The organism is Legionella jamestowniensis (assembly GCF_001467745.1).
Lineage (GTDB): Bacteria > Pseudomonadota > Gammaproteobacteria > Legionellales > Legionellaceae > Tatlockia > Tatlockia jamestowniensis.
On the sequence record NZ_LNYG01000013.1, the window covers coordinates 384,547 to 442,217 of the forward strand.

Sequence of the window (57,671 nt, forward strand, 5' to 3'; positions counted from 1 at the left end):
ATCCCAAAATGCTACCAGGGATCGTGATTTTAGACCCAGAGCTAACGGTTGAGTTACCTGTTTCCATTACCGCCGCCACGGGAATGGATGCTTTGTCCCATAACCTAGAGGCTTATTGCGCAACGAACTACCATCCGATGGCAGAAGGCATCGCCGTAGAAGGTATTCGCTTAATAAAAAAATTCCTACCTGTAGCCGTTGCCAACGGCAAAGACATCGTAGCGCGCACACAAATGCTTGTGGCCTCTGCAATGGGGGCAACCGCTTTTCAACGTGGTTTAGGCGCCATGCATGCACTGGCACACCCATTAGGCGCTATTTTTGATGTTCATCATGGACGCTTGAATGCGGTATTGATGCCTTATGTGCTTCAGGCGAATCGTCCAGCAATTGAAGAGAAGATTGCACGGCTGGCCGCCTATTTGAAAATTAATCATGGCTTTGATGGTTTTCTTGACTGGATATTGACCTTGCGAAATGATCTAGGTATAGAGCATCGGTTAATTGACTTAGGTATTGATGATAGGCAAATAGAATGCATTGTGAAGATGGCTACAGAAGACCCCTCTTCTCAAGGTAACCCTATTCCCTTTAATGAACTGCACTATACTACTATCTTAAGAGCATCATTAAAAGGTGATGTTCATTTTCATCTTAAACATGCGAATTTTGCATAATTTGGGAGTTTAAAAATGAACATCGGCATTTTGCTATGTGATTTGGTTAGAGAGCCGCTACATCTAGAACATGGACAATACCCCGATATGGTTGCAAACTTGCTACATCAAGTGGATTCTACACTGGAATTTTCAATTTTTGATGCAAGGCAAGGGCAGCTACCTGACAATGTCCATGCAGCAGATGCCTATTTAATCAGCGGAAGCCGCCATGGTGTGAATGATAATTTCGCATGGATACGTAAATTGGAAGAATTTGTGCTTTGTCTACATCAGGCACGAAAAAAAATAATTGGCATTTGTTTTGGCCATCAACTGATTGCCAAAGTTCTGGGGGGTAAAGTCGTAGCAGCAAATGGTTGGGGAATTGGTATCTCAAGTAATAAGATTACCCAGCGAAAATCATGGATGCTACCCGCACAAAACAATCTCAATTTGATTGTAAGCCATCAGGATCAGGTAGTTGAGTTACCTTCGGAAGCAGAAATTCTAGCCAGTAGTGATTTTTGCCCCGTCTATATGATGCAAATTAATAATCATCTTCTCACGGTACAAGGACATCCTGAATTTACTAAAGCCTATTCTCAAGCATTAATTGAGCAGAGAAAAACACTTTTTGGGGAGGAATTAGCAAACCAGGGGTTAATATCGTTACAGCTCCCTGTGGATGATAGTGTATTTGCCCAGTGGATGGTTAATTTTCTTAATAGCTAACCCATACTCGATTAGCTCTAGTCATAATTTTTCTGGGTTAACAACTACAATCAAATCATCATCTGCTTTAGGAACACCCCTTCCATCCCTATTATTGGTGGCTATATAAAATAATTTATCGGGACCTATTTTGATTTCTCTTAATCGTCCAAGTTCGCCTTGGAAGTATTTTTTTAACGTTCGGGTTTTAAGGTTAAAGCCATACAACGTTCTGCCTCTAAGTCCTGCAAAAAACAACGTACCTTGAAATATATCCGCCCCTGAAGGCGCCCATGTTGCACTGCCACTTTCCAAGATAGGTGTTTCTATATTCGTTTTAGTTTCCTTGCCTTTTACTAATGGCCACCCGTAATTTTTACCAGCCTTAATTAAATTAATTTCATCATGTGCTGAAGGACCATGTTCTGTGGCCCAAAGTTGCCCACTTTCATCCCAGGCGATTCCTTGTGGATTGCGATGGCCGTAGGAAAAAACTGGCGAATTGTTAAAGGGATTATCTTTTGGAATAGAACCATCATCCTTGAGCCGCAATATTTTTCCGGCCAATGAATTTAGCTTTTGAGCGTTTTGCGGTTGTTGTGCATCTCCAGTTGTAATATAAAGATATCCATCAGGACCAAAACGAATTCTGCCCCCATCATGAGTGGATGCGCCGGGAATTTTATCTAAAATAACTGTCGCATGATTGAGCGTATTATTGTTCAGTTGATAACGAACCACCCTATTAAAATACTGACCATTTGCTTGGTAAGTATAATAAAGATAAACATAGTGATTGGTTTTAAAATCAGGATGAACTGCAAGACCTAATAATCCTCCTTCACCGATAGGTGTTACCTCATTAATTCTTAGCAGCTCTCTTTTGTTTTGATTGTTTTCCTTAAGATCAATAAAAGATACTATTCCAGCCCTTTCAGAAATTAATAATTGTTGATTGGGTAAAAAATCAATCGCCCAGGGAATTTCAAGATGGGTTGAGACCACTGAAATAAGAGGTTGATTTACCTGAAGTATGGGATTCACGCTACTACTTTTTGCTTTGGGTAAAACGTTTATGCGCTTTCCTAAAAACTCCCACCATGCGAAAGCAAGAGCTAGAATAATGACTATTAATAGTAGCAGTAAGCCAAGCTTTACTTTATTCATCTTGGATGATTCTTTTTATTCTTCTTTGCTTCACTATGAAACTTTTATTGGTGTTTAACAAGCCTCGAACGCAGAAAATATGCGATTCAAATAACTTTCTTTTTAAACACCTACTTCAATGCAATTCTGTGTCTCAGGGTCCTGTCAGCGTAGTTACTATTTTTCGTGCTCATATATTGCGCGCGAAAAATAGCAACCACACTGCCACCCTTCGTTGTGTAATGATTATGAGCAAATTATTTTAATTTAAAAACAATAGAACCAACAGTGGGAAATAGCATTGTTTCTTGTCAAACAACTGCCCTGGCTGGAGGGATGGCAGATGATGGATAGTAGATCCTAATTGACCTTTCCTTTTAATTCATGAAGCAACTGTCTTGCTGCATCCTGTTCGGCCTTCCGACGATTTGAACCATGTCCTACTGTCGGCATCTTTATGCCGCTCACTTTGCAATTCACATAAAACACTTGCTCGTGCTCTTCCCCTTCGACTTTAAGTAAGGAATACTCAGGAAGTGGCTTCTTATGGGCTTGTAAATATTCTTGCAGCTGAGTCTTTGCATCTTTCAAATTGTCATGCAATGTTTCATCTTCGAGTCGAGAACGGTATAAATGAATGACCAAATCTTTACTGGCTTCAACGCCTCCGTCTAGAAAAACAGCCGCTATCACCGCCTCCAAAGCATCAGCCAAGATAGATGCGCGACGAAAACCACCGCTTTTCAACTCACCTTGTCCGAGAAATAAATAATCACCCAATCCAATTTCTGTAGCAATCTCTGCCAGGGTTTCTCCTTTAACCAAGAAAGCACGAAGTCTGCTTAATTGCCCTTCCGTTTGTTCAGGAAATTCTATAAATAACGCATGAGCGATGACAAAACTGAGTATGGAATCCCCTAAAAACTCATAGCGTTCGTTATTTGGGCTTCCTGCACTGCAATGCGTGAGCGCTTGTTTCAGCAACGCAGAATTTTTAAATCGATAACCCAATCGTCGGTAAAGACGCTCTAAATCATTTGACCCCAAAATTTACCTCGACACTCAATAGCTTATGATATTTGATTTTCATCTTAACGCGTTTATTAGTGAATAACATGACCTATTCTTGACCAGCGAATACTATCGGTTCTTCCATTCCAACTCATCCAGACAAGAAATGCTTTACCACGTAGATATCCATCGGGTGTAAATCCCCAGAAGCGACTGTCAGCACTATCATCTCGATTATCACCCATCATAAAATACTGGCCTTCTGGAACAATTACCTCAAAATTATCAGCGGGAACATCAGGACGAATATAAATGTAATGCTCAACACCGTTTAAATTTTCACGATACTTGGCAACTGCATGACCAGAACTCTCATCTGTCGTGTATTCAACAAACGTTTGTTTCATTTCCTTTCCATTAATGGTCAATACTTTATTAAAGTAACTAATTTTATCCCCAGGAGTACCAACAACGCGTTTAATATAATCATAACTGGGGTTTGGAGGCCAACGGAAAACTGCCACCTCACCAACCTTCGGATTAGAAATGGGTAATATTTTTGTTTCCAGTACGGGAAGTCTTAATCCATAAGCAAATTTATTTACGGCAACGAAATCGCCAACGAGCAGCGTTGGCTCAAGTGAGCCTGATGGAATACGAAAAGGTTCGACTAAAAATGAACGCAAAAATAAGACAAGAATAAAGACAGGAAAAAAAGAGCGGGAGTATTCAATAATACGCCCTGGTTTTTGTCCAGGCTTTCTTTTCTTCGCGAAGAAAAGAACATCCAGTAAATAAATAACACCACTGACTAATGATAAAATAACTAGCAAAAGAGCAAAATTCATAGTTTAAACATTCCTACCTTGATAATTTAATCTTTTATAACCGCTAAAGATCACGGGGACAAATATCCTTATACACATCTATTGAGTTAATTTAAGTCGCCATGGCGCGCGAAAATTATTGTCATCCTGAATGAAGCGACGGATGACTCTGTTTAATTAGACAAAACAGGGCTTTGCCTAATGACGTGTTATTTTTTTCTATCGGTTTGAAACACAGCCATGAATGCTTCTTGTGGAATTTCTACATGGCCCACTTGTTTCATTCGTTTTTTACCCGCTTTCTGTTTCTCTAACAGTTTTCTTTTTCGGGAAACATCGCCACCATAGCATTTTGCAGTTACATTCTTACGCAGTGCTTTTACGGTTTGTCGCGCTATAATGTGATTTCCTAGCGCTGCCTGAATAGCCACATCAAACATTTGTCTCGGTATTAACTCTCTCATTTTATCAGTCAATGCTTTTCCGCGACTGTAGGCATCACTTCGATGAACAATGACGGCTAAGGCGTCAACCCGCTCACTATTTATCAATACATCCATTTTGACTAAATCAGCTTCCTGGAAACGCAAGAAGTTATAATCAAGCGAAGCGTAACCACGGCTCACTGATTTTAAGCGATCAAAAAAGTCAGAGACGACTTCACTCATCGGTAAATCGTACGTGACAGAAACTTGCCGACCACTGTAAGTCATATTGACTTGTACTCCACGGCGCTCAACACATAGAGTAATAATTTGACCCAAATAATCCTGTGGCACTAAAATATTTGCCCGCACGATAGGCTCAAACATTTGTTTAATTTGCTGAGGGGGCGGTAATTGTGATGGGTTATCAATCATCAGGGTATCCCCTTTCGTCGTAACGATTTGGTAAACCACCGTCGGCGCTGTCGAGATTAAATCCAAATTATATTCACGTTCAAGCCGTTCCTGGATAATTTCCATATGCAGCATACCAAGAAAACCGCAGCGGAAACCAAAGCCTAAGGCTTCAGATGACTCTGGCTCGTAAAACAATGAAGCATCATTCAAACTCAGTTTTGCTAATGCCTCGCGAAACGCTTCGAAATCATCGGCACTGATTGGAAAAAGGCCTGCATAAACTTGCGGTTTAACTTTTTGAAAGCCAGGCAATGGTGCAGAGGCCTGATTTTTTTCAAGGGTTAAAGTATCACCAACGGGAGCACCCTGAATCTCTTTGATACCGGCAACAACATAACCCACTTCACCTGCCTGTAAAACGTCAAGTTTTGTCCTTTTTGGTGTAAAAATACCAACCTGATCAACTTCATAAGTTTTACCGGTGGACATCACCCGCATTTTATCGCCTTTCTTGAGTGAACCATTGGCGATACGAACTAAGGATACAACCCCTAAGTAACTGTCAAACCAGGAATCAATAATTAAAGCTTGTAAAGGTGCTTCAATATCCCCTTTGGGAGGAGGGATGCGGGCTACAAGTGCTTCCAGCACATCGTCTACACCGAGGCCACTTTTTGCACTAACCCGAATAGCATGTTGCGCTTCCAGGCCAATGATGTCTTCAATCTCGGCGATGACTCGTTCTGGCTCTGCCTGGGGCAAATCAATTTTGTTAAGCACAGGCAAAATTTCCAGTGACTGATCAATGGCGGTATAACAGACTGCCACGGTTTGGGCTTCCACACCCTGCGCTGCGTCAACAACAAGAATTGCTCCTTCGCAAGCAGCCAGTGAACGTGACACTTCATAACTGAAATCCACATGCCCTGGGGTATCAATAAAATTAAGCAAATACGTTTTTCCGTCACGAGCCTTGTATCTTAGGGAAACGCTTTGGGCCTTGATTGTGATGCCACGCTCACGTTCAATGTCCATGGAATCAAGTACTTGATCGGCCATTTCCCGATCAGACAAACCACCACAAATTTGTATAAACCGATCCGCTAGAGTCGATTTACCATGGTCAATATGGGCAATAATAGAAAAATTACGAATTTGCGTTAAATCGCTCAACTGGAAAACCTGATATTAAAAAATAGAGTATTTTAGCTGAATTATTGATATCCAGAAAGTATCTTTGCATTTTACCAGAACAAAATCCATATAAACGTTATTCTGAACCTGAGGAATCGTCAAAAAATTCCTCGCAAGCAAGTAGACTGGAATGCTTGCCTCCCAAAGAAGGTTTGTGTTGAGTGGGAATGACTAGCCTACTCTTTCTTTGATATGGGACAGAAGCCACTTTACTGAAAGTTGCAAAGAAGGGTAAGTTTTAAATAAGAATTTCACTAATTTGAATTGCAAATTCAATGAAAAATGCGGATGATCACCCGTTGCAAATAGCCCATTTGCCGTTGACTTTTTTTTGTACTAAAATCAATGTTTCCAATTAAATAAAGGATGACTAATGCGACGATTAATCACGCTCTGTTTGGCCTTGATTGCATTTTCAATTTGTAGTGTTCTGCAAGCTGACACAGCATTTACCCAGCGAAAAGATGTTCAGCGTTTTATTAATGACATGGTACAAAAACATGGCTTCAATAAGACAGAACTTACAAAAATTATGAATGAAGTCCAATTGCAGCCGCAGATTATCGAATCAATGGAAAAACCTTATGAAAAGAAAACCTGGGATGTTTACAAAGATTTGTTTTTAACCCCACAGCGTATCCAAGGTGGTCTTGAATTCTGGACAGCCAATCGTGAACTTCTTGAAAAAGCAGAAAAAAAATACGGCGTACCAGCTAATATCATCGTTGCAATTATAGGTGTCGAAACACTTTATGGTAAAAACCAAGGCAACTACCGTGTAATGGACGCTTTATCGACGCTTGCATTTAACTACCCAAAACGCTCTGCCTTCTTTACTAAAGAACTCAGTGAATATCTACTTCTTTGTAGGGAGCACCATGTTTCCCCTACTCAATACATGGGATCTTATGCTGGTGCTATAGGTAAACCACAATTCATGCCCAGCAGTTACCGTTATTACGCAGCTGATTTTTCCGGAAATCGTAAAAAAGATTTAGTGAATGACAATGAAGCGGTTATTGCCAGTGTTGCCAATTATTTTCATAAACATGGCTGGCAAACCAATCAAGGCATTGCTCAACCCGCAAAAGTTCAAGGTAACTCCTATAAACAAATTAATACCACCTATAAAACCGCCGCTTATCGGTGGCAACAATTGACTGCAGCAGGTGTAAAACCCCTTACTGCGTCCCTACACAGTCCTTCCAAAGTCGGTTTAATTGAGCTAACAACGCAATCTGGCCCAGAGTATTGGCTGACCTATCCTAACTTTTATGTCATTACTCGCTACAATTCGAGTCCTCAGTATGCAATGGTTGTTTACCTTCTGTCACAGCAATTAAAAATGCAATGGGCTGCGGCGAATATTGGCAAAAAATACGCATACGTGTAAGCTTAACCCTGTGAGAATAGCTGAGTTGTCCGTTGTCCGGACAATTCATTCAGAAAGTAATTAATCAAAGGACACGGTGTGGTTACATGCTTTCTATTTACCCATGAGCTCAAGGAAGACGGCTGTTTGAGCTTATGTCTTGACGAGCAGGGCCAACCTATCGCCCCTTTAGCAGAACGCAGTTTTAATGAAATTAAAACGGTTCAAAAAAATTGTCGAACCATTCTGGTACTACCCACGCAACATTTTAGCCTGCACCGTTTAACCCTCCCTTGGGTGGCCGAAAAAAAAGCGCGTGCAGCAATACCTTTTGCCTTGGAAGAAAAGCTTGCCCAAAATGTCCATTTGTTACATTTTGCCTTTGATAAGCATTACTATCAAAATGGACAATACTTAATTGTTGCAGGAGACAAATATTATCTTTCTGGAATCATTGAAAAATTTGATGAGAAGGAAATTAAATTCGACACAGCAACACTGGATTGGTTTGCACTCGATAAACAGGAAATTGCCATCCTTGACTCTTGTTTGTTAATGAATGAAGATGAATTTGAAGGCGCTTTAAGTCCGGATCTGGCCAATTTTTACCTCAGCAAATTTAATACAGCAACTGCCGGACAATATGAAATGGTTGCCTTCACCAATAGCAATCAGCAACTAATATCAGCGCTTGACAGCAAGAGTGAAGTCACAACCGTCAAAGAAGATGCTTATACTTGGCTTGCAAAACGATTACAAAATAAAAAAGTAATCAATCTTTGCCAAGGGGGCTTAACACGAGGAAGCGGGGGAACTGCAACAAAACGCTGGTATCAAATTGCAATAGCGATGAGTGTTATATGGCTTCTGACCCTTATTGGTAGCCAAACAATTCAACTTTATCGATTAAATCAGGATACAGCAGCAATTGATAATCAAATTGCTACGATTTATCATCAATTCTTCCCCCATGCCCAACAAGTGATTAGTCCTAAGTTTCGTATTTCACAACTTCTTAAATCCAAACAAAATAATACAGACACGAGTTTTTGGTTGTTATTAAATACCTTAGCAAAAACATTTAAACAGAATCTTATGGATTTTTCCCAACTTCGTTTTCAAAATCAAACGCTTCTAGTTACTTTGACAACCACCAATTTTGAAGAATTGGAAAATTTACAAACCCAACTACAAAAAGCAAATATTAAAGTTCGACAAACCCAAGCCTCAACTGAAAATGAAAAAGTTGTCGGCACCTTGGAGTTAAGCTTGTGATTAATTACTGGAATAATCTCAATGAACGTGAACGCTGGATGGTAGGTATTGCTACTGTCTGCGTTATATTTTACTTATTTTATCTTTTTATTTATTCTCCCCTGACAACAGCAGTTGCAACAAAGTTTCAACAATTACAAGAAAAAAAAGAAACGCTTGCCTGGATGCAACAAGTCCGTAATCGACCAACCACTCAAAAAACACCTCAAACAATAACCAGTTCAAAACTGCTAGCACTCATTGGAAATCAGTTAAATACAGGGGAGCTTCGGCGTTTTACTTATCAATTACAACAAACTGGCCAAGGAGAAATTCAGCTTTCCTTTGACCAAGTTCCCTTTAGTCCATTTTTATCCTGGCTATGGAAATTATCAAATGACTATGCGCTCAGCCTTAAACAATTCAGTGCTGAGCGCACAGAGACCTCAGGTGTGGTCAAACTCACGCTTATAGTCGCAGTGAGATAACCAAACGTTTAATACCCAGAGTTTTGTTGGATAGCGCCCCAGTTTTTAATGTTTGCTCCCTGTTTAATCTCTTGTGGTAGACGGTTTAATGCTTGCTGAGCTTCTTCATAACTGTGGTAACTGCCATAAACTCCTTTGTAATACGCACCTCCACTACCACTATAAGCTTTAATCTGCGCGGTGCGATCATTTTTTGGAACTTTATAAAGTTTCCCTGCAACCTGGGAAGCTTTGCCTTCAGCAATTTCAATGGTATAACCCTGAGGGTTTTGGTTATTAACCCAATTACTGTCGACATCTTTATGGGAGGCCGGCGAGTGGGTAGGGCCCACATGATAAGAATGAGGTACATTAACGTCCCCCCCAGCCCTTTCGTAGCGATAATCAACTCCACCATCGTAGGTCTGATAAGAGGTTTGTTGATAAGCATAAGGTCGATAAGTGGGATAAACTGTGTAAGCTGACTCCTGGTAATTAGTACAAGATGAGAGACTCCCAACGCTTAAACAAACTGCTAAGATACTTGTTTTTTTCATCATCGTCCCCTTGTTGAAGTTTACCTCATGCCCATGAGGTAAACTTTTATTCTTTGATGGGATAGATACTCGTCCATTTAATACTGTTCCTGTTCGTATCTGTTATCTGCAAAATTTTAGAAAACTTTAGCAAGGTGTATTGTTTCCCTTCATGTGATCGCATAAAGTATAAAATTTTGTAATTAATGGCTAAGCATGTGGACTCATAGACGTTCTGGGCAAACGCATCAAAGAGGAATACAAGACCACCGTGATCCTTATGAGAGGGATAGAACAAGGGTCATTCATTGTCCAGCCTTCCGTCGTTTACAACGAAAAACGCAAATTTTGGGGACGGATGAAGGGGATTTTCACCGTACCCGCCTGACACATTCCCTTGAGGTCGCCTCTATTGGTAGGAGCATTGTTCGCAATCTTTCCATCAATCACGAGAAAAGTGTTGTTCCCGGTTTACTGCCTAGTGATGATTTAATTTCTGTCATCTGCCTTCTTCACGACATTGGTCATCCTCCATTCGGCCATGGTGGGGAAGTAGCTTTAAATTACATGATGCGTCACCATGGTGGTTTTGAGGGCAATGGTCAAACCTTACGTTTGCTGACAAAAGTTGAAGACAGTTACGGTACTTACGGCATGGATTTAACACGGCGCTCACTGTTGGGGATCCTTAAATACCCTGTTAACCGGACTCACGTCGTCGCAACAATGCTACCTGATGACGTGGAGTCAATGCATAAGACGATTCGGGTGAATGATTGGTTACCCCCTAAGGCTTATTTTGATAGCGAACAACCAGAAGTCGATTGGCTCTTATCCCCCTTCAGCGAAGACGATAAAATCTTGTTTCAATCGTTAAGCAGACAACCCCAAACCACGCAACACGGCAAGTCAGCCTACCACAGCTTTGATTGTTCTATTATGGATGTCGCTGATGATATTGCTTATGGAGTCCATGATTTGGAGGATGCCGTTCATTTACGTCTTATTACTCGGGAACAACTAGACACCCGTCTTTTTCGCTCCCTGCTTGCAGCGACACCGCTTGAAAATCATAAGGAACAATTAATTAATGCCTTGTTTAGCCAGGAGCTTTGTCAGCGTAAACAAAGTATTGGTGAAATCGTTAATTATTTCATTACGGCCACAAACATTGCTGTAACCCATGAAAACTTTGAAAATAATTTATTGAAGCATAACATCGTGCTTCTTCCAGAAGCCGCAGCTTTGCTTGATTTTTTCAAAAACCGAATCTATGAATTTGTGATTGACTCTCAAGAAGCCCGAACTTTTGAATATGGCGGACAAACGGTAGTTTTGCGTCTTTTTGAAGCGATTAGCTCTAATCCAGGCAGTTTACTTGATACAAAAAATCGTGATCTCTTTCATCAGGCAGACTCGGAAATGGCTGCATTTAGGGTGGTTTGCGACTACATTGCCAACATGACCGATGAGTATGCCTATCGGATGCATGAGCGCTTATTTGGATTTAATACCCGGACTATTTTTGAACGACTATAGGACAAATAGAAGGTAGGAAATACCCTCTATTGTCCTACTGGATTTACTACGAGTTGATTTTCATTACGGTACTACTTGGGTTAGACATATTATATTGAAGTGCAAGAAGTTCCGTTTCCAAATTTGCCAGAATGGCTTTATGATTTGGTTTAAGCTTTGTACTATCAATCTTGTTAAAAAGAGCTTCAAGATTTCCCCCATTAAACTCAGTCGGGATTCTCTTGTGCAAATCTTCCAAGACAGGAATTAAAGGATTATTTTCACCTAACAAAGTTGATGAAAATGATTGAAAAAATGACTTATCTTTACGGATTTGCATTATCTTATCAGCGATAACCCCTTGTAATTTCCCAAAAGGCGAGTATTGGAGATGATCTTTATAAAGGATATTCCAATATTCTGTACTGCAATTTAAATCGCTACAAACAAGTTTCAATACATCCCAAGGATTTTGAAGAACAATTTTATGACTATAAAGTTTGGTGGTATTGTTTATTTCCCTATGTTCCGGCGTTGCCAATTCTTCTGCGCTATAAGCATAGCCTTGAACATAGAAGTATTGGGATAAAACCTCAGTGGTATTTTTTGAGCTATAGTTTATTCCTTGTTCATTATAGCTTTTATCCTGTTCAATCAACAAAACCAGCTCACCCTGGGCATTAATTTCTAGAGAAGGTAAACATTGTTTATTTTTTAGAGCGGACTGAGGGGCTGCTTCTAATATATTCATGAGATTAGCAGCAATTGTAGTGCGCGCGCCTATATCAGGCCGTATAAATTCTTTCTGATGCACATTCAGATCAAAAACAGATTTGAAAGGGAGATAATTGTCATGTTGCTGCATTGGATTAGGAACAATCGCAAAAGTAACTGTCTCAAACTGTCCTTCAAAAGCTGGCTCTGCCAACACTTCCTTGTATAACTTAGCAATCGTTTTTGGATCATTGCCAAAGGCCCCACAACCAAAAGCACTTAAAATCAAATCGCGTTGGTTATTTTGTAAGGCTGCATCGAATTGAGCTCTAATTCGCTGCCTGGTTCGCGCCAAATATTCTTGTCGGTATGCTGGTTGTCTATACTTTAACTCTTTTCTATTGAGATCGAATGCAGCAGACCAAATGACATTGATGGGAAACTGTTCTTTTTCTGGCAGGAAAGCGTAGCCTTTATCCGCCCCATATCTAAATACTTCAACATTCGAGGAATATAACGCTTTATTATCACCACCAAAGCCTTCTTCTCTATTATAAGCTTGAGGGTTGAGATGTTTAACAATGGTTGTGCGACGAAATAAATCCTCTTCTTGAGCACCCATACCATTTAAGTACCCCCCACCCTTATGATGTTCATTAGCCATGTTCAACACCGTGGCTATCCGCCCTGTTTCCCTATACAACTCCTGGGCAGCATACAAACAATCTTGTTGCACCACTCGAATTTTGGTTTTGTGATTGATTTTTTCTTTGGATTCTTCCACTTCCTGTTTTGCTTCAGGAATCTTAGCGGAGATTTGCTTTATCTCTGAGGTCACTATTTTGGCGGGGTGAGAATCTAAAGGAGCAGTAATTTCAAGAGTTTGCTCTTGAATAGCCTTCCTCATGGCGTTTAATCTATCCCGGTCATTATCTTTTCTGGCATCTTCGTAGTCTTTAGCAAACTGTACAGAATTGAACGCTTCAATGAATTTATTTGGAATCGTAACGGCCATGAGGTTTCCTTTGGTTTGGTAGAGTATTTTTAGAACTTGTTATTTATTTTTTGATCAAAGAGAGCAATTTTAATCAGATCAGAGAAAAATGTAAAGCTTTTTAGTCGTCGTGAATCTTTAAAAGCAATTTATTAGGCTACTTGGTCTCAGTTTTTAAAAATAAAGTAAGCAGCCCCTACCATACATAAGCCTGCGTAAAAATAATTAATCCCTAGCGGTTTATTCATATAGTAATAGGCAAAAACCACAAACACCCCCATGGTGATTATTTCCTGAATAATTTTTAACTGGCCCAAATTGAATTCTTTATAGCCAATTCGGTTTGCAGGCACCTGAAGCAGGTACTCAAAAAAAGCAATACTCCAACTCACTAAGATCGCAATATACAAGGGTTTTTGGTTAAGATTTTTAAGATGGCCATACCAGGCAAACGTCATAAATAGATTGGAGCCCAGTAATAATAAAATTGTTTTCATCGAACAATACCTTGATAACATTTAATTAAGATAAGCGGGTGATGGGAATCGAACCCACGCTATCAGCTTGGGAAGCTGAGGTTCTACCATTAAACTACACCCGCATAAATGCGGGACGATCCTAACCAATTTGCTCATGAAATTATATCATGTTTTCTAGGTTATACACGCTATGTTATGGACGCAGGTCTTTGATTCATTATCATGTAATCCAAGCCTTATTTGCTCAGATTAAAATCCAAATAGAATAAAAAGCACTATACTAAAAACAATACTTCAAGGGGTGAGGGTATGATGAAAGACAAAAAAAGAGCTAATAAACGCAAAGAAAACGTTTCTGTCGATCAATTGAATAAAGTTTCTGGAGGAAAGAAAGATTCTTTAAGACCTAGAGACCTAAGAAACGAGATCCGTTCTGGGGCTTTTAAATAAAATATTTCAAAGTAAGCAAGAAATTTACTCTTAGATGAGATAAAAATAGATGGATATATTTTTTGAATCATTAAAAATGCTTGGAATAGGAGTAATCGTATTTTTATACGCGATTTTTCTATTAAGAATAGCAAAGACAAGGATTCAACTTAAAAGGCCTTTTGATCTTGTCGTTATAATATTAATCGGCTCCTTACTGAGTAGGACGATTAACGGTGAAGCTGCCCTATTTCCAACATTACTAACGACCTTTGCGCTCGTTATGCTTCATAAGATATTTTCATGGATTTCCTATCATTTTGATTGGGCTGGTGAGGTTTTGAAAGGAAAAGAGGTTTTGTTAATAAACAACGGTAAAATTCACTGGAAGCATATGAAAGAAAGTAAAGTTACTAAGCAAGATTTATTAGAAGAAGCAAGAAAAAACAAAATTTCGGAGCTTAAGACCGTCAAAAAAGCCTATTTGGAGAGAGACGGCCACATTAGTTTTATTGACTGACTCACTTTCTGAGTGGCCTTTATTCGCTCAATCCCTTTTGCGAAACTTAGCATAATGCCAATTACTTGGCGTATTGCCTGGATAACGAGAAATACTATTATATAATTATTACGTTTAATCCTGGCTATCATTACTGGCGAAAAAATTATGCGAATAGCAGTATCTGGAACACATTCTGTAGGCAAAAGCACATTTGTTTGGGATTTTATAAAGGCTCACCCTGACTACCTTAGAGAGGAGGAACCCTACAGGGCTTTACGTGCAAATTATGATATCAAGTTCGGTAAAGAGTCGACACGGTATTGCAACGGGATCCAGCTTTATCATAACATCAGTCGCGTAAAACAGTACCATGATGCGTCTAACAAAGTAATCTTTGATCGCGCTCCCGTTGATTACATCGCATATTCCTTATACACGGCGCGTTATCATCAAACTGATCTCGACCTTGCCTTTGTAGAGAGTTTAATTGAACCTGTACGAGAATCACTGGCATTTATTGATCTTTTAATTTTTGTATCGATAAATGAGAAGCATCCGGTCGAAATTGAAGATGATGGTATCAGGCCGATTGATGAATCATACCGCTCGGAAGTCGATGCTTTTTTTAAACAACTTTATTTTGAAAACAGATATGACATTATGCCTGCTAAGAATGCCCCAAAGTTCATTGAACTATGGGGTTCCAGGGAAGAGCGCGTTAAAAAAATTTCCGCTCTTTTAAAATAACTATTAATCCTATTAAAGGTTAATAACAGGGGTTGTTAATTTAACTTCAGAATTAGATGCTGTTCGTGTAGGGATTGACAAAAATCCTTTGCATCTTAACGCATCGGGAGTTGGTGGCGTACCACGCCATGCCCCCATTACTGGCTCAACAGTATTACTTTGAATTAATTCGGCAGATTCGCCTCTAAACGATTGTGTAGTATCCGATACGCTATGGTTCTCTATTCGTAGATCCACTACTTCTGAATTATCAATTTTTGGCGAATAGAGAGGGCCTAAAACCCGCAATTTAAAAACTAAAGCAAAGGCTTTCCAATAGGTTAATTCTTCATAGCCATGATTTTTTGGATCTTGCAAAGTGGCCTGATATTTAGCGGGTGATAGTATCTGTATTCGACTGACATCCGAACGAAAGTACACCTTACCGTCACCGCCATCAATCAACAACGGCTGGGTCTGCGGTTTTTGATAATCTACTTCCGGAAGAAAGCACAAACCGCCATACTCAGAGGCTGCAGGTTTAATTCCGGTTTGCATGTAACGAGCAATATCTCCGAGGGAGTTGGTCATTCCATTGACAAGCATATTGCTATTTTCGTTATTATTGGCGTCAAAATAAGTGCCGTCACCATAAGCTTCGTCATCGGCTGAATACATTCGAAACGCATTACTGCCAGTGCTCGAAGGCTGATGGGGATTGATGACTTCTACACTACGGGTATTATCTTCATTATGCATGTTGTTTATAAGAATACTTCCCCACTTACCAAATCGTTGCGGCATGGTTTGACGCAATACACCTATTCGACTCATATGGCCGCCGGCGTAATGATCAGAATAAAAATGCATGGCAAACAAGTCCTGGCTGACTGCTAACGCATGAAAACGATGGCCTAGTTCAGAATAAATGTCTGATTGGGACGTACCCACTGTAAATCCATATTTTTCAGGAGTTAATTTAATTTTTTGCAGGAGAATTTGCAGTTCATCCCCTATAGGTTGGCTTATTCCCTCAGGCTCTTCATTGTTAGCACTTAATGCATAGCAAGCAAGAGCTAACTCCGCATTATGTAAAGCAGAATGATGACCCACGATGTACGCCCTGGAAGACCAGGGAGAGAAATGCGCTTCATTTTGAAGTAATTTTTCACCATACCCTTTTACAGTGAATGAATAAACCAATTGCTGAAAAAGGCTGTTCAGTGATTTTATAAAAGGGATATAGGTTGTATTTTCTATTTTATAAATTTTATCAATGTCAGTGTTTTGAACTTCAGTAGAGGCTAAATCGCTATAAGCACCAAGGAAAGCAACCGTTTCTTGAGGGGCTACTTTTTTCTTGAATAATTCCACATTGTCTGCGATAGGATTACTGCTTCTCTGGGGAATATCTAACTTTAACCCCCACCCAGCTTTAGTATAATAATCGCCAGCCAAAGCAACAATGTCACCAGCGGTAAGTTCTAGTGTCAAAGGTACGGGAATGCCATCGATTTGCTGCATCACCCTGACAACCAATTCATCCCCTTTTGCAGGCAAAAGTTTCTTACTGCCTTTAAGGTAAGGATTACCTAACGTTTCGATGCGAATTTGATTGCCCGCCTGTTTATGCTCATTAGTTTCCATCGATGACCTGTAAAAACTGAATTTAGTAAATATTATCTGATAAAAATTAAGGCAAAATTAATTTTTATGTAAAGCGTTTAATTTCCCACTCTGCGGGACAAAAATTTAGAATCGCGTCTTTGCGAGCCACAGCGAAGCTGTATAGTACAATATTTGAACAAAAATCGATTCTGGATTGCTTCACTTTGTTCGCAACGACTATATATAAAAAAAATTTTTTGTCCTGCACAGAGTAGTTTTCTTTGCATCAGGACTTTCTTTATTAAAATTACATGCATACAATTCAAACAAATTACTGTATAATATATTTACATATTGGAAAATTAATATTTTGAATTTCGTGAGCGATAATAATAGTGGTGTCAAGAAAAAAATAGCCATCATCGGAGCAGGCTGGTACGGTTGTCACTTAGCGTTGACACTAAGCAAAGCTGGCTTTGACGTTGTAATCTATGAGAAAAACAAGATCATCTTAAACGGTGTGTCTGGCAATTTTGGTATAAGAGCGCATAAAGGACCACACTATCAGCTTTCACCCGAAACGCGACGAACCTGTCAGGAAGCGTTAGAAAAGTTTTGTGAGCTTTACCCTGAACTTGTCGTACAGCACGATTATTCTATCTATGCACATGGTCTTATTGACTCTAAAGGCAATCCTTCAAAAGTCGGTAAGGAACATTTTGAGAATGTTTGTAGTGAAACAAGTGATTGCCAACCCTTAGACGTTGAAAAAACGCCCTATAATAAAAGTGAAATAGATTCAGTCATGAATCTGGATGAACCCAGTGTTGTTATTGGTGAGCGTTTAAGAAAAGCGCTCTCCGATAGATTAGCGGCCGCTGGTGTAGAAGTGAACTGCAACTGCCCTATTAATACCATAAAATCAACCGCCAATGTCACCAAGCTTACTACAGAGAATGGTGAAGAACATCTCTTTGATCATGTTATTAATGCGACAGGGTATCAAGACTTCATCCCCCAAAAAGTCAAAGAAAATTTTCCGGTCAATATGGAAGTGGTCTATCAACCCTGTTTGGCTCTAAAATATCGAGATCTAAAGCCTGGAGACAAACCTTTTTCTTTTATCGTTATGGATGGATGGTTCCCTTGCGTGATGCCGTGCATTGAACAAAATCCTTTTCAACATGAATACATACTGACGCATGGTGCTTTTACTATTCAAGCTTCTTGTGATACCCCTGACAAAGCTTATGATGTACTTGAGAGGTTAACAGAAGATTATCTTCTGAATATAAAAACACTCTCAGAACATGAAATAGAGCGTTTTTGGCCTGGTTTTACCAACCGTTTTGAATACATGGGTATAAAAAAAGCAGTGCTTGCCAAAATTAAAACGAAAACAGAATTTAGAAGTGCTGTAACGTTTGAGGCTGATGGAGTGACTCATGTTATTCCAGGCAAAATAACTAATGTAATCAATGTTGATCCTGAAGTTTTAGCATTGATAAATAATGAAAATTGTTTATGCGAAAACGGCATACGCTTTATGAAAGGGGGTATTCTTGATAGAGCAAGAATGGAAATCTCATCAAAACCAGCTTTGGGCGAACCAAATACTTGTACACTCGATACATTCGCCGAATTAAATACGAAGCCCACCCCCACTCCTCCTCCTATCTCAACCCCAGATTCTCCCGGGGCATTGCATTATCGATTCTTTAAAACGGATTCAGCAACTGGGGATAACGCGAATAATGATCTTCCTTTACCCGCCAATAAAGGAATAAAGGGAATATGAGATCTACAAAAAACAAAAAAAGTTTAATCCTTGAAGAACAACTCACTAATACAATAATTGATTATCTTCCCGCCCAAATTTTTTGGAAAGACAAAGACTTGTATTACCTGGGCTGTAACATGGCTTTTGTAAAATCGCTAGGCTTAACATCCAAAGAAGAAATTATTGGAAAATCCGACTTTGATTTACCAGTCTCAGAAGAAAACAGCGTGACTTTTCGTGCCGATGATCGCACAGTGATCCAATCCAAACAACCCAAACTCAATATAGAAGAATCCCAAATACTAATTGATGGGACTGAACGAATTTTGAGCACAAGTAAAGTTCCCCTTCTTGATGAAACAGGTGAAGCCTACGGCGTTTTAGGAATCTATATTGATATTACTGATCGCATAAAAATGGAAAGAAGCTTGGCTAAAGCAAAAGAGCAGGCAGAGATTTCCAATCGGGCGAAAACAGAATTTATTGCTAACATGAGCCATGATATTCGCACTCCTGTCGGTGGTATTATTGGTATTTCCAAACTGATGGAAGAACGTCTTGAGCATCCTGAAGATAAGCAATATGCTCATTGGATTAATGAAAGTGGGCAACAATTGCTGAGTTTACTAAACAGCGTCCTGGATATTGTTTCAACAACTAATAATATTGATAATCATTTGATTGAAGAAGAGTTTGATTTATATCAAACTCTAACAAGCCTGATTAATTTAGAGCTTCCTACAGTAAAGCTTAAGGGGCTTGAGTTAAAACTCGATTTTGACAAAGCTATAACGAAGACTGTCATTACTGACCGAACAAAATTGGTACGTATTTTGTTGAATTTAATCGGTAATGCCATTAAGTTCACTGAAAAAGGGACAATAACCATTCATGTGAAAAAAATTAAGGAAGAGGTGGACTTTGAAGAGATTGAGTTTACCATTGCCGACTCGGGGATTGGCATTCCACCTGAATTACAACAAAAAGTATTTGATAGGTTTTATCGCATTAACCCCTCTTATAAAGGAAAATATGAAGGTCATGGAGTTGGACTACACATTGTGCAAAATTATTTAAATATCCTAAACAGCAGCATAGCGCTTGAAAGCGAGGTAGACGTTGGGACTAAAGTCACGTTTAATATAAAAGTTAAACATGGCCAACAACCTGTGATGTTTAATGTTACTTCTAGAGATGAGGAGGTTACCCCAGCCTATTTTGGAGAGGGATACCAAACCCCTACCATTCTGGTTGTCGAAGACAATCCTATCGCGCTGCGTATTGTTGAATCACTACTCAAGCAGGCAGGTTGTCGATATAGATCAGCAGCAAATGGAGAAGAAGCGTTAAGTCTACTTGAAAAAAATACGTTTGATTTAATCCTAACCGATATTGGTTTACCTGGCATTTCTGGACAAGAGTTGGCAGAAATAATTCGTCGTGAAAAGAATAATTCTATTGCCAGTCTACCTATCATTGGTTTGACAGCGCATGCTGCAGAAAAAATAGAGAAAAGTTGTCTTCATGCCGGAATGAACAAAGTTTTGTCCAAACCGATATCCGCTAAAGTTTTACAGGAAACATTAGTTACCTTTTTAGCACACCAAAAACCGCCAAACAAGGAGAGTAATGGATTAGGTGCTGATTTACCAAAGACAGAGCAGGAGTTATTTCAGCTCGATGATTTTCCTCTTCTTGACATTCAAAGTGCCCTCACCAATCTAGGAACAGAGGAAATCGTTAAAGAATTACTTAATTTGATGGTTCATACGGATTTACCGCAGGAAGAAAGCCAATTAACCACGGCTTACCAAGTGCAAAACTGGCCTGAAATTGAAAAAATTGCGCATAAACTTAAAAGCGGGGCCTTATATTGTGGCACTATAAAATTACAATATGCCTGCCAATACCTGGAGCGCTACCTAAAAGCGGGGCATTCGCATTATCAGGAAGAACTCTATCAGCAATTACAGGTCGTGCTCTTACAAACAAAAGTTGCTATTAATGAATGGCTTTTTACTGGTATAAAAAGCTAGCTGACTGTTCAGTAATTTGAATAGATATGGCGTCCCCAGGGGGATTCGAACCCCCGTTACCGCCGTGAAAGGGCGATGTCCTAGGCCTCTAGACGATGGGGACCTGGAACTTAAATTATATACTATTTTTACGCCAATAATGGCGTCCCCAAGGGGATTCGAACCCCTGTTACCGCCGTGAAAGGGCGATGTCCTAGGCCTCTAGACGATGGGGACCCTAGGTTTTCCATCAACAACCGAAGCTGGTGATGGTGGAGCTAGGCGGGATCGAACCGCCGACCTCTTGCATGCCATGCAAGCGCTCTCCCAGCTGAGCTATAGCCCCGAAATTAAGAATCGCAGTTTAATGACGCACCTCAATACTGTCAAGAAAAATTTAACAAATAGTTATTCTATTTTCGTTTTTTGAATTTTTCTCAGCGTCCAAGGAGGTAACAGTGACGCATAAAAGCTTAACCAATGATTAAATATTGATCATCAATTTAATATTCTATTAAGAAAAGCGCTCTATAATCCCTGACATGTTTTATTAACCAAGGATTATAAATGTCCAAACTATTAAAATCACATGAGAAAATTTACAATAATTATCAGGAGTTCACTCAAACAAACAATCCTAAATTCTTATTAAATAGTATTGAGGAATTTGAAAAAATTTCTGCAGAAGAAGACATTGCAAAGCTCCTTAATCGTTCCACGGTGAGTAACTTAAACGAGTATAGTAAAATTCTTACTCTAATTGCACAAAGTTATATCGATTATGCTTTCGCCCAAAGAGAACAACTAGCTTTCAAAGACGCGCAAAACTATTTATCCAAAGCCGATGAATGTTACGATCTTATTATTAAAACTGTGGCTAAAATTCCTCCCTCTAATTTAGGAGAACTTTCTGATTCAAATACCGAAGCCATCTTCTATTCCCATAAAATTGACTTCTTAAAGGCCCAAATGAAGCTCTTTTTTATTAAAAAAGCAATGCAAGGCAACTACAGTGCTGAAAAAATTAATGCTGCACTTAAGTCCACTGTTAGGGCTTGTGATACTTTCGAGGGTATTCTTCGCCGACAGTATCGAAACCGCTCTTATGAAATTTTTGGTGTAAACGATGCCCTCTATGGTTCCATCGAACAAGAGCGTAATGAAGCAACAGCATTATTGTCTGAGATTAGAGCTACGAAGAAAACGCCTGAGAATAAATCACATTCCTCGCCTAAATCCAAAAGTAGTCAACGTAAAAAACGAAGACTGGAAGAAAGTGAGGAAAAACCGGATACAGGAGCTCAGGAATCAACAGAAACCTTAATTTCCACCAATGCTCCTCAACCGGTTATCATAGCACCACCTATCGTTCTTACCGAGGACATTGTACCGGCGCCTATGGATGAATCGGGTTTGGAGCTTTTAAGCACAACGGCCCTTAGTTTCTTTTCATCAATGAAAGGGAATGAGACTTCTGAGAAATCACAACCTCCACGCCCACCCTCAAGAAATTTAAATACATTTTGGACTCCTTCTGCTAATCCAATTTCTGACAGCAAACGGTGTCTAGAATTAATCAATGCCTGGCATAGTTATTTTTCTTCTTCGAATAGCCACGGGGCTCAGCAAAGAACAAGTGCATTAGTTCTTGAAAAATTTGGACAAACACTCTTGCTGGCAGCCTTAGAATTACAACAAAAAAGTACTATCTTCGGCGAGAAAAAAATTAATCCAGCACTTCGTTTGGCGATACCGATATTTTTCAAATGCGCGCAATTAACTGTCAACAGGAATCCATACGATAACTTAAGGGGGCTATCTATGAAATATGCCGATTTATTAGCTTCTTTTGTCCCTGCCTCCCTAGTTGAAGTCATAGAGCCCTATGAATATCTTGAGCGTATCCATAAAACGCTGAGTAGGGAACCTTCCCTCATCCATACGCTAAATGCCAGTGTAGAAGACCTGGTTCAATCTGTATTTAATGCCCTGGCAGAAAACTGCAGCTATCAGGATTATCAAACTGTTAATGAAAGCTGCTGCAATACCTTTAAAGAAGCAACCTTACAGTTAGAACGAGATAGACAGTTTAATTGAAGGTCAGGTTAATTGGGTCATTATTGACCCAATTAACTGGCCTCATACTCATTTCCTGCCTGTGTATGCAGGCATTAATTTGTTATTGACTTCCATGAAGCCAACAGCGAAACTGATTACCATTTAAAGAGAACAAGCCTATTTCAAACCACTATAAATAACATCTAGGAATTGATCTTTCTTGCTTAGGGATAAGTATGTTTTTTAAAAATGCTATCGTTAGAACACCAAATCATTCTTTACTTCATGGCTTAACCTCGTCTTCCTATCTTGGTAAGCCAGATTACCCTTTGGCCCTTATTCAACACCAGGCTTATATTAATGCGCTCATTAACTGTGGCGTTGAAGTCACGGTATTACCAGCATTAGAGCAGTATCCTGATGCCTGTTTTGTGGAAGATGTTGCTTTATTAACAGAAAAAATAGCCGTCCTTACTTGCCCTGGTGCTCCTTCCAGGCAAGGCGAGGTCAATGAAATCAAATCGATAATTCAAAGTTTCTATTCAGGTAATCAAGCAGAAATCACGCTCCCGGGTACTTTGGAAGCAGGTGACGTTTTGCGTATCGAGAATCATTTTTATATTGGTTTATCTGCACGAACAAATAAGGAAGGTGCCCAACAACTCCTGCAAATTTTATCCAGACAGGGTTTTATAGCATCATGCATACACTTGAAAGAGTTTTTACATCTTAAAACAGGAGTCAGCTATCTCGGGAATAACTGTATTATTGTAAGTGGTGAGCTCATCAATCATTCTTCCTTTAGCCAATTTACTCAACTTGTTATAGACCCCGATGAAGCTTATGCAGCCAACTGCATTGCTGTTAACGGCACTGTATTAATACCTCAAGGATTTCCAAAGACGAAAAAAGCCATTCAGGATAAAGGTTTTGCCGTATTGACCGTGGATGTTAGTGAATTTAGAAAAATAGACGGTGGATTAAGTTGTCTATCGTTAAGATTTTAACATGAGCAAACCTCTTTCGGTGGTAAGTCTTAGTTTAATCACCATTTGCTCTGTAGATAGCATTCGTAATTTACCTGCTGCTGCCATAGCAGGTAATCAATTGCTTAATTATTTTACCCTGGCTCTAGTATTATTCTTGCTTCCTACAGCCATCATAGCCGCCTGGTTTTCACAGCAATCACAGCAAGGTATCTATGGCTGGATTAAGCAAGGTCTAGGACAACGGTTAGCGTTTTTGGCTGTCTGGTTTCAATGCTTACAAAATCTTTTAATCTACCCTACTTTTTTAAGTTTCATTGCGGGGACGATTCTTTACAGTTTTTCGCCTGCGCTTGCCACGAACAATTATTTGATTTTTACAACAGTAATAGGCCTTCTTTGGGGATTAACCTGGATAAATTTAAAAGGGCTCCATACCTCTAATCGCTTTAATAGCTTTTGTACCCTGGTAGGGGTTTTCTTTCCATTTTTGGTCATCCTAACCATGGGTGGTTTTTGGTATTTTTTTCGTACTACCGCAAATACCCCCATTCTTCCTCCAGCTACTTCTTATTCCTGGTCTTCCCTGGTAGCTATTATGCTATCCTTTTGTGGTATAGAGATTACCGCTGTCCATGGCAAGGAAAGTCAGCCCGGAGCAATTTCTAAAGCCATTCTTATTTCAGTCATCGTCCTATTTTTTACAATGTTGTTTGGGGCGATGTCTCTGGCTATGATTATTCCACTGCAGCAATTAAATTTTATAAGTAGTATTCCACAATTAATTGAATTATTTTTTTCCGAACTCCATTGCAGTCAGTTAGCTTTTATAATGAATGGATTAATTGCGATAGGATGTCTTGGCACGGCCAATAATTGGATTATAGCCCCCATTAAAGGATTAAGTTTTGCTATTCGTGAAGGAGCAGGACCCATAAAACTAATCGAGCATAATTCTAACAAATCACCGTTCAAATTATTGATATTACAAGCTGGAATTGTATCAATAATTTGTTCCATTTTTTTATTCTTTCCATCGATTAACCTGTCCTACTGGGTGATGCTTAATGCTGCAACCCAAGTTTATTTGATAATGTATCTGATGCTTTTTATGAGCGCTATTAAAATTATTTTTCTTGAAAAAAAATACTCGTGGATTATCTTATTTTCAGCATTGATAGGATTGTCAGGTATCTGTATTGGCTTGGCAGTAAGTCTTGCACCACCACCTTTCCTTCATTTACACGCGTATTGGAGATACACTATGTTAAGCACCCTATTCCTTGGCTTTATAATCCTCATCCCTTTAAAATCCTTACGGACAGTAACCCTGGACATTCCAAATAGTATATGAAAGAGATGGGGTTTCTGGAGAGAAATAAAAGCGTGTCTAAATATTTAGACACGCTTTTATGGGTCTCTTAGGCATCTGCAGCTTCAGTACGTTTCTTGGTTGCTTTTCTATGTTGCTTCCAATCACGATCTTTAGCAAAAACATAGCTTGCAGCTTCTTCGATAAAAAATCCAATATCGTCAATATTTGCCCACGCGCAATACTCATTAATCATTTCAAAGGTTTCGCTGCTGATTTCAGCCTTGATTTTTTCTTTTTTTTGTACACGAGTACTGTTAATTATTGGCATACTTAACCTCAAATGTTATTTGAACAAATCAAATCTTAACAAATAAAAACTGGGCTTGCAAAGGTAATTAAATCCCCACATGAAGGCCAGATTTTTTATTAATTCCACAATTACTCAATCATACAATACTAAAAGGCTTAGGAATTTCAGGATAAAAATTACTCCAGATTCTGTCGCAAAAACCAAGCAAATTACTATGGTTTTGTAGGTAAACTTTTAATGGATCATCGTAAGGTAACCATGCAATATTTGCTAAAAAAGCAAAGGCTGTTGCATCAATGCTGCTAAGCTCACCATGAAAATATTTTTTTTCTCCGAGCGTGGCAGCAATAGCATCCAAAGTTTTATAACCCATTTGCTTGATCTCCATGTTTGTATGGCGTCCCATACCTTGGAAGTCTAAGGCCTTTCGCATTGACCTGCGCACAGTATTCGGGATAAGTAATTTTGCAATGCCTGTCAGTTTAGAAAAAAAATCTTCCTTTACATGCGCCCAGCCATGCTCATCCTGCCAACGAAAATAAAGCATTATCCAATATAAACGTTCGGAAAAAGTATTATCAAGCAAGACAGACAATGCTTTTTGTTCCTTTGTTAAATTTTGATCCAAAGGATCACCAAATTTCATGATTAATTCATCAATGATTAATTCACTGTCAGCGATTGTTTTGTCGTCTATTTTCATAAAAGGTAATTTTCTTTTTGGTGCTTTTGCAGGATTCATTACAAATCTAATTTCATAAGGCATTTCTGCCATACGCAAGTAAGTTTCTAATTTAAGACAAAAGGGGCTAGCATTAGGTAATCCCCAAATCCCATTAAACTGGTACAGTGTAATCATATTTTTACTGGTTCCTTACCCTAAGAATAAGTTGGCATTATAGCTAGAGTGCGCGATTATATCGCTGTCCTTTTTTCTGTAAAGCCAGAAATTACATTTAAGGAGTTAGCATGAATCCATGCCCTTGCGGTTCCACAAAGGATTATTTACTTTGCTGTGGTCGTTACATTAATGGTGCCGCTACACCAACCACACCGGAAGCCTTAATGCGCTCACGTTATACAGCCTATAGCCAAGCCAACATTGATTATATTCAAAAAACCATGCTTGGCGGTCCGCTTGCAGGTTTTGATGCAGTAGATGCAAAAAACTGGGCCGCCCGCATAACCTGGCTTGGATTGAAAATAATTAAAGCGTACCAGGATGAATCAAACCCTAATAAAGGCTATGTCGAGTTTATAGCTCGCTTTAGAGAAAATAATCAACCTCAGGTTCTTCATGAATTAAGTCAATTTGAAAGTGTTAATGGCTTATGGTTTTATACAGCTGGTCTTAAACCCGAAAAATTGACCTTGAAATCGAAAGTTTCACGTAACACCCTCTGCCCTTGTGGAAGCCAAAAGAAATTTAAAAATTGTTGCCTTGGCAAGTGAGAATATTATCTTGTAAAAACTGCATGCGATGAAGTTGCTTTCAGCCTAATTTATTTGCCTCCAGATTGCTTTTCCCCTTTCGCTAAATTAAGTCTGCAATCCACCTCGTTTGTCACGGTATGCTCGATATGTGACAGGTTTTATCGGATTAATAATTTCTTAATAATCAGCCCATATAATAGTCATTTCGATAACAAACAACCCTATTTGTATGAAAATCAACGAAATTGCTTTTGAGCTGTTGCAACTCTTTGAAAAAGAATTAAATAAAAGAGAATCCATTCGGTATAAATATTCAAGCGATATTAATCCTGAAAACCATGTGCGTCTGGAGCAGGATGAGTCTATAAGTTATTACGCCTGGAAAACAGCAGGCATATTTATTAAGCTTCCACGCCGTCATAATTATGAAGTCTTAGCGAATTGGCAAATAAGAGAAGCCTACCGTATCCTAAATACTGCACTCGCTTCCTCTGAAGTCTCTAATGAAGTAAAAAAAGAGTTGCTGACATTTAAAAACAAGCTGGAGACAACCCCTTATTTAAGAACACTATTGTGGTCAATTGATCAAGGAATTACTCCCGCACCAGTCGTATGTTCTGGTCATGGGGTATGGTATACCAGTGATGGCCTTGTCGATCTTACGAAGTATGACTCAACGGTGATGATGGTATCTGGGATGGGGGCAAGCCTTAGCCATGAATTAGCAAAAGATATCGAAAATAACCAATTTAAACCTGAAGAGGTCGTCATCGTTAAAAAAGAAAAGGATACAGAGCCTGTACCCCATATTAATCCGTCTCCCCGTTTTTTCAATCAGCACACCCCTGAGACTAAGATTCCAGACTTTTGTCTTGTAGACGATAAGGAATCTAAACCAAAGCCCCGTGTAATAGAGCCTTATACCATGAGGGTGCTCTACGATCTTCAAATGGAAAATACCAACAAGAGCTACTTTTTCTTGTCAACAGTTCTTCAGCGTTTTCAGGGTTCAAGACGGGTTATTGCTTGGGCGGGATGTACAGGTGTCCGTGATGATGAGGGCAATAAATCAGGCGAATTTTTAGGCTACCGCTGGAGTAATAAAGAGGAAGTTTCTCGTAAACGTAAACGATTGGAGGAACATGGACAACAAATGTCCCACCCAATACAGTCAGGTGAAGAAGAATCATCGGGATCTGTCTTAAGCTAACAAGATTCTACCTTTTAAAACCTCCCTACACACCTACTTGGTAAGCTGTTATAACCACAGACAGCTTCCAAGTAATTAATAACCTCATCCCTCACCTAATTAGTCTGTGACAACAATTTATTGGTATAAGCAATCGCTAACGCAGATACCAACAAGGTCAAATGGATCACTACTTGCCATAGTACGCTGTCAAAAGCTTGTTTACTCGGATCAATAAATGTCCTGAGCAGGTGAATGGAGGAAATACCAATTAAGGCAAGGGCCAGTTTTATTTTCATGGCTCCTGCATCGATATGATCTAACCACTCCGGTTGATCGGGGTGATTATTAAGGTTTAATCGTGAAACAAACGTTTCATATCCCCCCATGATAACCATGATTAATAAGTTAGCAATCATAACCACATCTATCAAGTCGAGTACCCCCAACATAATTTGCGTATTATCCGCAGTGTTGATATGCCCCATTAAATGAAATAATTCTGTGATAAATCGATAAGCATAAGCCGTTAAAATTAAAAGTAATCCTAAATAAAGAGGTGCTTGAAGCCAACGTCCTAAGAAAATTAACTGACTAATAAGCAGAGGAAGTTTTTTTATTTTTTTATTGTCAAAGGTATTTTCAATACTATTCATAATTTGTTTGCCTTTATTTCAGACCGGGGTGTGAAGGAATTGGTTTCTAATTTTACTGCAAGTCGTTCATTTAAAAAACTGGTTGGCATTTTTGAAGGAAAGGCGAGTAAATTATTGGTGGGCCGTATAGGTTTCGAACCTATGACACAGAGGTTAAGAGCCTCCTGCTCTACCAGCTGAGCTAACGGCCCACGTTATCAGCATAACGTGGCTTTGAGTATGATTTCAAGTTTGTTGACAGCATAAGTTATCTACCCAGACAACTATTAAATAACCTTACAAATTAAAAGTTTGATCATGAACAAGAAACAACAATCTGTCCAGACATATTATCAAGAATACAGATTTTAGAGTCATCATTAATTTTCCTATTATTATTAAATAAAGCCAACCTTTGTTTTTTATTATTTGAAAAAAAATGGTCTCGTTTTTTTTCTTTGGCTTCAGCAAGCATCCATGCAGGTGTTTTTTTAACTGACTCTCTATGATCTTCCCCTTCTGTAGGAAGTGATTTAAACAGTTGATATCTAAATTGTGAGCTAGGGTAAAATTTATTTCCTACTTCACTTAAAAATTCACCGTTCTGATTAGGGCCATAAATACTCCCAGCATAATAATAAACAGGCTTAGATTCAGCACGTAAAAATCCATGTTGAAATGAAGATGCTTTAGTATGATTAGTTTGTTTAGTGCCACAAGAATAGAGATGAATTGAAGAAATATGATGAGCAACTGGAAGCATATCTTGGTTAAAACGATCGGTCATGGTGCCTATGGAAATCCATGTACTTAGCTCTGAATCAGTATGATTTGCTACTTTGTCTGAAACATTGTCAGCACCGTGAGCAAGGATAAAAACTGTAATCAACCCTTCATGGTCTTCTTTATGCTCATCCTCATGGCAATGAAGTACAATGTCTTCCTTAGTATATTGTTGATAATTCTTTATCCATTGCTTTGCCAATTGAAGTAAGTCGCCTGCTACATCTCTAGAAAAAGGAATATATAGTATAATCATACAGCACTTATTGTCGAAAAATTTTACAATATGATACTATATCTTTCTTAGCGAAATATTAAGGTTTTTCCATTCGACTATCTGTCTCGTCTTCGTCACTACCTTCTGTAAAACCTTCCCTATCAGAATCATCCTCCTCATTTTTGTTTTTTGCCATCAATGCCCGTTTCTGCGTTAAAGTCACTTTATTCTTCTCCATATGATTTGAAAGACTGGGCTGAACGATGGGCTGATTAATTAACTTTTCCATATTCGTCATTATTTTTTCATCGGCTGCAATTTTTTCCTCAATTTGTGTTTGAACTTTTCGCTGATGTTGTTGTTCCCCCCAAATTTTAGTTCCCAAAACTCCTGCTGCAATGGCAGTTACTGCCACAGAGACTGCAGCAACGGCAATCACTGCAGCAATAGGGACACCAACACCAGGAATGATTAATGCTAATGCCGCAAGTGCCAGAGCAAAGCCTGAGAAAGAGGCTGCGTAACCCAACCCTTTTATTAATTTTTCTTCAGTAGACCACTGTTTCTTTTCCAATTGTTGACGCATAACAAAACTATGTTCACCCTCATTTAATTTATCTTCTAGTTGGGCAATTTCGTCACGCGTGGTGGGTGAAATTTTGCGTTCGCCTAATGGTTTCATGTTGAACTTACTATAAAGATCAGCGCTATTTTTTATAAAATCAACTGCACCATAAGCTAAAACAGCCCCCCCAATGACTAATCCCGGAATAATAAGAGGAGGAAAAGCAATACTTAACACTGCTGCCGTTGTCACCAACAAGGCACCCAGTCCCATCCAGCTGGTATCAGTGAGCAATTTCTTGCGGTTATTCGTTTCTTTCAAATAAGATAATCGCCTGTTTGTTAACAATTGATTATTTTGTTCAATCAAAGCCATCGAAGAGAGGTTGGCGAGTTGTTGATAGGATTCATTTTCTAATAAATTATTAATCATTGCATTTTTGTGTGCTGTAAAAATTTTTGGATCGGATTCACCTTTTAAAAAATCCAACTCCATTTTCCAATGCGTGTAATAGGAGTGGTCTTTAAACCAAAGCGGCATCTTTTCATAGTGTTCACCGATATTTTCCGGTGTCGCATCGCGCAAAAAACGAAGAAGATAATTACAAAAACGGTAATCTTCCAGAGGGGCTTCCAAATCAGCATCTAAATCAAATTTTTCCTTAAAATTTGAAAGCAATTGATTGAACCGTTTTTGCTGTAAAAGAAACTCTTCTTTTGAGCTCGCTTGTAACATTCCCTTTATAGATTCCTGAGCGGAAACTAGCATCTGCCTTTGTAATTGCTTCGTCTTTTCATTAGGATTTTTTCGAATTAAATCATCCGTAATTGCACGTAATTGATGCTCTATAATCAAAGCAGAAGTTAGTTCATGCGTTAATGTTTTCTGATTAAAACTCTCAATTTCTTGATTTAAATCTTGCGCCATTATTAAAAATCCTAGTTACTTAAAAAAATTATATTTTACGCTATAAAAATTGGCGTTTTAACTAAAATATATAGTAAAGAAACCAAGAGTAAGTCCAATGAATGTAAAAGAAAAGCTATTTCAAGCGATTAACGCTCGAAATACAATCGAGTGTAGCTACCATGAAAAAAAGCGATTTATTGAACCCTACCATTTTGGCATTTTAGGTGGAGAGGAACAGCTTCATTGTTTTCAATATGCAGGCGAGAGTGAATCTGGGGGCATTCCTCAGTGGAGAAATTTAAAGCTTCAGGACATTCGCTCTATTCGAATCCTAGATAGCCACTTCCTCATACGAGAAAGCTATCACCCAGAGAATGCTCATTATAGTTTCATTGAAAATGGCATTTATAGAAGATAACCTTCCTACTCTTACCAAGAGGCTTCTCTTAAATTTTTGAGCTAACCCTATAGACAGGAGGCGGTATTTTATATTTTACTGTCATAGGCAGTATGGAGCCTAATAATCAACAGGTAGGTAAGGATAAGAAAACGATGACTGTTGTAAAACGTTCCCTTTGGATTGGGATTTTATTGTTAGGCCTATGCAGTTTTGGAAAAACCCAGGCAGAAGAAACGGATCAGTTCACTTTACCGCCGGAAGAACTTGTGGATATCGGTCCTATGGTCAGTCATCGCCTTTTCTCTATCCTTATTCAGGCTATGGATCAAACCAATGCAGAAATAGAAGCACTTCTTCCTAAAGCCGACAAGAGCCGAAAAGCAGCGTCACAATTGGCAAAGCGATATACTGATGCCTATATTATTGATTTAATTTATAAACAAACTGGCGTGGGGCTTCCTGAGGCTACTTTTGAACGCTGGCTTCACTGGAGTAAATTCCCCAAAGAGCTGCAACCCATGCGTTTTAATGCTATTTGGCCATGGAAAACCGTGTATTGGCTTGTTATTTCTCAGACTCCAGGAACACTTTTTTTACTTTCCCCAACAATCAATATGTATGGTCATTACTTTGGCACAGACAAAATAGGACATTTCTTTCAGCAAGGAAGAGGTTATTACAAACTTTACATGCGCGCTCTTACGCGCGGAAAATCTAAAGCGCAAGCTCATGCAGCCATTATTGCACATGGTCAGCGCCAAGAGGATGGTTTATTCGGGACAATGCTTAATGGTATTTATTCCAATGGGGATCTGGCTGCCAATTATGCAGGATGGAAATTTTATATGAATTTGGCCCATGCAATAAAAATTGGACCTAAAACACTCCCTCCCCTCATCGTTTTAGACGGCAATCAATGGAAATTTGCTCGAAGCGTTGATGGGAATAATTTATTAAAACCCTACATCAATGACAGTTTGAATGAAGCCTTAAACCCATCCCATTATTTTTTTATGCGAAGTGTAATTCGTAATAACATTAAAAAACGTTGTTCACAATGGATTCAACGTATTGGCCTTACTCCTGAAGTTGCTCAAGCGAAACTGGCTGAAACCAGCCATTGGGAGGGAGAAGATTATGGTCATTGGTTACCCTCACGCGATGCCGTTACACTAAATGTATGTTTTGGTGGACGCTAACTACGAAAATGAAAATCAGTCTTTGATTTCAGTTGACTTAATTTTTACCAATATCCAAAGCCGGGCTATCCAAAAGTAACACTTCATTAGCATCAAATTTTCTTTCCTTAGAACCTATACCTGCTGCTTTTTTTTGTGCACGAATGTAAGAAGCACTGTCATCTTTCGTTTGAGAAAATTGAAAAAGGGGTTTAGGTCTTGTTTTTAGTGCAATGGCGCTGTTCGGCAAACTTTTTAAAGTGGTATAGCTCTCTGGGTTTTCGTGAAGATATTGAGCCGCATTATTAGAAAAATCGGTGTGACCATTGTAAATATTCATAATAGCCAACTGTTCCTCTCGACTAAAGTTATCAAAATTCGACATTTGGCTGAAGTAGTTAAAAGTCGAGTGGGCATATTGATTATAGAGCAATGTCGATAAATGAGGGAACCGAAAAGGATTGAGCATTAAATATTGATTGATAAAGTCTGGACTGGTAAAACCATATACCTCATCTGGGTATACATCCAGTATCTTAAACTTATTACGTCTCCTTTCACGCATAATATCAAATAACGTGCTAACGCCTGTCATTCCTCCGTTTTTAACAAGCCATGCGTCAGCTTGCACCAATTCGCGTTCAGTGATATCAGGCTCCCCTTGCACCGTTAGATTACCTAAATACCCCTTTTCCAAAAGTTTTGAAATGATGTATTCCTGGATAACATGGCTATAAGCCCCATGAAGACGGGAATCAGTGTCAGGATAATCAGGCGGATCAATAAAGAGCATTCCTTTTTGCAATGTTTTTACTGCCTTTTTACTGGGAACTACACCGAAAAATGCCAACCATCCATCAGTTTTTAAAAATAATGCGGCTTTATTAGGCGGAGCAAAGTTCACATTATGTTTTCGTAATTGTTGCATTAGCACATCAGTTAAGAGGGCCAAGGGGTGTTTAATCTCTAAAATCTCTTTAGAAATTATCGGGCAGTAATAAGACTCTTCAATAATATTATTATCCCAGTCCGTTAGCTTATCTCCGGTAAACTCTTTGTAGTATTTTGGACACAAATTTCTTTTAAGAAGCTCTTCTTTAGGGACAGGTATAGCTGACATATTGGTAGCGCATTCTTGCTCAAGCTCATCAAATATCTTGTCAATAATCAACTTGCCGCTGATAAAAAAATTAAAAGTCAGTGCTTTTATATAGAGAATTTCTTTGAACCGGGCCTTTGAAATATTGACCGGTTTTTCTATACGGCTAAGTAAACCATCATAGATATCCTCGGTGAGATCCAGGAGGTCTGCTAGCATAATTTCCAGGTTAGCATCGCAAGGATGATATCTTTTTATATTTTTTTCAATTTCTTCTTGCGTTGGTTTTGGGACGGTGATTTTTGGAGGCATAATTGTACGTAATAAAACAAATTGAAAATATTTTATACTATGAAAATTAACAAAATCTTAAGATTTAATTTAATTACTCAAGGCGCATCATCTTTGGCCAGACAAAAAACTGGAATCGTGCTTTGCGAGCGTTAACGAAGACACCCTGTATCTTATCATTATTCAGCCTTTCCCTACCTACCGGCGGCTCGTCGCGGTATCAAATGCGAAGTCGAGCACTGGAAGAACAGTGTGTCGGAATAGGATTATTTCATAATTGCTTTGCTAATGCTTGCAATTGACGTGATTCCAAACGTTTGAAAATTTTGACTATAGTTAAAATAGACATAACTTGGCGTGTGATGTTAAGGATAACACCATTAATAGATTCTCTATCCTGCATCCCACTGGTAATATTTAAATAACATAAATGAATATGCCAGATACTTTACGAATTAGCACATACAATATTAATTGGGGAAAAGGGCCTTGGAAGCTTACCTCCCCCACGACAAGCATGGATGCATTGAGACAGACAAATGCAGACATCATTTTATTACAAGAAACCACCCCGTTTTGGCAGGAAATGTTAGAAAAGAATTTCGGTAAACGTTATCCTTATCGCTATTTTCAACACCATAATAATGCAGGAGGTTTGGCAGTAATCGCTAAATTCCCCTGTGAAACCATTGAATATATCCACCCTCAAATCGGCTGGCACCCCATTTGGATTTTTAAATCAGACACCTCATTAGGCCCTATACAATTTGCCAATTTGCACCTAACACCTCCTTTAGTGAATGAAAGCAGTATGGGGTTTATGTTCCATGCTTTATTCACATCCCCACCCATTCGCCTCCAGGAAATATACCATGTTAAACAATGCCTACAACCTGAAATACCTACGATCATCGCTGGTGATTTTAATGAGGGGGACAATGGTGGGGTTGTTAACTACCTGCGCAACCAGAATTTTATTGATGCACTGAATGCCACCCAATTCAAGGGCTACACCTGGCGTTGGCGTATAGCTATTTTATGTTTTCGTGAACGATTAGATCGTATGTTTTCTTCCCCTTCACTAAAGCCTGTGAACAGTGAAGTCATTTATGATGGGGATTCGGATCATTTTCCTTTATTGGTGGATTTTGTAAAAGCAAAAAACTAAGGCTTCGCACAGAATTATAATAGGAAAGCCTTGATGGCATGACAATCAAGGCTTGCAGCCACTTAGGGTTAATCAGGAGGCATTTGCCGCACGTGCACGTATTCGTTCAAGTCCTTGTTCCAAACGCATTAAAGTACGCTTTTTACCCAGTAACGTTAATGTCATGTCAATAGCAGGAGACATGCTGCTGCCCGTCACCGCCACACGGAGGGGCTGCGCTATTTTGCCCATGTTTAAGTCAAATTCAGCACTCACATCATTGATACATTCTTGCAACACATCTTTTTCCCAGTGTTGCACCGCTGTAAATTTTTGCAGTAATGCTTCAAGTGGGTGCAAAACAACCGGTCTTAAATGTTTTTTAACCGCATCTTCGTCGTACTCAATGTCGTCTTGATAAAAATAAAGGCTTTTTTCACAAATCTCGACCAGTGTTTTGCAACGTTCCGCTTGAGGGGGAATTAAATTCTCCAGTTTAGGCCCCTGGGTAACATCAATACCACGTTGTTGAAAATGCCACTGTAATGCCTTGGCCACTTCTTCTGGAGCGTCATGTTTTTGATAATGTTGGTTTAACCAATGCAATTTTTCATAGTTGAAACTTGACACACCTCGGCTTACATTTTTTAAATCAAAAAATTTAATCATTTCAGCGACGCTAAAAATTTCCTGATCACCGTAAGACCACCCCAGCCGCACTAAATAGTTAAGCAAAGCATGAGGTAAAAAACCCAGTTCTTTAAATTGAAGTACACTAACTGCCCCATGCCGTTTGGAAAGTCGTTTGCCATCATCACCAAGAATCATGGGTAAATGGGCAAATACAGGGACAGGTGCATCCAGGGCTTTGAATAAATTGATTTGTCTCGGCGTATTATTGATATGATCATCACCTCGAATAACATGGGTAATATTCATATCCCAATCGTCAATAACCACTGCAAAATTATAGGTAGGATGACCATCCGAACGCACTAAAATCAAATCATCCAATTCGCAATTATCGATATGAATGTCTCCATATACCTGATCGGTAAATGAAACAATACCAACATGGGGGTTTTTAAATCGAATTACATGAGGTATAGCCGTGGCAGGTAAATTTTTATCACGGCAAAACCCATCGTAACGAGGTTTCTCCTTGGCGGCCAGTTGGGCCTCGCGTAATGCTTCCAAACGTTCTTTACTGCATTCACAACGGTAAGCCCTACCCTCATCCAATAGTTTTTGTGCAATTTCACGATAACGATTATAGCGTTGAGTTTGGTAAATAGGCCCTTCATCATAATCAAGCCCTAACCAGGCCATACCATCGAGAATAGCTTGTACTGATTCTTGCGTTGAACGTTCTTGATCAGTATCCTCAATCCGTAATATAAATTGACCCTGATGGTGCTTTGCATACAACCAGGAAAATAAAGCCGTACGTACGCCTCCAACATGCAAAAAACCAGTGGGACTAGGGGCAAAACGTGTTCGAACAACCATTAAAACGCTCCGTTGTAAGCGGGAAAATAATCAAGCTATAATAGCTCAGTTTAGCTATAACAAAAACCCATAGGGCCCGTTTATATCGCATTTTACAAATGCTTGGCATGAATTTGCTAAGCTTATACAAATGCATTTTAAAAAATAGTGAGCCAGGTATCAGTTGTTACTATTTTAAGGATAATTAAGGCTTGAATGAAGTGAAATTCAGAATTATCTCATAGGGAATCACGTGCCAAAACTATTTGTAATGATGTGCGGGAGGTGCCAGAGATGAAAAGACTGGGCATCAAATATCAACTCCGCATTACTACTTTAATCCCAGTTTTTCTGGTTGCCCTTCTATTCGCTGTTTTTTACAACGGCCAGTTTAATAAAGATTTAAATCAACATGTCTTAAGGCTCGGTGAAGCCTACATCCGCCAACTTTTGCCGGCAGCCCAATTTGCGATGATGCGTAATGATAATAGGACCCTGCAAGGCTTAATTAATGCATCCACCATTAATCCAGAAATCAAAGCGCTCGCTTTTTATAACGCCGAGGGAAAATTATTAGCCTATCGTGGTGGAAAACATGCGATCAATAAACCTTTTACTCCTCTAAAATTCACGGGTGATTATATTGAGAGCAAACAAATAGAACCTTATACCATCAAATTTACTGCCCCCGTTACCATTCCCAATTTTAATCTTTACTCCACAACATCGTTTAAAAAATCCGCAAACCTCACCCTACAAGATGATGATATTCTCGGTTGGTTATCCTTGTATATTGATACGCAATCCATGCTCATTAAACGGTATCAGATGTATATTGTGACGATTTTTATTACTCTGTTGGGTTTATTAATTAGTCTAACCATCCACTTTTTTCTATCCAGACGTATTTATCTTCCTATTTCGCGGCTGCGTCGCAGCATGAAACAAATCCTTAGCAATGAATTTGAAACCCATATCAGTACGAGGAGTACAGGTGAGCTTGGTATTATTGAAAAAGGTTGTGCCCATTTACAAAAAGCCTATCTAAATACCGTTAAAGACTTAAACCATCACATCGAAGTGGCGACAGAAGATTTACATCAAAGTTTAGAGCTGCTGGAAGAAAAAAATATTGAGTTATCCCTGGAAAAAAAGAAATGTGAAGAAAAGAGCAGGCAAAAATCAGAATTTATTGCCAACATGAGCCATGAAATTCGCAACCCAATGAATGGGGTTATAGGGTTTACCAATGTTTTGTTGGAATCCAAGCTAGATAGCTTGCAACTGGATTATGTAAAAACCATTAAGTCCTCAGCACAGGACTTACTTACCATTATTAATGACATTCTTGACTACTCCAAAATGGATGCTGGTAAACTGCACCTGGATTGCATACCTTTGGATATTCGGGCTTGTATCGATGAAGTGTTGGCTTTAGCAGCCCCCAATGCCCATAAAAAAGGGCTCGACCTTATCCCGGCTACAGAAATTAACGTTCCCAGAAAAGTGCTTGGTGATCCCATACGTATTAAGCAAATCATCACCAATTTAGTCAGTAATGCCATTAAGTTTACTGATCATGGCTATGTGCTCATTCGCACCGCCATTGAGCAAGAAACTGACAAAGATTATACCTTATGCTTATCTGTTATTGATACGGGCATTGGTATTTCTCCTGAAGATCAGCCTAAATTGTTTAACGCATTTAATCAGGCTGATACCAGCATAACCCGCCGCTTTGGTGGCTCAGGCTTAGGTTTGGTGATTTGTAAAAAACTTATCGAACAAATGCAGGGCCGCATTTCTTTTACCAGCGAAGTTAACAAAGGAACAACCTTTTCTATCCGCATCAAACTTGAAAAATTAGCAGCTTACGAAGTAGAAAAGGAACAAAGCCAACGCTTCGATAATCTGAAAGTGCTTTGTTATGATGATAATCCTTTATATTTGGAAGCCATGTGTAATGGCTTAGGCTATTGGGGAATCAAATGCGTGCGCATTTCGGCATTCAATCAATTGGAAAAAGCATTCACTGAGCATAGTGATTGTTCATTAGCCTTTATTAATGTGAATGAAGGTTGTGAAAAGCAAGTGGCACAGGTTTTACGTAAGCAGACAATACCCTCCATATTAGTTTCAAAATGGGTAATTCATAACCATCAAGCTCTAGGCGCCAAAGCCTTCCTGTTTAAACCGATAAGTATTCAAAAATTACATGAAATTATAGAGTCTGTACTTAACGAAGCATCCCAGTCTACCAATGCTGACCATGAGTTGGATAACCTACGTACACAGCTTCGTGTTTCCCGGCCTGATGTATTGATTGCTGAAGACAATCCTGTAAACAGAATGTTATTAACCTCCTTATTGCAAGAAAACTGCAATATCGAAACAGTAGAGGACGGAGAGGAAGCAGTTAAAGTTTGTCAAAGCAAACGTTTTTCCGCTATTTTACTGGATCTACAAATGCCCAAGCTTAATGGTCTCGATGCCGCCCGTCTTATTCGCCATGAATCCATGCTGAATAAACAAACCTCGATTATAGTGGTCAGTGCCGATAGTAGTAATCTTAGTAAAGAGAAATTAAAAAAAGCAGGGGTTGATTTTTGTTTACAAAAACCCATTGATGAAAAGCAATTGTTAACTTATTTACTGCGTATTGTAAAAAAATCCAAATCAGCAGCTATTGACTGGCAACTCTGTGTGCAAAAGGTATCAGGAAATCAAGCATTGGCTGAAGAATTCCTGGGGCGATTTGTGGAAGAATTGCGAAGAAACCGCGAAGAGTTTATTCAACTTCTGCACAACAAAGACATTAAAGGCCTGGAAAGTGCCGCCCATAAATTACACGGTGCATGCTGTTTTTGTGGTGTTCCCCATCTACAAACACAGGTGATTCAACTCGAGAAACAAGCCAAAACTGCAAAAAAAATTGATGAACTTCAAAGTATTTTTGCAGAGCTAATTCAAAGTATTGACGAAGTGATTGATGAGTTTGACAATTTATACCAAACCAGTCCTTCTGATTGAATTTATATCATGGAGAAAATATGTCTATAAAAAATGCTATCTACGCCCAGTCTGGTGGAGTTACAGCGGTTATTAACGCTTCGGCCTGTGGAGTAATTCAAACTGCGCGAAACCACCCTGAAAAAATAGGAAAAGTCTATGCAGCACAAAATGGCATTATTGGTGCGCTCAATGAGCTATTGATTGATACTTCTTTAGAAACAGACGAAGATATTGCCAAACTCCTTCATACACCATCAGGTGCATTTGGTTCTTGTCGTTACAAATTGAAAGAAAGTGGGCCTGAGTATGAGCGCTTGATTGAAGTTTTTAAAGCCCATAACATTGGCTATTTCTTCTATAATGGTGGCGGCGATTCGCAAGACACAGCCTATAAAGTATCTAAATTGGGTAGTGAAATGGGATATCCAATTACTTGTATTGGTATTCCCAAAACAGTGGATAATGATTTACCGTTCACCGATACTTGCCCAGGATTTGGTTCTGTTGCCAAATACGTAGCTATTTCCACTTTAGAGGCTGGATTCGATGTTGCTTCAATGGCTGCTTCTTCGACGAAGGTGTTTATTCTTGAAGTAATGGGCCGTCATGCAGGGTGGATTGCGGCAGCCAGTGGTTTAGCCGGCGAAACGCCAGCAGAACCTCCACATATTATTTTGTTTCCTGAAGTCCCTTTTAATCAACAGCAGTTTTTAAGCAAAGTCAATGAGTGTGTTAAAAAATATGGCTATTGCGTCATTGTTGTGTCAGAGGGTATTCGTAATGAAGAGGGACAATTTTTAAGTGACGCTGGGTTAAGGGATGCGTTTGGTCATGCACAATTAGGGGGTGTCGCACCCGTTATCGCCCAATTAGTTAAAACAGAATTGGGCTATAAATACCATTGGGCAGTGGCTGATTATTTGCAACGTGCTGCAAGACATATTGCATCACAAGTTGATCTCGAACAAGCTTATGCACTGGGTAAAGCCGCGGTTGAATTGGCATTGAATGGCCATAATGCCATTATGCCTATTATTCAACGTGAACAGGATGCTCCTTATCGTTGGTCTATAAGTCATGTTCCACTAGCTGACGTTGCCAATCAGGAAAAGACAATGCCCGTTAATTTTATTAGCGATGATGGTATGGGTATCACTGAGCACTGTCGACGCTATCTCGCACCGCTCATTCAAGGTGAAGCCTATCCACCTTATCAAAACGGCTTACCTCTATACGTACGTCTTAAAAATAAACTTGTTCCACAAAAGCTTTAGTCCCTGCTCATTTTGGGTCATTTCTAAACAGTATGACCCAAACTATTTAGTAACCGATGGCTTGAACGGTAAAAAAGTTTAAGCACAGAAAATAGCTTTTACTGAGCGTCCTAGCCCCTTTGGGGCAAACATCAAGAAAGACTTACGTCATCCCGAACGAAGTGAGGGATCTACTGGCATCATGGAGATATCTCACTACGTTCGACATGACGTATGTCATCGGGAGCTCTCATTCCTATGCATCGACATTTAAAAATGTTAATTAAGAATAAACGCAAAAATTGTTTATCTTCCAAAATTCAACCGTAATTGATGCTATATTATCTAAATTGCATTAATAAAAGACAATTTAGGGCGAAGTACGATGCTAGCTTTAATTCAAATTTATGAAGACTCTAAAAAAAACCTGAATGCTGTAAGAGAATATCTAAAAAATAATAGTATTAATTCTAATAATATTAATGAAGTAGATAATAATGGTCTGAGTGCATTTTTTATAGCTTGTAATCTAGATTATTTAGAACTTGCAGATTTGTTATTGGGACTCGGCGCAAACGTAAATATTCAAACCCCGAATGGCCATACCCCTTTGCATATCGCTGCAGATATGGGAAATTTCAAGCGAATGGAATTTCTTATTAAAAGAAATGCCAATCCAGATATTAGGGATAGTCAGTTTTTGACTGCACGTGACTATATTGAGAAATTAAGAGATAAACTTTTTTATCATGATAATTTTGAGTTTGCCAGGCAATTGGATGATTATGAATGGATTATTGAAGAATATGAGCAAGTCAATAAACTAATTAAGTTGATGGGTTCACCAAAGGAGATGGAACCTCCTATGGTAAAAGACTTTAAAACCCTTACTAAAGAGGGTATGGCAATTCCTGATCTTTGCACAGTCTCGAGCAGACAATTAAAGCAGTTGGCCAGAACGTTGGAACAAAGTTTCCTTCATACAGAACCAAAAGAAAAAGTAAAACTTGCCATCGACCATCAGCTGACCGCTCCAGAATTACTAAGAGTAGCATTGGCCAATTATCCCGGAATACTATTTGGGGAAAGCCATGAGTCAGAAGCACCCAAAAGATTCATTATTGAAAATCTTAGCACTCTGGCAGAACAAAATGTAAAAGTCATTTTTTTTGAACATTTATTAATTGAAGAGTGTGCAGAGGCTTTAGAGACTTATTTAACTGCATCAGATGACATACCTATCCCTGAGCCACTTAAAACAAAATTACATCTGCAAGATTATCATCGCGATCTACTTGATAGCCCCTATAATTTTACTAACTTAGTCACCGCAGTAAAATTACATAATTTACAACATCCCAATAAATTGATTCGTATAGTGCCTTTTGATACTGCGCAATCTTACGGTATCAACTCTAATAATCCAGCGAGTATTATTCGCCCGCAAGTAATGAATTATATGGCCCATATTGCTATTGAAAAAGAAAAGGCGCATTTTCACGCAATGAACCCTAATCAAGAATTTAAGTTTGTAGGATTTATGGGAGAAGTACATACCAACACATTTAATAAGGCTGTAGGTATTGCCGATTATCAAAAAATACCTGGCATTTCTGTAGAACAAATTGATTTAAAAAATAAACCATCACGTGCACCTCTTATTACTCCGGATTACAGATATTGGATGTATTCCCGGCCAAATATAGAGGCTTCTTTCAAGCCAGAAGAATTAATTAAATATAAACAAATTATCAATCTCTTTCAGTATCTAGATAGCATAATACCTACACTACCGAACAATTTTGAGACAAGAAAACCATTAGCCACCTTATATCATGAAATTCAGTTATCGAAATTTGCAATTCGTCAATTCAATGAAAAGAAACTGGACGAATATATTCAGCGAGCGTTAGACCTATCACCACCCTCACTAACAAGCAATCATGAGAGTTATTCACAATTGAAGACAAAAGTGAATCGCCTCTTAAATGCAAACCTTACTCAGACTAAGGAAGAATTTGATGAACTTCACAATATAAAAGATTTCCTACTCTGTAATCCTTTACAAACAAGAGAAAATACCCAGGAAATAAATCGCATAATCGATAGAGTAAAATCATATGAGTTACGAGAACAATCCCTTACAAAATATGGTCAATCAGGACTCTTGCCTGCTCCTGAAACAATTACTCATCCAGAACAATTCCCTAGCACATTGTGGGCTGTTGCAATCGTTGAAGCACTAGAAGACGTTCTTGCAAGCCCTAGGGAATTAAGTGAACTTGATTTTGAAATGGCAAATAAAAAACAGGAAAAATTACTTTATCCATTGTATTCTTTACAAAAAGACAAACGACATGAAATCTTACTTTTGGCTAGCCAATTTATTAAGGATCGCTTTCCTAAAGAAAGGGAGCAATATTCAAAATATTTAGAGTTCCAATTAAGCAAACAGAGCGATTCTCGCAATGACGAATTAATAAAAGAGGATATTAATTTTTTACTTACTTACAGGAATCAATTTAATAGACAGCAAGAGAAAACTTTCTCTACTAAAACAAAACCCTCCGGTGGTCATTCTCCGCTAGGTTTTTTTAATCACGGAGGCAACATCAATGAAATGCTGCGGAAAAACTCAGTATTACAAAATGTTTTAAATCTCTCCTATAATGAACTTGCCATTGCATTCCCACAGTTAAATTGGCCGGTAATTGATAACTTTAATTTAAAATTCAATGGCCTTGCAGTACATTCCCATAATAACGAATTTATTTTAAATTTATTTGTCCAAAATCTACAATCAACAAACAACAACAATGCCTTGGTGTACCTAAATAATTGTGTGACACTACCTATACCTCCATTTCTTGCCACTGCTTTAATTAACCTGAGTCAACCTCAGGCTATTTGTAATTCATTATTGTCTATGCCTGTAGGTACGATTTACTTAAGCCACAACGATAATTCTAATATGCAGGTTTATATCAGGCATGCGGAGGGAGTGCATTTTTTCTTACTCTCGAAAACTGCTGAAAATGCACTGACTGATCAAAATAATACGTATTACGAGAGCTTTAACAGTTTTCTATCTGCCGCCATGAATTTTTACAAACTACCGGGAGTTTATCCTATAAATACAGCGCAATTACTCATGGATCAAATGCAAGAACTCGCTTCGCAGAATATACCAGATAATTCTTCTAAGCTAAGGTAGAATGTTTGCTTAGCTATGTTGCCTGTTATTTTAATTATTTACATCCATAAGGGCGATATTTTTCTTCTAAAGTCCCCCCGGAACAAGTCCAGATTATATCCCCATTGGTCCTCAAAGTGGGAGTTAACAACAGCGTACCATCCCCTGCTTCCGGTGTATAAGTAATAGTAACTACCCCTTTGTCACCAATAGTGATTGATTTTACATTCGCAGTGGGAGCAGGGCTAGTATAGCCTGTCGCTTCTTGGGTAGAAGGCAATGCCTGATTGGCCACTGCAGCTTCAGTCACTGCAATCTTTGCCGTAGAAGCCAAGGTTAATCCCTCAATGACTTTTGCCCGAACAATATGTTGTCTGTACGCAGGCACAGCCAGGGAGATTAGAATACCTAAAATAGCGACTACAATCATTAACTCGATTAATGTAAAACCCTTTTCTTTCATAACACAACCTAAATCTTTTTAAGTGTAAGGAAGATACCACAGCTAAGCCAGGAATTCATTGAATATCTCCTATCAGTCACAGCAAAAATCAACCTTATTAAAAACTGAGCAGGCAAGCACTGACGGTAGTTAAAGGGATTAAAATAACCTAAATGAATGATTTTCCTCTTTCTATCAATATAATATAAACTTAGGATTTTTTTGTAAGTGTAAAAACACGTCTCTCGATTATAGTTATACTTGGTACGGCCCTACATAAGAGTAATTTATGCAAGATCTTATAAAATCTCCTCTTTTCAATGCTCAACTCCTACGGACATTAGGACATGCACCTTATGGAGGTGCCGAGATAGGAGAATGTCTGACAATAGCCAGCACTATTGAACCTGATAATAAAGAAAGTTGGTATCATCAATGGATGGGTTTTGCAGATAAAAATTTGGGGTTAGGTTCAGACCTCTGCAATGAGAACCTTTTTTCAGATGCTAAGTCTGCTTTTTTACGCGCTTCCAACTATTACCGCACCGCTTTCTTTTTCTTAGAAGATGAACATGAAGATAAACGGATTGAGGAGGCGATACAAAAAAGCATTAGCTCCTTTCATAAGGCTTTAAGCTGCTTTGATTCGGTGGTGGAAATCGTCAATATTCCCTTTAAAGAATATACATTACCAGGATACCTATACCTTTCCCCTTCAAAAAAACCAAAACCCCTCCTAATCGATACAGGAGGTGGCGATGGGACAAAAGAGGAAAGTTATTTTAGTACGGCGGCAGAAGCTTTAAAACATGGCATGCATTGCCTGAGTTTTGAAGGGCCAGGTCAAGGAAGTTTGTTACGTCAAAACAATATTCCTTTCATTCCCAATTGGGAGGACGTGATTGAAAAAGTAGTAGATTTTATCATTGATAGGCCGGAAATAGATAAAGATAAAATTATTTTAATCGGCAGAAGTTTTGGTGGTTATCTCGCCTCAAGAGCTGTTACGCGCGAAAAGCGCATCGCTGCATGTATTGTAGACCCAGGCATTTTTGATGCCGCCAGCAGTTTGGAACCAAAGCTAAGAGCACAAGCCAGAGAAAAATGTCCTGAACATGAACATGCACCCCTTCATTTGTTGATAGAGTGTCTTATGGAAAAGGATGAAACACTGAGATTTATGATGAAAAGTCGCATCTGGCGATTTGGTGCTGATAGTGTTAAAGGCATGCTACAGGCAATAACAGACTATTCTTTGGAAGGACTCGCCGAAAAGATTCAATGTCCCATGTTGATTTGTGATAATACTCTGGAATACATCACACCAGGTCAAGCTAAAACGTTGTATGCGGCATTAAAATGCTCCAAAGAATATCATCTTTTCTCCGAAAAAAGCGGCACCGGAGGTCATTGTGAGCCATTAGCACCTAGGCTGTTTAGCGCCAAAATGTACAGCTGGCTTGGTAAGCAATTTCAACAAACCTGATTTTATTCGTTATAATTTTATTAATCCAAAGAAGTTGAGAAAACAAATGTCGAGAGAAAAACGAATTACTCAATTGATGACTGATAATTTCAAAAGCATCCACTTGCAAGTTGAAAATGAATCGCATAAGCACCATGTGCCTGAGGGTTCTGAAACCCATTTTAAAATACTTCTTGTCTCTGAAGCATTTCAAGGGATGTCAATGATTAATCGTCATCGTCAAGTGAATGCTTTACTTGCCAAAGAATTGGAAACAGGGTTACATGCCTTAAGCTTGCACCTTTATACAATTGATGAGTGGGATAAACGAAACAAAACAACTCAGGTCTCCCCTGCTTGTCGGGACGGCTATCGTCATGGATAACAAACAGCCTTGTTATTGGCAAACCGAATGTGTTTTAACTGCCAAGCCGAGAGGCTTCCATCTAATTACGGCAGAGCTACAACCAGCTCTTTCTCCCATGCCTCCATTAAGCATTGGATTGGCTCATTTTTTTTTGCAACATACTTCAGCGTCCTTAACCATTAGTGAAAACACTTGTGCCGATGTGCGCCTTGATCTGGAGACTTATTATAACCGTGCAATCCCTGATGACAATCGTCTTTATAGGCACACACTGGAGGGGGAGGATGATATGCCTGCCCATATAAAAAATACCTTGCTAGGTACGGAGTTAACCATACCTATTCGCCAGGGTAATCTGGCGCTTGGACAGTGGCAAGGCATTTATTTATGCGAACACAGGACTATTGCACCTGCACGGCGTATTCTTATCACCGTGCATGGGATTTAATTCATGGTGGGGGCAGTTTGTCGATGAGACTGGGATGCGGCCTCTGCTGCGTCTGCGAACTTCACCAGTGATGCACCTGAATTCGTCAGGTGAACCAATGCATCCACTGCGGCAGCAGCAACAGGTACCTCTGAACAACCTGCAGTAGTCATTCCTGCGTAAATTGCACCTAATCTTATTAAATTGATAACAGTAGAGCCAAACTCGGTTGCCATTGATTGAGTATCACTCAACGCCAAATAACTAAGGGCATGCGTCAATGCATCCAGGCCAAATTCCGCAAAACTGGCCTCGGGATCGGTTAACAAAGTAACACTAGCAGCCCCAAACGCAGCAAGGTTAACAACCTGCATACTTGCATAAAAGCGATTGTTAGTATTAAAAGTACTTTTAAATAATCTATACATAGTTATCCTATTAGTAGAAAAAAGCCAGTTATTAAACAATAAAAATGGCTTAAGTTACAAGTGGCTAAAGAAAATCATACTTGTGGGGCCATGACGAGCTATGATTTTTATCTTTTATCGATTTTTTAACCCGCTATGCACAGAGTTATCCACACATTTTGGGGATAAGTTAATCGAAATCTGCCATGAAAAGGACTTATTTTATAGGCGTTTGGAGGATAGAGCAGGTCTTTATAGTCACAAGAAGGGAGAAATTATCCACAAGATAAAAATAGAAAATAGAATCGTGGATGAGCCATTGTATAGAAAAAAAATATAAATAAAAAGTCTTGACTCGAACTTTTTTTGCTTTGATTATCATTCCTGCAAGAAAGTGTGAGTAGCATTAAATTAGTTTTCATAGCCTTATGCTTCCCTTATAATGTCTATCTTTTTGCCAAACAATTTTCATTGGAACTGTTTATGAAAGCATGGTCTTCGGAAAAAATTTCTGTTTTTGCGTTAGTATTATTAATTACCGGAGCCATCGATAGTATCCGTAATTTACCTGCTACGGCCCTGTTTGGCTCTTCATTAATTTTTTTCTTTGCCTTTTCAGCCATTGTTTTTCTCATTCCAGTTGCCCTTGTTTCCGCCGAACTTGCGTCTATCTGGCCTGAAGAAGAAGGTGGGGTTTATAGCTGGGTCAAACATGCTTTTGGTGACAGCCTGGCTTTTTTAACCATCTGGTTGCAATGGATTAACACGATGGTCTGGTATCCAACTATTTTATCCTTTATTGCAGGGACCCTGGCTTATTTAATTAACCCCGCTTTGGCACAAAACAAATATTATTTAATTAGCGTGATTCTTATCGTGTTTTGGTCTCTCACCTTGCTTGGACTTTCGGGTTTACGCGCCTCTGCCGCCTTTGCGAGCTTTTGTGCAATCGTTGGAATGATTTTGCCGATGGGATTTATTATCTTACTCGCTGTTATCTGGCTTATAAATGGCAACCCGCTTGCCATTGATTTGAGCCTCCCTAATTTAATCCCTCACTGGAAAGATACGCAGTCTTGGGTTTCCTTGACTGCAATCATGACCTCTTTTCTAGGGATGGAGCTTGCGGCTGTCCATGTGCGTAACGTTCGCGATCCCCAGCGTAACTTCCCTAGGGCGATGCTTTTTTCGGTTATTTTAATTTTAACCACAATGATTTTAGGATCATTGGCAATTGCTTTTGTACTTCCACAGGAAAAAATTAGTTTGGTCGATGGCGTGATGCGAGCTTTTACCAATTTTTTTAAAGTGTATCACCTAACCGCATTGATGCCTGTCATTGTTATTCTATTGTTGTTAGGTAGTCTTGGGGGCATGGTCAACTGGATTATTTCACCCGCCAAAGGTTTGCTGCTTGCGGCGGATAATGGTTTTCTTCCTCACTGGCTTTATCAGTTAAACAAGCATGGTATCGCTTCACGCATTTTAATTTTGCAAGCCCTGTTAGTCACGCTTCTTTGCAGCGGTTTTTTATTATTCCCAAGCGTTAATGCAATCTATTGGTTGTTTACTGATTTAAGTACTGAATTGTATATTATGATGTATGTACTGATGTTTATCGCCGCCTGGCGCTCAAAAGAAAAATTTGCCCATTTCCCTCGGGCATTCAGTATTCCTGGTGGTAATCTAGGCTACTACACGACATGTATTTTAGGTTTGGCAGGCTGCTTCATTACTTTATTCGTTGGTTTTATTCCTCCGGAAAGTAGTATGGACATGGGGGGAGCTAGCCACTTCCGTCTGGTTTTTGTCAGCGGTATTTTACTGATGATCTTTCCAGCGGTACTGTTATATCTGCGCAAGAAACGAATCGATAAAAAAGAACAACAGCTTAAGAGTATAGCAGCATGAACGACCATGATAAGCTTATGACTATTCGCAATGAAATTGATAAAATTGATAAGAAATTTTTTAATTTATTGCGCGAACGGGCAAACCTGGCCTCCGAAGTTGCAAAAATCAAACAAGAGCAACACTCACCTATTTATTATCGCCCAGAACGCGAAGCACAAATCTTGCGTTCTATCACAGCTAATAACGATAGTCTCTTACCTGACAGTGAAGTAGCCCGTATTTTTCGAGACATTATGAGCGCCTGTCTTGCTTTACAACAACCGCTAACCATCGCTTATTTAGGGCCAGAAGGGACATTCACGCAACAGGCAGTAGAAAAACATTTTGGTGAGAGCATTACCATGGTGCCTGAACTTTCCATTACCGAAGTGTTCAAACAGGTAGAAAGCGGCAATGTTCATTACGGTGTAGTTCCTATTGAAAACAGTACAGAGGGTATGGTTAATCTAACATTGGATAATCTTATAACTAGTGAAGTCCAAATTTGTGGAGAAATTACCTTACGGGTTCGTCATCATTTAGCACGAATGAATCCCGAAGAATCATTAGAAACTATCTATGGACACCAACAAGCATTAGCACAATGTCAGCACTGGCTCGCTGTGCATTATCCCCAAGTGACCTTAAAAGAGGTCGCAAGTAATGGGTTGGCAGCGCAGTGGGCTTCCCAGGAACCTACATCAGCTGCAATCTGTGGCGATAAAGCGGTTGAAATCTATAAATTACATAAATCACACCAACACATCGAAGATCATCCTAATAATACCACCCGATTCATCATTTTAGGCAAACAACTTCCTACACCCAGTGGTTATGATAAAACGTCACTTGTTATTTCTACACCGCATGAGCCAGGTAGCTTGATGCAATTACTCACTCCATTTGAACAATATAAAATAAACATGACCTCTATTGCTTCTCGTCCTTATCGACATAGAAACTGGAGTTACCTCTTTTTTATTGATTTTGAAGGTCATCAAACAGAGTCACACATTCAAGCAGCTATCAATGAATTAGCAAGCAAGTCAGTGATGCTGACGCTGTTAGGCTCCTATCCCCAAGCCATGGGTTAACAGAAATTTCTACATCCTGTAGTGAACAATAGCTTCACCACATGGTGGGGATTGAAAAAAATTGAAAATTTCTATTCACCATTACAATTTATCTGTTGTTCACTGTTGTTTTTTGGTATTAGTAATACATGTACTTTCTTAACTCATTTCGAAGTCTTCTTTTGAGAAACTTAGTCTTTCAGTATTTAAAATACCAAAACGACTAAACTCAATAATGTTTTTGTTTGCCAAACATGACCAATTTTGCATGTTTGAAATAAATTGACCATTCTTTTTTATAAAGACCGTCGGAATAAATGCTGCTGCATTTTTACTTAGTTGGCTCACTCTTGCTGATGCAAACAAAAATACCTCAATACCAGCATTTCTCATATCTGTTCCTAATGATTGGCTATAATCATAATTATTTTTATGAGAAATTTTTTCTATGTATTTGCTAAAAATATTCTTTGTTAGATCAACTCCTTGCTTAGTTTTTATGTGTGCTTTAAAAGCTGTCATTGGAATCTCGATATAACCAAGATTTGCTGAGCTATCATCAAAGAATTTGAGCCGGTAAAATGCTACTTCTGCTAATGCTGTTTGCAGCTCTAGGGAGCCATACCATAAAGAAGGTTCATATTGCCTTCCAAAACGAGAACCATATTTTAAAGGAGGATATCTAAATGGAGTAAAAATTAAATAATGAGTTTTATTCGCTACATTAGGTTTTGATTTTTCTAATAATTCTTCTAATAGATCATGTTCCTCTATAGAATCCACCAAATCCCTAGAGCTGGAATTATACTGTGCCTCAACAACCCTCCATGGATCAATTTCTATTTGCTCAATATATTTTTCGCCCTCACAACTATCCCAAAAACTCATAGCTTACCACGCATTGCATCTAAATAATTAAGGACAGAAATTAATCCGGGAATGGTTTTCATTTCTTCAAGCGGTTTTTTTTGAAAATATTTATTTTTATTATTTAACCATAATTTAGCCTTTTCATGATTATTCCCTACCATAGCATTTAAGCTTCGGTAAATTCTGACTAACAATAAGGCCATTTCACCTTCTTTTGTTTGGGGAGAAATTAGTTTCTTTCCTTTATTAAGACGTGAGGCTGTAGATTCACTTATACCAATAATTTCACTAAGTTCTTTCCCTGATAAAGAATAGTATTTAGATAAATTACAAATTGCTTTCGTTAAAACAACTTCTCTTTCGTGTTGCTTATTTTCGGAGCTTCTCATGTTTAGCGCCCATGCATATTATTTCTATTGAAATTATAGAGCTTATTTATTTCATTTGCAATCTAGTTTGAGCATGACCTAAACCGTACAATTCCATTGATTCCGTTTGGTCAATCCCACGGATGATGTCAGGTATCATATGATTCCCTGCCTAATTAACCGCCCAATCTCATCAGAATCAGGCGGATTATCCTTGTTCTCAGGCGGCTTTAATACGTCTTTTAGACTAACACCTCCAGAAATATGTTTTAAATCATCTTTTTTAACTTTAGGTTTAGTCCTTTTTTTTGAAGTACTGGAAGAAGACTTTTTCATGATTTTGCCCTATAACAAAGAAGATACATTTAAAGAATAGTTCAATTTGAAACTAAAGATTATTTCATGTGCAGCCGTGCTGAAATGGCTGAATGCCTGCCATAGTCTTTTGCGAACGATATGAAGCAATCACAACACAAAGTTTTCTTTAAGATCGTACAATTACTTCGTTGACGCTCGCAATGACGCGATTTTAATTTTTTCCTGCACAGAGAAATTTAACAGTATTGATACATTTCTTTAAGATTTTCTTAAGTTTGCAATGATAATGTGGGCGCATTTCAAATTAGGTATTATTGAGGTGCTTAATGGGACGGGAAAATTTATCTTTTCTAATAAAACAAGAAGCCCCCTCTCTTGCCAAAGGGTCAAAATCGGGCCAAAAGAAAAGTAAATCGAAGCCGGTTGTGATTGAAAATTTATCTTCCTCATCCACTGAATCAGCTTATTCTGAAAAGATACAATTATTAATAAACGGGTTGGAATCACTGGCAGCAGAGGTGTTCTCTACCCCTCAAATAGACATTCAACTACAACAGGATTTTGTGTTGAAGCCACTATTGGAAACTTTTAAACAAAAAAACGACCTTTCCCATGATTTGTTTATGGAAGCGCGCAGGGATATCAATCGCTGCATTCATGAAATAGGGTATCATGAAATTTTAGTTAAAAATCTTGAAAGATTGACGGGTGAAATAGAACATATCCATACTGATTTAAAAAATATTCAGTCTGCAATACAGTCTCGCCAAATTTTTTTATTACCAATGACTAATTCTGAAACTCTGACAGAATTAGTCATTGATGCACAACTTAAACTGCAAAATACACTCGAGGATTTTCTAAACAATATCTCTACGTTGCAAATCGAGCATCACCGCGAATTAGAATCGCAAGAAATTAAAACGGCTTTGGTCTCTTTTATTGAGGAATTACGATATGATTTTGGCAAAAATTCATTGGTTGATCGCAACGTCGCTGAAGCATTCCGGATAAAATGCCTGCAACATCTGGGTGAAAAGACAGGTTTTTTATCGTTTAGAGCGGTTACCAAGCCTTTGGAGTCCGATGATATCCAGTACCTGGTAAAAAATTTATTTACCGAGAAACTCAACATCGATCCAGCTATTTTAAAACGACAATTTGCGTTCATGCACCATCTAATTGCCAAGATACAAACTTTTCCTATTCGTACAATTAATACGTACTTCAATTTGACAACCACAATAGAGAAAACGAATAAATTAGTCCGTAAAGAATCTGGTTGTATTCAAGAGCAAATAAACCTGGGTTTGCTGCCTGAATTACAAAAATATCTGGCTTTATTTACCCTATTGATGCCTACCCCCAACTCAGTTATACGGGCAAAAGAAACAAGAAAGGAGTTACAAGAACTGGGCCAGGCAGTTGAACAATTTTTTGTACAATTTAGTGATGCAGAAATGCAACAATACTATGTGGCAACAACCTCACCTACAGAAAAACTCAACGGTGCTGCAAAACAAAGACTATCTGCTTGGGACAGTCTGCAACAAATCGTGTCTCATTTAAATGAGACACATGCAGGGATCCAAAAAAATTTAGATACCCTCAACGAGTTACAAAATCGCTTTAATCATTTAAAAGCGAAGGCTCTTGAGGATATTCATTCTCTAAACATTGAGTATGAAATCCAAATTAAAAGCATGGAAAATGAGCTTCGTGAAGTGCTCATCGATACGGAAGAAGCGTTGTCAGTTCGTTATAAATATAATGGTCTTGATAAGAATGAAAATAACTACCGGGTTCAGGCAGAATTAAATTCCAGCTATAAATTCCTTCATTCATTAGCTAAAACGAATACATCTCTGGAAAACCTTTTATTTTTAAAAAGGAATGTATTAATAAAATTAGAAGGATACATCATCGAGTCAAAAGCGTTTTTAAAAACACGGTTGGCAGGCTCCTTTCATACAATTGCAACAGAATTTTCCTCTTATAAATCACCGTTACTCACTCGTTTTAATCCATTTACTGATGAACTCCAACAGGATGAAGGCGAAGCCAGGGAAGCCCTGGGAAGGATGAACGATATTTATTATGAACTGGATGTTACGCCAGGTCGAAATTTAGAAGCTTGGTTAAACCGATTGGAGAAAAAATTTAATATCGCCCATGAGCGAATTACAAAGCGTAACCATACCTGTAAGAATGCTTTGGAAATAGAGCGTCGATTAAATACCAAAGCCTACCAAATTTCTATTGGGATATTTAGGGCATTGGAAGAGGAGTTTTTGCGTATTTTGCAAGTCTATCTTGGCAATGCAATTCGCTTATACCCTAATGATGAAGAGCTACAAAAAATAAAGACCTGTTTAACGAATGCAAGTTTAGATATCAACTTCAATTGGTCTAAAGAAGGCCTGGATAAAATTGACACCCGCTTGTTTATTTTACTATCAATCTATCGCGAATTTCATCGCATAAATAACAATTACATTAACAAAAATTTATCACTCCATTCAGACAAAACCTATCTGCAGGAACTAATTGATAAAGTGGAAGCGCATCTCCACAATAATCACATGGAAGCCCTTTCGGACGCTAAACGTCCAGTTTTCATCCAATGGTTACGTATTTATGTCTTACGCTCGCTACAAACTATTAGCCACCAGATAGTTAATTACCTGAAACGTGATGAATCTATGCAATATCGCTTTTTCGTGACAATGGGTGCTTGCCAGACGGAACATAAGCTTGTAGACACAGGTAATAAAGCTTATAGCTCACTAAAAGCACTTATGGTTTAACAGAAGGAAGAAACCAGTTTGCGCGCCAACAAGAGATCTTCCTGGGTATTAATATCTTGCAATGGTTGTGTGCATGCCTGCTCTACCCTTATTTTATGACCAGCCCAGAGTACGCGTAACTGTTCGAGCGCTTCCGAGGTTTCAAGCTCACATACCGGCCATTGAACAAAATCAAGTAAAAAAGCGGCTCGATACGCATAGAGGCCAATATGACGATAGACCCGATTAATGCTTTCAGGTTTATCCCTGTTAGCAGGGATGGCACTTCTTGAAAAATAAAGTGCATTATTGAAGCGATCGCGTACTACCTTCACAATATTTGGATTCTGCAATTGATGGTCATGCTCTAAAGGCCAACATAATGTCGCCATCGATGTTTGGGAATTAGAAAGATTTTCTGCAACTTGCGCAATTAATTGGGGGGCAATAAAGGGTTCATCCCCTTGTACATTCACAATAATATCTTCAGGGGCAAAAGAAGCAGACGCGACTACTTCTGCTATTCTATCTGTTCCTGACTGATGATGTATTGCTGTCATTTTTACCGTTGCACCAAAACTTTCTGCGTGCTCAGCAATCGCTGAACTATCTGTAGCAATAATCACAGAGGAAGGGTTTGCTTTAAGTGCTTGCTGATAAACCCGTTGAATAACGCTAAGCCCCGCTATTTCCATCAGTAATTTACCAGGCAAACGCGTCGATTGATAACGCGCAGGAATGATTACATGGAAAGCAGCACTCATAATTGCTCTTTTTCCTCTAGAGGAATGAGGCGGGCTTCCTGCTCGAGCATGACAGGGATACCCTCACGGATAGGATAAGCCAAACGATCAAATCGACAGATCAACTCATTCTCTTTAAAAATTAATTTACCTTTGCAAAGCGGACAAACCAGAATTTCAAGCAAGCGCTTATCCACGAGTATCTCCTTGCGTTATTTGATTGCGTACATAAACAGGCACTGCCTCAGCAGCGGTAATGGCTTGTATAGTATCATTTAATACAAGGTGAATCATTGTTTGTGCATGGGGATAAATTTCCATGTGCTTAATAACACGCGATTTCATTGATGCTGGTAATTGCGTAAGGTAAGGCTCAAACCCTACTCCAGCAATTACTAAAGGCAAATCGGACACTACATTTAAGGCTGATAACTCACAAACACCCTCTGTCATCTCGCGTTGTCTCATTGTATAGCATCCCCAATAAACCTGATTCATACGGGCGTCAATGAGCGCTAAAACCTCAGCATTAGCAGCAATTTGATGTTGAGAAAATGCTTCTTCAGCAATGGTTGCAAGGCTACTGACTGGATACAAGGGGAGATCGTGTGCATACGCTAAACCTTTCGCTACACTGCAGGCAATGCGAAGCCCTGTAAAGCTTCCAGGCCCTCGGCCATATACAATGCCATCGAGCTGATTTAATTTAACGCCTGCTTCTGTTAACAATTGTTCAATCATTGGGAGTAACAATTGGGCGTGTTGGCGTTGAGCACCCTGCTCAAGGCTTGTAATTTTTCCGTGTATGCATAAAGCAACGGAAGCAGATGTCGTTGAGGTATCAATGGCTAATAGATTCATTTTTTAAAGCTAATTCTTCAATAAAAGTCAGTACTTTTCGCTCTTCCCGGGTTTTGCGCAAAGTAGGGAGGCTGGCAAAAATCAGGCGTCCATATTCTCTTCCTGTTAACCTTGGATCAGCTATCATTAACACCCCCCGATCGGTTACATCTCGAATAAGGCGTCCCACACCCTGTTTTAAAGCCAACACAGCATTAGGTAAAGAAAGTTCGTCAAAACCTGACAACCCTTGTGACTTGAAATAGGCCATTTTTCCACGAACGATGGGATCTACCGGATTAGCAAAAGGTAATTTATCAATAATAACACAAGATAAAGCATCCCCTTTTACATCAACACCTTCCCAAAACGTTGCAGTCCCTAAAAGTACAGCATTGCCCAATTGGCGAAAGCGCGCCAATAAAATTGGTTTTGCCTCTTCCCCCTGAATCAAGAGAGGATAGTTTAATGTATTGGCCAGCCTTTGAGCAACCAGTTTTAAAGCTTTATGACTTGTAAACAAAAAGAAACAACGCCCCCCACAAGCATTAATTATCGGCAACGCTTTATCCAATAGTGCATCGTAATAACGTGCGTCTTTAGGATCAGGTAATTCACGTGGCAAATATAATAACGCTTGTTTCTGGTAATCGAAGGGACTTGCCAATGTTAAGGTGGTGGCATTTTTTATGCCTAAGGGTTTAAGAAAACAGTCGAAAGAAGAAGCCATAGTCAGGGTCGCTGAGGTAAAAATATAAGCCCGTTGTCTGTCTAAAAGCGCACTAAACGAGTCAGCGATGTCAAACGGTGTGGCTTGAAAAATGATACTGTGCTTGAAGCGTTCCAACCATCGAATTTGTACAATATCCGTATTAGTAAAATGTAGTAGTCGTTTTTTTAAGTCTTCCATGCGTTTCGCACAGCGCGTAAACCCAGGAGTTTTTTCAAAATCAGCCTCTTTTATGCAATTTAAAAGCTCCCCTATAAGTGTTAGCAAATCGTTCCATGAACGAATAAAATCCTTGCTCCGTTCTAATTTATCCCAGGCAATACGCTCTTCCTGTCCAGGCAGTGCCAAGAATAACTGGTCGAAAATTCGATCTGCTTTTAAACTAAGCTCCTTTAAAGGTTGATTAGCCAAATCCAGAACGGGCCATTCACGTAATAAATCATCAATGAGATCACGAAGTTGACGGGTACCCACTCGTTCGCCATGAAAATTGGCAGCAATTTCTGCCAATTGATGTGCCTCATCAAAGATGACAGTACTTATATCAGGCAGTAATTCACCAAACCCCTCTTCTTTTAAGCGCGAATCGGCAAAAAACAAATGATGATTAATGACAACTACATCTGCCTCTAATGCTCGTTTACGTGCCTTCATCAAAAAACAAGAGTCATGGTATTCACACTCATTGCCAAGGCA

Annotated in this window: 52 protein-coding genes and 5 tRNA genes (1 of these 57 running past the window's edge); 28 read left to right on the top strand and 29 right to left on the bottom strand. The window is 38.9% G+C overall.

Features of this window, described 5'->3' with window-relative positions:
- Both Ljam_RS15495 and Ljam_RS06075 read left to right on the top strand, forming a co-directional pair.
- Positions 1-677 (top strand): dehydroquinate synthase/iron-containing alcohol dehydrogenase family protein (locus Ljam_RS15495; RefSeq protein WP_238583702.1); only part of this gene is annotated, 677 nt, incomplete at its 5' end.
- A gap of 15 nt (positions 678-692) precedes the next feature.
- Positions 693-1,391: a glutamine amidotransferase-related protein gene (locus tag Ljam_RS06075; RefSeq protein WP_058449235.1), complete on the top strand. Its 699-nt coding sequence runs from the start codon at positions 693-695 to the stop codon at positions 1,389-1,391.
- A 21-nt stretch (positions 1,392-1,412) separates the two neighbouring features.
- Here the strand turns inward: Ljam_RS06075 and Ljam_RS06080 are convergent, their stop codons facing one another.
- The 4 genes from Ljam_RS06080 to lepA all read right to left on the bottom strand — a co-directional run bounded on the left by Ljam_RS06080 (position 1,413) and on the right by lepA (position 6,369).
- Complete coding sequence (locus tag Ljam_RS06080; RefSeq protein ID WP_058449236.1) at positions 1,413-2,537, bottom strand: PQQ-dependent sugar dehydrogenase; 1,125 nt, start codon at positions 2,535-2,537, stop codon at positions 1,413-1,415.
- Between the two features lie 339 nt (positions 2,538-2,876).
- The gene (gene rnc, locus Ljam_RS06085; protein ID WP_058449237.1) at positions 2,877-3,563 is read right to left on the bottom strand and encodes a ribonuclease III; all 687 of its coding nucleotides are present in this window, start codon (positions 3,561-3,563) and stop codon (positions 2,877-2,879) included.
- A gap of 56 nt (positions 3,564-3,619) precedes the next feature.
- Positions 3,620-4,375, bottom strand: coding sequence for a signal peptidase I (gene lepB, locus Ljam_RS06090; RefSeq protein WP_058449238.1), 756 nt, complete (start codon positions 4,373-4,375; stop codon positions 3,620-3,622).
- A 188-nt stretch (positions 4,376-4,563) separates the two neighbouring features.
- A complete protein-coding gene (gene lepA / locus Ljam_RS06095) occupies positions 4,564-6,369 on the bottom strand; it encodes a translation elongation factor 4 (protein ID WP_058449239.1) in 1,806 nt (601 codons plus the stop codon).
- A 394-nt stretch (positions 6,370-6,763) separates the two neighbouring features.
- Between lepA and mltB the strand changes: the two genes are divergently transcribed.
- The 3 genes from mltB (at position 6,764) to gspM (ending at position 9,504) form a co-directional block, all read left to right on the top strand.
- Positions 6,764-7,783 carry a lytic murein transglycosylase B gene (mltB, locus tag Ljam_RS06100; protein ID WP_058449240.1) on the top strand — a complete coding sequence of 340 codons (1,020 nt, stop codon included), beginning with the start codon at positions 6,764-6,766 and terminating at the stop codon, positions 7,781-7,783.
- A gap of 78 nt (positions 7,784-7,861) precedes the next feature.
- Positions 7,862-9,037, top strand: a complete 1,176-nt coding sequence (gene gspL, locus Ljam_RS06105) for a type II secretion system protein GspL (protein ID WP_065235528.1) — start codon at positions 7,862-7,864, stop codon at positions 9,035-9,037.
- A complete protein-coding gene (gene gspM, locus Ljam_RS06110) occupies positions 9,034-9,504 on the top strand; it encodes a type II secretion system protein GspM (protein ID WP_058449242.1) in 471 nt (156 codons plus the stop codon). Before gspL ends, gspM begins: the two co-directional genes overlap by 4 nt.
- A gap of 8 nt (positions 9,505-9,512) precedes the next feature.
- On the opposite strand, the gene Ljam_RS06115 is transcribed toward gspM, so the two are convergent.
- Positions 9,513-10,040: an SPOR domain-containing protein gene (locus tag Ljam_RS06115; protein WP_058449243.1), complete on the bottom strand. Its 528-nt coding sequence runs from the start codon at positions 10,038-10,040 to the stop codon at positions 9,513-9,515.
- A 195-nt stretch (positions 10,041-10,235) separates the two neighbouring features.
- On the opposite strand from Ljam_RS06115, the gene Ljam_RS06120 reads away from it, so the two are divergent.
- On the top strand, positions 10,236-11,558 hold the full coding sequence (locus tag Ljam_RS06120) for an anti-phage deoxyguanosine triphosphatase (protein ID WP_058449244.1): 1,323 nt from the start codon (positions 10,236-10,238) through the stop codon (positions 11,556-11,558).
- Between the two features lie 46 nt (positions 11,559-11,604).
- On the opposite strand, the gene Ljam_RS06125 is transcribed toward Ljam_RS06120, so the two are convergent.
- The 3 genes from Ljam_RS06125 to Ljam_RS06135 form a co-directional block, all read right to left on the bottom strand.
- Positions 11,605-13,266 carry a TIGR02452 family protein gene (locus tag Ljam_RS06125; protein ID WP_058449245.1) on the bottom strand — a complete coding sequence of 554 codons (1,662 nt, stop codon included), beginning with the start codon at positions 13,264-13,266 and terminating at the stop codon, positions 11,605-11,607.
- Between the two features lie 146 nt (positions 13,267-13,412).
- Complete coding sequence (locus Ljam_RS06130) at positions 13,413-13,742, bottom strand: DMT family protein (RefSeq protein ID WP_058449246.1); 330 nt, start codon at positions 13,740-13,742, stop codon at positions 13,413-13,415.
- Between the two features lie 33 nt (positions 13,743-13,775).
- Positions 13,776-13,846: transfer RNA gene (locus tag Ljam_RS06135), tRNA-Gly, on the bottom strand.
- Between the two features lie 187 nt (positions 13,847-14,033).
- Between Ljam_RS06135 and Ljam_RS15155 the strand changes: the two genes are divergently transcribed.
- The 3 genes from Ljam_RS15155 to Ljam_RS06145 all read left to right on the top strand — a co-directional run bounded on the left by Ljam_RS15155 (position 14,034) and on the right by Ljam_RS06145 (position 15,402).
- On the top strand, positions 14,034-14,174 hold the full coding sequence (locus Ljam_RS15155; RefSeq protein ID WP_156411916.1) for a hypothetical protein: 141 nt from the start codon (positions 14,034-14,036) through the stop codon (positions 14,172-14,174).
- 49 nt (positions 14,175-14,223) lie between these two features.
- Positions 14,224-14,673 (top strand): DUF421 domain-containing protein, encoded by a 450-nt coding sequence (locus Ljam_RS06140; protein ID WP_058449247.1) that lies wholly within the window; start codon positions 14,224-14,226, stop codon positions 14,671-14,673.
- Between the two features lie 147 nt (positions 14,674-14,820).
- A complete protein-coding gene (locus tag Ljam_RS06145; RefSeq protein WP_058449248.1) occupies positions 14,821-15,402 on the top strand; it encodes an AAA family ATPase in 582 nt (193 codons plus the stop codon).
- 12 nt (positions 15,403-15,414) lie between these two features.
- On the opposite strand, the gene Ljam_RS06150 is transcribed toward Ljam_RS06145, so the two are convergent.
- A complete protein-coding gene (locus tag Ljam_RS06150; RefSeq protein ID WP_058449249.1) occupies positions 15,415-17,028 on the bottom strand; it encodes a hypothetical protein in 1,614 nt (537 codons plus the stop codon).
- Positions 17,029-17,368: 340 nt separating this feature from the next.
- Here Ljam_RS06150 and Ljam_RS06155 point away from each other — a divergent pair, with 340 nt between their 5' ends.
- Together Ljam_RS06155 and Ljam_RS06160 are read left to right on the top strand one after the other, a co-directional pair.
- The gene (locus Ljam_RS06155; protein ID WP_058449250.1) at positions 17,369-18,787 is read left to right on the top strand and encodes an FAD-dependent oxidoreductase; all 1,419 of its coding nucleotides are present in this window, start codon (positions 17,369-17,371) and stop codon (positions 18,785-18,787) included.
- Complete coding sequence (locus Ljam_RS06160) at positions 18,784-20,805, top strand: PAS domain-containing hybrid sensor histidine kinase/response regulator (RefSeq protein WP_058449251.1); 2,022 nt, start codon at positions 18,784-18,786, stop codon at positions 20,803-20,805. Before Ljam_RS06155 ends, Ljam_RS06160 begins: the two co-directional genes overlap by 4 nt.
- 27 nt (positions 20,806-20,832) lie before the next feature.
- Here the strand turns inward: Ljam_RS06160 and Ljam_RS06165 are convergent.
- From Ljam_RS06165 to Ljam_RS06175, 3 genes are all read right to left on the bottom strand, one after another.
- A tRNA-Glu gene (locus Ljam_RS06165) sits at positions 20,833-20,908 on the bottom strand.
- A gap of 37 nt (positions 20,909-20,945) precedes the next feature.
- Positions 20,946-21,021: transfer RNA gene (locus Ljam_RS06170), tRNA-Glu, on the bottom strand.
- A 33-nt stretch (positions 21,022-21,054) separates the two neighbouring features.
- Positions 21,055-21,130 (bottom strand) — tRNA-Ala (locus Ljam_RS06175).
- A gap of 221 nt (positions 21,131-21,351) precedes the next feature.
- Between Ljam_RS06175 and Ljam_RS06180 the strand changes: the two genes are divergently transcribed.
- From Ljam_RS06180 to Ljam_RS06190, 3 genes are all read left to right on the top strand, one after another.
- Entirely contained in the window at positions 21,352-22,881 is a 1,530-nt protein-coding gene (locus Ljam_RS06180; protein ID WP_058449252.1) for a hypothetical protein, read from the top strand.
- A gap of 197 nt (positions 22,882-23,078) precedes the next feature.
- Entirely contained in the window at positions 23,079-23,849 is a 771-nt protein-coding gene (locus Ljam_RS06185; RefSeq protein ID WP_058449253.1) for a dimethylarginine dimethylaminohydrolase family protein, read from the top strand.
- Position 23,850: 1 nt separating this feature from the next.
- Positions 23,851-25,182: an APC family permease gene (locus Ljam_RS06190; RefSeq protein WP_058449254.1), complete on the top strand. Its 1,332-nt coding sequence runs from the start codon at positions 23,851-23,853 to the stop codon at positions 25,180-25,182.
- Positions 25,183-25,249: 67 nt separating this feature from the next.
- Here the strand turns inward: Ljam_RS06190 and Ljam_RS06195 are convergent, their stop codons facing one another.
- Together Ljam_RS06195 and Ljam_RS06200 are read right to left on the bottom strand one after the other, a co-directional pair.
- Positions 25,250-25,471, bottom strand: a complete 222-nt coding sequence (locus Ljam_RS06195) for a hypothetical protein (protein WP_058449255.1) — start codon at positions 25,469-25,471, stop codon at positions 25,250-25,252.
- A 118-nt stretch (positions 25,472-25,589) separates the two neighbouring features.
- On the bottom strand, positions 25,590-26,312 hold the full coding sequence (locus tag Ljam_RS06200; protein ID WP_058449256.1) for a glutathione S-transferase family protein: 723 nt from the start codon (positions 26,310-26,312) through the stop codon (positions 25,590-25,592).
- 110 nt (positions 26,313-26,422) lie between these two features.
- Between Ljam_RS06200 and Ljam_RS06205 the strand changes: the two genes are divergently transcribed.
- The gene (locus Ljam_RS06205) at positions 26,423-26,905 is read left to right on the top strand and encodes a YchJ family protein (RefSeq protein ID WP_058449257.1); all 483 of its coding nucleotides are present in this window, start codon (positions 26,423-26,425) and stop codon (positions 26,903-26,905) included.
- A gap of 211 nt (positions 26,906-27,116) precedes the next feature.
- A complete protein-coding gene (locus tag Ljam_RS06210; protein ID WP_058449258.1) occupies positions 27,117-28,097 on the top strand; it encodes a DUF6863 domain-containing protein in 981 nt (326 codons plus the stop codon).
- A gap of 95 nt (positions 28,098-28,192) precedes the next feature.
- Here Ljam_RS06210 and Ljam_RS06215 read toward each other — a convergent pair whose 3' ends face one another.
- From Ljam_RS06215 to Ljam_RS06230, 4 genes are all read right to left on the bottom strand, one after another.
- The gene (locus tag Ljam_RS06215; protein WP_058449259.1) at positions 28,193-28,732 is read right to left on the bottom strand and encodes a TIGR00645 family protein; all 540 of its coding nucleotides are present in this window, start codon (positions 28,730-28,732) and stop codon (positions 28,193-28,195) included.
- Positions 28,733-28,847: 115 nt separating this feature from the next.
- Positions 28,848-28,923, bottom strand: a tRNA-Lys gene (locus Ljam_RS06220).
- Positions 28,924-29,027: 104 nt separating this feature from the next.
- A complete protein-coding gene (locus Ljam_RS06225) occupies positions 29,028-29,750 on the bottom strand; it encodes a hypothetical protein (protein WP_058449260.1) in 723 nt (240 codons plus the stop codon).
- Positions 29,751-29,808: 58 nt separating this feature from the next.
- Positions 29,809-31,203 (bottom strand): hypothetical protein, encoded by a 1,395-nt coding sequence (locus Ljam_RS06230; RefSeq protein WP_058449261.1) that lies wholly within the window; start codon positions 31,201-31,203, stop codon positions 29,809-29,811.
- 97 nt (positions 31,204-31,300) lie between these two features.
- Here Ljam_RS06230 and Ljam_RS06235 point away from each other — a divergent pair, with 97 nt between their 5' ends.
- Together Ljam_RS06235 and Ljam_RS06240 are read left to right on the top strand one after the other, a co-directional pair.
- A complete protein-coding gene (locus Ljam_RS06235) occupies positions 31,301-31,603 on the top strand; it encodes a hypothetical protein (protein ID WP_058449262.1) in 303 nt (100 codons plus the stop codon).
- Positions 31,604-31,737: 134 nt separating this feature from the next.
- Positions 31,738-32,784 (top strand): hypothetical protein, encoded by a 1,047-nt coding sequence (locus tag Ljam_RS06240; protein ID WP_058450750.1) that lies wholly within the window; start codon positions 31,738-31,740, stop codon positions 32,782-32,784.
- 37 nt (positions 32,785-32,821) lie between these two features.
- On the opposite strand, the gene Ljam_RS06245 is transcribed toward Ljam_RS06240, so the two are convergent.
- Positions 32,822-33,934: a hypothetical protein gene (locus Ljam_RS06245; protein ID WP_193786982.1), complete on the bottom strand. Its 1,113-nt coding sequence runs from the start codon at positions 33,932-33,934 to the stop codon at positions 32,822-32,824.
- Positions 33,935-34,583: 649 nt separating this feature from the next.
- Here Ljam_RS06245 and Ljam_RS06250 point away from each other — a divergent pair.
- Positions 34,584-35,321 carry an endonuclease/exonuclease/phosphatase family protein gene (locus tag Ljam_RS06250; RefSeq protein ID WP_082651588.1) on the top strand — a complete coding sequence of 246 codons (738 nt, stop codon included), beginning with the start codon at positions 34,584-34,586 and terminating at the stop codon, positions 35,319-35,321.
- 72 nt (positions 35,322-35,393) lie between these two features.
- Here the strand turns inward: Ljam_RS06250 and gltX are convergent, their stop codons facing one another.
- Positions 35,394-36,809, bottom strand: a complete 1,416-nt coding sequence (gene gltX / locus Ljam_RS06255) for a glutamate--tRNA ligase (protein ID WP_058449265.1) — start codon at positions 36,807-36,809, stop codon at positions 35,394-35,396.
- 273 nt (positions 36,810-37,082) lie between these two features.
- Here gltX and letS point away from each other — a divergent pair, with 273 nt between their 5' ends.
- From letS to Ljam_RS06270, 3 genes are all read left to right on the top strand, one after another.
- On the top strand, positions 37,083-39,818 hold the full coding sequence (gene letS / locus Ljam_RS06260; protein WP_058449266.1) for a two-component system sensor histidine kinase LetS: 2,736 nt from the start codon (positions 37,083-37,085) through the stop codon (positions 39,816-39,818).
- A gap of 20 nt (positions 39,819-39,838) precedes the next feature.
- The gene (locus Ljam_RS06265) at positions 39,839-41,074 is read left to right on the top strand and encodes a 6-phosphofructokinase (protein ID WP_058449267.1); all 1,236 of its coding nucleotides are present in this window, start codon (positions 39,839-39,841) and stop codon (positions 41,072-41,074) included.
- Between the two features lie 364 nt (positions 41,075-41,438).
- Complete coding sequence (locus Ljam_RS06270) at positions 41,439-44,267, top strand: ankyrin repeat domain-containing protein (protein WP_058449268.1); 2,829 nt, start codon at positions 41,439-41,441, stop codon at positions 44,265-44,267.
- Between the two features lie 34 nt (positions 44,268-44,301).
- Here Ljam_RS06270 and Ljam_RS06275 read toward each other — a convergent pair whose 3' ends face one another.
- A complete protein-coding gene (locus tag Ljam_RS06275; protein WP_058449269.1) occupies positions 44,302-44,709 on the bottom strand; it encodes a pilin in 408 nt (135 codons plus the stop codon).
- Positions 44,710-44,977: 268 nt separating this feature from the next.
- On the opposite strand from Ljam_RS06275, the gene Ljam_RS06280 reads away from it, so the two are divergent.
- Genes Ljam_RS06280 through Ljam_RS06290 form a run of 3 tightly spaced genes read left to right on the top strand, consistent with a single transcriptional unit; the run spans position 44,978 to position 46,968 of the window.
- Complete coding sequence (locus Ljam_RS06280; protein ID WP_058449270.1) at positions 44,978-46,174, top strand: alpha/beta hydrolase family protein; 1,197 nt, start codon at positions 44,978-44,980, stop codon at positions 46,172-46,174.
- 46 nt (positions 46,175-46,220) lie between these two features.
- Entirely contained in the window at positions 46,221-46,538 is a 318-nt protein-coding gene (locus Ljam_RS06285; RefSeq protein WP_058449271.1) for a BolA family protein, read from the top strand.
- Positions 46,531-46,968 carry a secondary thiamine-phosphate synthase enzyme YjbQ gene (locus Ljam_RS06290; RefSeq protein ID WP_058449272.1) on the top strand — a complete coding sequence of 146 codons (438 nt, stop codon included), beginning with the start codon at positions 46,531-46,533 and terminating at the stop codon, positions 46,966-46,968. Before Ljam_RS06285 ends, Ljam_RS06290 begins: the two co-directional genes overlap by 8 nt.
- Here the strand turns inward: Ljam_RS06290 and Ljam_RS06295 are convergent.
- A complete protein-coding gene (locus Ljam_RS06295) occupies positions 46,965-47,375 on the bottom strand; it encodes a hypothetical protein (protein ID WP_058449273.1) in 411 nt (136 codons plus the stop codon). The genes Ljam_RS06290 and Ljam_RS06295 overlap by 4 nt on opposite strands.
- Positions 47,376-47,837: 462 nt before the next feature.
- Between Ljam_RS06295 and Ljam_RS06300 the strand changes: the two genes are divergently transcribed.
- Positions 47,838-49,265: an APC family permease gene (locus tag Ljam_RS06300; protein WP_058449274.1), complete on the top strand. Its 1,428-nt coding sequence runs from the start codon at positions 47,838-47,840 to the stop codon at positions 49,263-49,265.
- The gene (gene pheA, locus Ljam_RS06305; RefSeq protein WP_058449275.1) at positions 49,262-50,341 is read left to right on the top strand and encodes a prephenate dehydratase; all 1,080 of its coding nucleotides are present in this window, start codon (positions 49,262-49,264) and stop codon (positions 50,339-50,341) included. The genes Ljam_RS06300 and pheA overlap by 4 nt, the downstream gene beginning before the upstream one ends.
- Before the next feature lie 138 nt (positions 50,342-50,479).
- Here the strand turns inward: pheA and Ljam_RS06310 are convergent, their stop codons facing one another.
- From Ljam_RS06310 to Ljam_RS06320, 3 genes are all read right to left on the bottom strand, one after another.
- Positions 50,480-51,208 carry an RES family NAD+ phosphorylase gene (locus Ljam_RS06310; RefSeq protein WP_058449276.1) on the bottom strand — a complete coding sequence of 243 codons (729 nt, stop codon included), beginning with the start codon at positions 51,206-51,208 and terminating at the stop codon, positions 50,480-50,482.
- A complete protein-coding gene (locus Ljam_RS06315) occupies positions 51,205-51,579 on the bottom strand; it encodes an antitoxin Xre/MbcA/ParS toxin-binding domain-containing protein (protein ID WP_058449277.1) in 375 nt (124 codons plus the stop codon). Before Ljam_RS06315 ends, Ljam_RS06310 begins: the two co-directional genes overlap by 4 nt.
- Before the next feature lie 135 nt (positions 51,580-51,714).
- Positions 51,715-51,894, bottom strand: coding sequence for a hypothetical protein (locus tag Ljam_RS06320; protein ID WP_058449278.1), 180 nt, complete (start codon positions 51,892-51,894; stop codon positions 51,715-51,717).
- Between the two features lie 308 nt (positions 51,895-52,202).
- On the opposite strand from Ljam_RS06320, the gene Ljam_RS06325 reads away from it, so the two are divergent.
- Positions 52,203-54,683 (top strand): hypothetical protein, encoded by a 2,481-nt coding sequence (locus Ljam_RS06325; protein ID WP_058449279.1) that lies wholly within the window; start codon positions 52,203-52,205, stop codon positions 54,681-54,683.
- Here Ljam_RS06325 and kdsB read toward each other — a convergent pair.
- The 4 genes in view from kdsB to Ljam_RS06345 are tightly spaced (each overlapping or abutting the next) and all read right to left on the bottom strand, a layout consistent with a single transcriptional unit that may run on beyond the window.
- Positions 54,680-55,426 carry a 3-deoxy-manno-octulosonate cytidylyltransferase gene (gene kdsB / locus Ljam_RS06330; protein WP_058449280.1) on the bottom strand — a complete coding sequence of 249 codons (747 nt, stop codon included), beginning with the start codon at positions 55,424-55,426 and terminating at the stop codon, positions 54,680-54,682. The genes Ljam_RS06325 and kdsB overlap by 4 nt on opposite strands.
- Positions 55,423-55,602 (bottom strand): Trm112 family protein, encoded by a 180-nt coding sequence (locus Ljam_RS06335; RefSeq protein ID WP_058449281.1) that lies wholly within the window; start codon positions 55,600-55,602, stop codon positions 55,423-55,425. The genes kdsB and Ljam_RS06335 overlap by 4 nt, the downstream gene beginning before the upstream one ends.
- Positions 55,595-56,266: a tRNA (adenosine(37)-N6)-threonylcarbamoyltransferase complex dimerization subunit type 1 TsaB gene (gene tsaB, locus Ljam_RS06340; RefSeq protein WP_058449282.1), complete on the bottom strand. Its 672-nt coding sequence runs from the start codon at positions 56,264-56,266 to the stop codon at positions 55,595-55,597. The genes Ljam_RS06335 and tsaB overlap by 8 nt, the downstream gene beginning before the upstream one ends.
- A protein-coding gene (locus Ljam_RS06345) for a DNA repair helicase YoaA (protein ID WP_058449283.1) crosses the window boundary here: on the bottom strand, positions 56,247-57,671 show its 3' portion. It continues 543 nt past the right edge of the window; only the last 1,425 of its 1,968 coding nucleotides appear in the window; the start codon falls outside the window, past its right edge; the stop codon is at positions 56,247-56,249. Before Ljam_RS06345 ends, tsaB begins: the two co-directional genes overlap by 20 nt.

What these genes read in the sequence shown, in the direction of transcription:
- Ljam_RS06075 (WP_058449235.1), top strand. Translation starts at nt 693, where the DNA reads ATGAACATCGGCATTTTGCTATGTGATTTGGTTAGAGAGCCGCTACAT.
- Ljam_RS06080 (WP_058449236.1), bottom strand. Translation starts at nt 2,537, where the DNA reads ATGAATAAAGTAAAGCTTGGCTTACTGCTACTATTAATAGTCATTATT.
- lepB (WP_058449238.1), bottom strand. Translation starts at nt 4,375, where the DNA reads ATGAATTTTGCTCTTTTGCTAGTTATTTTATCATTAGTCAGTGGTGTT.
- mltB (WP_058449240.1), top strand. Translation starts at nt 6,764, where the DNA reads ATGCGACGATTAATCACGCTCTGTTTGGCCTTGATTGCATTTTCAATT.
- Ljam_RS06115 (WP_058449243.1), bottom strand. Translation starts at nt 10,040, where the DNA reads ATGAAAAAAACAAGTATCTTAGCAGTTTGTTTAAGCGTTGGGAGTCTC.
- Ljam_RS06120 (WP_058449244.1), top strand. Translation starts at nt 10,236, where the DNA reads ATGTGGACTCATAGACGTTCTGGGCAAACGCATCAAAGAGGAATACAA.
- Ljam_RS06125 (WP_058449245.1), bottom strand. Translation starts at nt 13,266, where the DNA reads ATGGCCGTTACGATTCCAAATAAATTCATTGAAGCGTTCAATTCTGTA.
- Ljam_RS06130 (WP_058449246.1), bottom strand. Translation starts at nt 13,742, where the DNA reads ATGAAAACAATTTTATTATTACTGGGCTCCAATCTATTTATGACGTTT.
- Ljam_RS15155 (WP_156411916.1), top strand. Translation starts at nt 14,034, where the DNA reads ATGATGAAAGACAAAAAAAGAGCTAATAAACGCAAAGAAAACGTTTCT.
- Ljam_RS06140 (WP_058449247.1), top strand. Translation starts at nt 14,224, where the DNA reads ATGGATATATTTTTTGAATCATTAAAAATGCTTGGAATAGGAGTAATC.
- Ljam_RS06145 (WP_058449248.1), top strand. Translation starts at nt 14,821, where the DNA reads ATGCGAATAGCAGTATCTGGAACACATTCTGTAGGCAAAAGCACATTT.
- Ljam_RS06150 (WP_058449249.1), bottom strand. Translation starts at nt 17,028, where the DNA reads ATGGAAACTAATGAGCATAAACAGGCGGGCAATCAAATTCGCATCGAA.
- Ljam_RS06160 (WP_058449251.1), top strand. Translation starts at nt 18,784, where the DNA reads ATGAGATCTACAAAAAACAAAAAAAGTTTAATCCTTGAAGAACAACTC.
- Ljam_RS06180 (WP_058449252.1), top strand. Translation starts at nt 21,352, where the DNA reads ATGTCCAAACTATTAAAATCACATGAGAAAATTTACAATAATTATCAG.
- Ljam_RS06185 (WP_058449253.1), top strand. Translation starts at nt 23,079, where the DNA reads ATGTTTTTTAAAAATGCTATCGTTAGAACACCAAATCATTCTTTACTT.
- Ljam_RS06190 (WP_058449254.1), top strand. Translation starts at nt 23,851, where the DNA reads ATGAGCAAACCTCTTTCGGTGGTAAGTCTTAGTTTAATCACCATTTGC.
- Ljam_RS06195 (WP_058449255.1), bottom strand. Translation starts at nt 25,471, where the DNA reads ATGCCAATAATTAACAGTACTCGTGTACAAAAAAAAGAAAAAATCAAG.
- Ljam_RS06200 (WP_058449256.1), bottom strand. Translation starts at nt 26,312, where the DNA reads ATGATTACACTGTACCAGTTTAATGGGATTTGGGGATTACCTAATGCT.
- Ljam_RS06205 (WP_058449257.1), top strand. Translation starts at nt 26,423, where the DNA reads ATGAATCCATGCCCTTGCGGTTCCACAAAGGATTATTTACTTTGCTGT.
- Ljam_RS06210 (WP_058449258.1), top strand. Translation starts at nt 27,117, where the DNA reads ATGAAAATCAACGAAATTGCTTTTGAGCTGTTGCAACTCTTTGAAAAA.
- Ljam_RS06215 (WP_058449259.1), bottom strand. Translation starts at nt 28,732, where the DNA reads ATGAATAGTATTGAAAATACCTTTGACAATAAAAAAATAAAAAAACTT.
- Ljam_RS06225 (WP_058449260.1), bottom strand. Translation starts at nt 29,750, where the DNA reads ATGATTATACTATATATTCCTTTTTCTAGAGATGTAGCAGGCGACTTA.
- Ljam_RS06230 (WP_058449261.1), bottom strand. Translation starts at nt 31,203, where the DNA reads ATGGCGCAAGATTTAAATCAAGAAATTGAGAGTTTTAATCAGAAAACA.
- Ljam_RS06235 (WP_058449262.1), top strand. Translation starts at nt 31,301, where the DNA reads ATGAATGTAAAAGAAAAGCTATTTCAAGCGATTAACGCTCGAAATACA.
- Ljam_RS06240 (WP_058450750.1), top strand. Translation starts at nt 31,738, where the DNA reads ATGACTGTTGTAAAACGTTCCCTTTGGATTGGGATTTTATTGTTAGGC.
- Ljam_RS06250 (WP_082651588.1), top strand. Translation starts at nt 34,584, where the DNA reads ATGAATATGCCAGATACTTTACGAATTAGCACATACAATATTAATTGG.
- gltX (WP_058449265.1), bottom strand. Translation starts at nt 36,809, where the DNA reads ATGGTTGTTCGAACACGTTTTGCCCCTAGTCCCACTGGTTTTTTGCAT.
- letS (WP_058449266.1), top strand. Translation starts at nt 37,083, where the DNA reads ATGAAAAGACTGGGCATCAAATATCAACTCCGCATTACTACTTTAATC.
- Ljam_RS06265 (WP_058449267.1), top strand. Translation starts at nt 39,839, where the DNA reads ATGTCTATAAAAAATGCTATCTACGCCCAGTCTGGTGGAGTTACAGCG.
- Ljam_RS06270 (WP_058449268.1), top strand. Translation starts at nt 41,439, where the DNA reads ATGCTAGCTTTAATTCAAATTTATGAAGACTCTAAAAAAAACCTGAAT.
- Ljam_RS06275 (WP_058449269.1), bottom strand. Translation starts at nt 44,709, where the DNA reads ATGAAAGAAAAGGGTTTTACATTAATCGAGTTAATGATTGTAGTCGCT.
- Ljam_RS06280 (WP_058449270.1), top strand. Translation starts at nt 44,978, where the DNA reads ATGCAAGATCTTATAAAATCTCCTCTTTTCAATGCTCAACTCCTACGG.
- Ljam_RS06285 (WP_058449271.1), top strand. Translation starts at nt 46,221, where the DNA reads ATGTCGAGAGAAAAACGAATTACTCAATTGATGACTGATAATTTCAAA.
- Ljam_RS06290 (WP_058449272.1), top strand. Translation starts at nt 46,531, where the DNA reads ATGGATAACAAACAGCCTTGTTATTGGCAAACCGAATGTGTTTTAACT.
- Ljam_RS06295 (WP_058449273.1), bottom strand. Translation starts at nt 47,375, where the DNA reads ATGTATAGATTATTTAAAAGTACTTTTAATACTAACAATCGCTTTTAT.
- Ljam_RS06300 (WP_058449274.1), top strand. Translation starts at nt 47,838, where the DNA reads ATGAAAGCATGGTCTTCGGAAAAAATTTCTGTTTTTGCGTTAGTATTA.
- pheA (WP_058449275.1), top strand. Translation starts at nt 49,262, where the DNA reads ATGAACGACCATGATAAGCTTATGACTATTCGCAATGAAATTGATAAA.
- Ljam_RS06310 (WP_058449276.1), bottom strand. Translation starts at nt 51,208, where the DNA reads ATGAGTTTTTGGGATAGTTGTGAGGGCGAAAAATATATTGAGCAAATA.
- Ljam_RS06315 (WP_058449277.1), bottom strand. Translation starts at nt 51,579, where the DNA reads ATGAGAAGCTCCGAAAATAAGCAACACGAAAGAGAAGTTGTTTTAACG.
- Ljam_RS06320 (WP_058449278.1), bottom strand. Translation starts at nt 51,894, where the DNA reads ATGAAAAAGTCTTCTTCCAGTACTTCAAAAAAAAGGACTAAACCTAAA.
- Ljam_RS06325 (WP_058449279.1), top strand. Translation starts at nt 52,203, where the DNA reads ATGGGACGGGAAAATTTATCTTTTCTAATAAAACAAGAAGCCCCCTCT.
- kdsB (WP_058449280.1), bottom strand. Translation starts at nt 55,426, where the DNA reads ATGAGTGCTGCTTTCCATGTAATCATTCCTGCGCGTTATCAATCGACG.
- tsaB (WP_058449282.1), bottom strand. Translation starts at nt 56,266, where the DNA reads ATGAATCTATTAGCCATTGATACCTCAACGACATCTGCTTCCGTTGCT.